Source organism: Streptomyces sp. XM4193, from assembly GCF_023072595.1.
GTDB lineage: Bacteria > Actinomycetota > Actinomycetes > Streptomycetales > Streptomycetaceae > Streptomyces.
The window spans coordinates 173,015-230,685 of sequence record NZ_JALLGK010000007.1 but is presented as its reverse complement, the minus strand read 5'-3'; the positions used below and the strand labels follow the sequence as shown (position 1 = coordinate 230,685).

The window sequence follows — 57,671 nt, the reverse complement described above, 5'->3', positions numbered from 1 at the left end:
AGCGGGCCCACCATGCGTTCGAGGCGGAGCTGCGAGCTCTCCACCGCGAACGCCCCGAAGCCGGCTGACGCCACTGCCTCCTGCGGCACCGCGGCACCGCCCGTGCGTCAGGCCGGGCTCCGAAGACGTTCGACGGGCCGACGCCCCGGATTCGCCGGATCAGAGGTTCTTCACGTCGAAGGGGTCGTGCTCACTGATGAGCTTGTCCAGCCGCGCCTTGTCGACGCGGGTGGTCACCTGGGAGACCTCCTGTCTGTCCCGCACGCATTTGGCGAGGGTGAAGGACGAGGAGACGAGGAAGAGGACGCCGATGGCGAGGAAGCCGCGCTCCCACGCCCCCATCGGCATATAGGCGACACCGATCGTCACGGCGGCCAGCGCCACCGCGAAGGAGAGTGCCGCCTGGAGGAAGTAGGCCGCGGTCATCTGGGGTCGTACGGGCGCGTTGTTCGTCATGGACACAGAGTGCGGGAGCCGGGCGGCTGCCGCCTGAGTACGGATACTCAACTCAACACCCGTCGTGCGCACGCCGGTTGACGGATGCGGGCGGGCGCACGACCCGCTGCCGGTCCGGTGCGGAACTCCGCCGACTGCCCGTGGGCTCTCATCCCGGGTGTCGATGCTCCCGGTGCCCCGACTGCCGGTACTCCGGGTCCCGAGAGCCGGGAGATCGAACACTCGCCCGTCCGCCGGCTCGGCAACTCCCGCTTCCGGTTCCACGCCCGCTCCGCGCTCTACGGCCCGCAGGTCAGCCGCCGAAGGAGACCCGCTCCAACCACACCTCCAACAGCTTCATGTCGCCCCGGACCTCCACCAGTTCGCTGTGGGGAGGGAGACGGCGGTAGAAGACTCTGAGCACTTCGTCCAGTGGGCCGCTGAGGACCACATCGGCCTCCTCCCGCCCGCCGCGCTGCCACCGCACCCCGTCGGGGCCCAGCTCGATCAGCCACTGGCCGCCGACCTCCTCGGCGGTGTCGGTGGCGACCAACCGCAGTGAGGCGCCCGCCCATCGGGCCAGCTCACGAACCTCCTCGTCCTCCTCCCAGGTGGCGGGTGAGCACACCAGGGTGAGCCATTCGTCGATGCTGTCGGCCGCGACGCTCGGCGCGGTGGTGAAGGGCACCTCGGCGGCAAGGCATGCGTCCGCGCGGTGCACCACGGTCTCGTGAGTCATCCGGCGGGCCCAGAACCCTGCTGTCGGGTCGGTGAACCACGACCACACGCGGGCATCCTCGCCCGCCTCCTGCAACGCCTGCACGAGAAGTGCGGCGCCCTCGGTCAACCATTGGGTCAACTCCCGCACGCCGCCCACCGGGGGCGTGAACGCGGGCACCTCCTCGTCCGCCACCTCCCCGGTGGCGCGAGTGCGCACTATTCGGTCCGCCCAACGGTGGGCCTGCCCGACATGGACGGCCAACTCCTCCAGCGACCAGTCCGGACAACTGGGCACCTGTGCACGGAGGTCGGCGGACTCCAGCAGACCGCACAACGCGGCGGTCTCGGAGGTGATGCTGCTTTGGTACTCATGGAATTTCAGGGGCACGCACGCACCGTACGCAGCAACCGCGGCACCGCACCATGCGGTTTCCCGCAGGAACGCGGCGGCGCCGCTGCTCCCTGGGACGAGGAGCAACGGCGCCGCGACGAACAGGGCCTGGCCTCAGCGGGCCGGCCGATGGTCCGTCAGACGAGCCAACCCACGAAGTGGATGACACCGGCAAGCAGGTTGGTGATGAGGTCCATCTGTGCGTTCTCCTTGTGTGTTGCTCGGGACAACTCCGTCGTGTCATGGGATTCGCGACGGAGGTGCGGTCGCGGTATGCATCCCGTCGATCGCACAAAGTAATCATCAGCTCTGATGCGGAGTTTCGGCAGCCATATTCCGCACCATCACCCCCACGAGCGAGTGCTCGCGCGAGTGTCCACCGCCCCACCCGTACGCACCTCTCCCAGCCCGACCCGCCCCACAACGCCTCGACGCCACGCAGTCGGTATCCGGCCCCAAGTCGCGTACCGCCGCCCACGCTTGAGCGGTCATTCCGGCACGCCGTTCACCGCCCGCCCCGCTGCAACCCCGCCGAACTCGCGGCCGACACGAGCCCGCGCTCCCCGGGACCGCCCCGACCAGCCGCTCCGCCGGCAAGCAGCCTGCGCACGTCCCGCACCGCTGCCCGGCCTGCACGGTTCGCCCCGATGGTGCTTGCGGAGGGCCCGTAGCCCACCAGGTGCACCCGCGGATCGCGAACCGTCCGGGTGCCCTCCAGTCGTACGCCGCCTCCGGGCTCCCGCAGCCCCAGTGGCGCCAGATGCCCGATCGCGGGACGGAAACCGGTGGCCCAGACGATCGCGTCCGCCTCGAACACGGTGCCGTCGGGCCAGCGCACGCCCTCCGCGGTCACCCGCTCGAACATCGGTCTGCGCACCAGCACGCCCCGCTCGCGGGCCGCGCGCATCGCCTCGGTCATCGGCAGGCCCGTCACCGAAACCACGCTGCGCGGCGGCAGCCCTTCCTGTACGCGCTCCTCCACCCGCGCCACGGCTGCTCGGCCCAGCTCCGAGTCGAACGGCCCCTCCCGGAACTCGGGCGGTCGCCGCGTCACCCAGGCCGTTTCGGCAGCAACCTCGGACATCTCCAACAGATGCTGAACCGCGGAGGTGCCCCCGCCCACGACCACCACGCGCTGACCGCGGAAAGCCTCCGGGCCCGGATAGCGCGAGGTGTGCCACTGCGACCCCGAGAACCGGTCCTGGCCGGGCACGCGCGGCCAGAACGGGCGGTCCCAGGTGCCGGTGGCGTTGATCAACGCCCGGGTGTGCCACACCCCGACGTCGGTCTCCACCCTCAGCAGCCCGCGCCCCGCCTCCCGCTCCTCCCGAACGGCGCGCACATCCACCGGCCGGCGGATCGGCAGCCCGAAAGTGCTTTCGTAGGACGCGAAGTACTCGCCGATCACCTCTGAGGACGGCCGGTCCGGGTCGGCGCCCGTCAGCTCCATCCCGGGCAGCGCGTGCATCCCGTGCACCCGTCCGTACGTCAGGCTCGGCCAGCGGAACTGCCATGCTCCGCCGGGAGCCGGCGAGTGGTCCAGCACCAGGAAGTCCCGCCACGGGACGAACCCGACCCGCCGCAGATGATAGGCGGCGGACAGGCCCGCCTGACCCGCGCCGATCACCAGCACCGACACTTCGTTCATGTACGGCTCAACAGCGCCGGTGCCCCGATTCTTCCCGCCGTCGACGCCACAATGGGGGCATGAGCGACCGATTCGACACCCGCATCCTCGACATCACCACCGGCGGCAGCGAGACCGTCGCCGACCTCACCCGCGACTGCGAGGCGTACCTCGAAGACGTCGCCCGCGGACGCGACGGGCTGCTCAACGTCTTCGTCCCGCACGCCACCGCGGGCATCGCGATCCTGGAGACCGGCGCCGGCAGCGACGACGACCTGCTCTCCGCGCTCCACGAGCTGCTGCCCGCCGATCACCCCTGGCGCCACCGCCACGGCACCCCCGGCCACGGCCGCGACCACGTGCTCCCCGCCCTCGTCGCCCCGCACGCCACCCTCCCGGTGGTCAACGGCCGCCTCGAACTCGGCACTTGGCAGTCCGTCTGCCTCGTCGACACCAACGTCGACAACCCCGACCGCCAGGTGCGGCTCAGCTTCCTGGGGTAGAGGTGAGTCAGCCGCCACTGTAGGGGTGGCGTCCGGCTGCGCCAAACGCTCATCAGCACGGCCTAGAAGTAGCCCTACTCCCCGTCCGCGAAGCCGGAACGTTGGGGTGTGACTTGGTTGACCACGGGTCGCTGTCCACTCACCGTGACGACTCACGCGTCCGACCTCGTCGGGGGAGCCGCGACTGGAGCGGATCGAGGCGAGAACACCGCGCACACCGGAGCCGAAAGGTCACGAGCGGGTCCCTCACTTGCTGGCTGCCGCAACGTTCGGCGAGGTCAGCGGGCAAGCAAGGTGGTTGCTGATCCAGAACCGGCGATGCCGTAGCTGCGGACCACCTGACGGGATCTACGCTGGCAACTCGCATTCAATGACGCTGAGTTGAGCACGCTGCGCCAGCGTGCCGCCGGCTGTCCCGACGAGACCGTCACAGTGGAGCTCGGCTGTGTTCTACGAGCGAGCCTTCTTCAATCGGGTGTATTCCTTTGCCAGTTCAACCCGTGAGCGGTGTGGGCCGCCCGACGTGGTACACCGCTGCTCGGGTTCTTGCCCGCAAGCGGGGCAGGTCACCTCGTACACCCGCCACGGGCGCCGCGACCGTTGCTGTTCCCTGCGTTCGTCGATGATCGGCTTCAGCCGTTCGTCGTGCGGCACTCGCCGCATGTCACCGGGCGTGGTGTCGATGGCGCATTGCTGGCCGCTGTTCGCTCCGCAGCGCGGGCAGTGCCTCTCCAGCCATCTCTTCCGGGAAACTTGCCGATGGAGCTGCGGAAGCCGCTGCCCTTGTCTGGTCTGTCGAGGGCCTGCTGTGTGACGTACACGTTCCCTCCATGCCTTGACCCTTGCTTGACGATGCGGTCCGATACTGCCGGCCTCGCTCGCTGCCCGAAGCAGCTCACGGACCTTGATCTGCAGTATGGCCGGGTCTGGGTCGGGAGGAAGTTGCTCAAGGTCGTCGAGGAGGGTGTTCAGGCGCTTGCTCCTTGCCGCCGCGATGGCGGTAAGGCAGCCGTCAGCCGCGTCGATCACGCGGCTCTCCTCCTTGGAACACGCGTCTTTGGTGGCCGTCTTAGCATGTCGCAGCAGCTTCTTGACCTTCCCTGCCCGCTTCTCGGCCACCGCCTGTTCCAGGCTGGCGAACAGTGCCCTGCGGGCCCCGATTCCCTTTTCGATCCAGAGAAGGCCGGAGCGCAGGGCTGCGTCCAACTGCTTGTGCAGCTGCGGGCTCACGCCGGTGAGTTCCGGTATCTCGCGGCACACCGAATCCGCCAGGGCGATGGACTCGGTCCGGCGGGCGTAGAGCAGCTTGCGCAGCAACTCTCGCGCCCGGGTGTCCTGCGCTGTGTCCGTGTTCTGACCCGGCGTCCACTTCGCGGGCACGGTCGCGCTGCGGGCCTGGATGATCCGCTGGACCGCCGGCGTCGACAGCCCGCGCTCCGTCACCTCGCACTCTTCCAGGGCGAACCACTCTGTGGGCCGGGCGAAGGCCTCGGTACCGATCCACACCCGTCTGCTCGTGCCCTCGCTGTCCAGGCGGATCCTGTGCACGTACCAACGCCGGATCAGCGTGTTCCGATCGACCGGTACGCCCAGGCCGAGGACCGGCTCCAGGCCGTCGTCCCACGCCGGCGCCACCGCCTGGTCCAGGTGCACCCGCAGCGCGCCGCGCGACCAGCGGATGTCGACAACGGAGCCGATCTGAGCCCCGGCCGAGCCGGTGTACTCGAAGCCCGCTTCCTCGCCGTATCCGGCGAGCCAGGCCGCGGCTGCCGACCGCACATACAGGTGATCTGCACTGTTCACGCCGCGGGCGCGACGCCCGCACACGTGCGGCAACCCGTCCGGATCTGGGTGATGGGCGAAATGGCAGGCGCGATCCGTGTACAACTTGGTGGTCAACTGGCCACCGCAGCCACCGAGCAAAGTCCCGCACCAGAAGGTCTCGCCTTCGTAACGATGGCGGAACATGTCCAGCTCGATGGCCTCTATCGGCAGCATCAGCGGCTCCTCCGACTCCGCACTGCTCAGCACCGCCGTCTGGATCCGCCGCCTGTCAGCATGCACAAAAGCTCCCGTCATCTCTCTGTGGTCGTGCCAACTCATGGTGTCACCGTGGACGTTCATCAGCTAGAGGGCCGCTCAGCACCTCGCCACGCTGAGCAGTGAGTTGGCGAGGGTGAGGACACCCCGTCGGCGCGAAGTGTGCCGGTGGACTTCGCCGGCGAGCGTTATTAGTGCTGTCAACTCTTGGAGCGGGCCGGCCCGCTCGATAGACGTGAGGCAAGTTAGGCATGTGGGAGCAGGCACCTTGCGCTTGCGAGTGAAGTAACTCCACTCAACTGCCGACGCCGAGGCCATCGTTCGCGATCAAGCGATAGTGAGAAGCGCCCCTGGCTGTCTCCGATGGCCGCAGACGGTGCGGCACGGGTCCGTGCGGTCCGACCGTTCGCGGGTCACGTACTGCACGAGCCCGGTATCCAGCCCCAGGCGCGCCCCCAAGAAAACTAGATGTCGACTTCGGCTCGCTCCACAACTAAGAGGCTGTCCCGCAATGGGGCTGGAGCATGTTGGCTGACCTGCTTGTTGCCTGTCATCCGGTGAGGGCGAGGCTTATGCAGGCGGGCGATGCCGAGCATGGCGTGGTGGACGCCGTCGCCCTTAAGGCGGCAGTCGCGGAGGATCTTCCAGCTCTTCATGCGGGCGAAGGTGTACTCAACGCGGGCTCGCACCTTGCAGTGGGAGGAGTTGTGCTCCTCCTTGCAGGCTGGCAGTTCCTCGTCCTTGTGCCCGCGGTAGTGCGGGATGGTCAGCCCGGTGCCCCGGTAGCCGCCGTCGGCGATCACCGTGGGGGTAGTGCCGACGGCGGTCTTCGCGCTGGAGTCCTGCCAGGCCCGGCAGTCGTTGTGGTTGCCGGGCAGCGGCGGGGCCTACTACGACAACCAGTCGGGTGTCGGCGTCGATGACGACCTGGTGGTTGGCCGAGTAGCGGTAATTCTTCGACTGCTCAGCGATCGTGTGGTCGCGGGTGGGCACCACGGTGCCATCCACGATGAGCACGGTGTCCTTCGCGAACCGCTTGCGCGGCTTGAGCGCGAGCTTCGGGCCGAGATGGCCGATGATCTTGTTGGGCGTGGACATGGAAACGCCGAAGAACGGGGCCAACTGGCGCAGCGTCAAGTTCGTGCGCCAGCACGCCGCGAGAAGCAGTACCCGGTTCTCACAATGGCAGGCTCCACGGCCGCCCGCATCGAGGCTCGTCGGTGATCTCGCGGCGCACCACGATCATCAACTTGCCGAAGCGGCGCGGGCTCAACCCGGTGAACGGGGCTATCCAGGAGGGCTCCGACGCCGTGATCAGACCAGCCACGCCAAGATCATCTCGCCCGTGGCCAGCGTTACGGGACAGCCCTTAGTGAGCCTCGGGTTGGGAAGGGTTTGGGCAAGCAGCGGCCGGAATCCGTTACGTGACCTGTTGGGCGTGTGAGTGGCCAAGCGAGACCAGGTACAGCAGCCATCAGACACTGAGCAAGGCGGATGGTGTGTCGTTTCTTGTCGGTGGAGAGGCTATGACGTTTGTAAAGACACCTCGACCGACGACAGGTGCGGCTCAGTTCCTTAGGCTGAAACGCCCCGCCCGACCGGATCTCCGTACTGTGCCTGCTCGACCGCAGACGCGTGCGCGGTACAGACTCCACATCATCGGCCTATCCGACAGAGCCGGGGCATGGCTGCGGGACGTACGACGATCTTGTGCTGTGCGAGTTTCGCCTATGTAAGGCGCGGAGTTTCATACGGCGTCAGAGCGCTGATCTGCTTCAGCTCGGCGTCGCTCGTTGTGCGCTGGTAACCCGGGCGGATGGCCAAGGGGACGCGTCCCAGGCGGTATCCGGGGTTCGGTGTCGCGTTCACGAGTCTGGAGGGAGCGGTGTAGTCGTGTGCCGTTTCTTCTGCGTGAGTTGAGTCGGGCTCGGGTTCGGGTTCTGTCGCAGGGCGTGGCGGTGTCGGGTCTGTTGGCGTGGGGCTTTTCTGGTCGTCCGTCGGGATGGGGTCGAGTTCAGGGGTCTTTCGTCGCGCCCAACCCGGTCGTGGTGAACCGGGTTGGGCGCCTCCGGAGTACTGCGAGGTCTCCGCCCGACGGCGAAGGGTCGCCCGGGCTCAGGTCTGCGGGGTGTTGGCCAGAACCCGGCGGAGCACCTCCCACGAGAGGTCGGACTCGGTGGCGAAGGCGCGCCTGTCCTTGGTTTCCTCGTCGATGTAGTCGAAGGAGTCGCGGTTGTAGCTGTCGCCGTCGTGGTCGTGGACGGCGGTCTGCTCCGGGTTGAGGTAGACGTGGAAGCTCGCGCCGAAATCGGAGGTGGAGTTCATGTAGCCGGGGCCGGTGGCACCGCTGCCGCCGTCCATGGGGCAGTACACGCGGTGTACGGCGTAGTTGTCCCGGGAGAGCCAGGCGCACTGGCCGGGGGTGAGGGTGAGGAGGCCGAGCTTGCGGGCATCCCAGTCGAGGTGCTCGTAGACCATGACGTCGAGCTGGCCGGCGAGGCAGAAGACGATGCCTGTGGTGTGGCCGTGCGAGTGGATGGGCGAGTAGTGCTGTGCCGGCCAGATCTCCAGGACGACGGGTGAGCCGATGTCGCCCTTCGGGTGGTCGTCGGGGTCGAGGTGGCCGTGCTCCGTGGCCAGGTGGTCGTAGTCGCCCCGGCCGGAGCAGGCGACGCGGATGTAGGGCGGGTGGGACTGGTCGTGCCTGTACTTCTCCACGAGGATCTGGCGCAGCAGGCCCACCTTGTCACCGGGAGCGCCGGCAGGGGCGAGGTGGGTGCGGAGTGCTTCGATCTCCCACGCGGACAGGCGCAGGTCCTCGGCCTTGCGGGCGAGGTCCATGACGGCCGGCGGGATCATCAGCTGACGGGCGTACTCGTCGAAGGTGGTGGCCTGTCCGATCACCAGCGACGGTACGGCCTTGGCGCCCGCGAGGCGCAACTGCCGTTCCTCCTCGGCGGTGATGTGGAACGGGTGCCGCGCCCTGCCGTACTCCTGTACATCGGCGGGAGGCTGGGTGGTGGGCAGGCTCATGCGCCAGCTCCTTTGTCTCGCCCTCGGGGCACGCGCGGGCCTGCGTGTGCCCCGAGGTGGTCGGTCCTGTGCGGAGGTGGTCAATTGCTGGGTGGGCGCGTGCCTTTGAGGCGTGCGCGGGGCAACTCGGGTGGCCTGCGCGCGGGTTCGTCCCGGAATGGTGATCTGCGCGGCGATGGGGCGAAACGTGCCTGTGGGCCGGTAAGCGGTGGGTTTCGGAGTCCAGTCAGGTCTGTCGTCCTGGTTGAGGGTGCGCAAGCCCGATGCCTCAGCGCTCGTGCCCGGCGCTGTCAGCAGGCCGAGGTGGATCTGCCGTGTTCGCCCCGCCCCGCTCTACCTGCTCGGGGCTTGGAGGATCCGGGTGTGCGTCCTGCCGGCGCGAGATGCACCTTGCGATGAGCCATGCTTGGGCGTCCTTCCACGAAACTGCGGAAGCTCTCATGGTCGACGCATGGAAGCCCACAAGCAAAACTCTGCGTGGTCGTTCGAACGCAATGAGCCACCATTGTCGGCGTCTCTCTGGGGGCGTCGAGTGAGGGGAGTGATCTGCGCTCGGGGTGTCGGCGGTGGGAAGCCGGCTGGTGGTTCCGTGCAGCGAGAGGTGCGCCGCGGTGCGGCGATGTGTATGCGTCTGGCGCTGCTCCGAGCGGTGCGACACCCGAGGCGGTGAGGTCGGCCGTCCCGACAAGCCTCGGTGGCTGACGGGCAGTCAAATATTGGCCGTGGTGCGGCACTTGAGGTTCGCGGACGGCAGTCCGCCACAGCTCCGGGGTGTCGATGTCGCCAGGTGGTTGCACTGGTGGCGGCGCCGGATTTCGTGCTGTTTCCGGGTCCGGTCGGGGGAGCGGGATGGCGCTGCGGTGGTGATTCCTCCGTGCACCCCCCTTGACCGGTGTTCGTGGGGTCCTCCAGAGTGCGGGCTAATGCGCATCACTAATGCGCATTAGCCGAGTGAAGGGGACGTCGTGAGGGAAGCCGGTAAGCGGACGCGTGGCCGGGGGGCGGCGGTTCGGCAGGGGCGGCCGCGGCAGGCTGAGGTCGCACGGCTGGCCGGCGTTTCGCAGACCACGGTCTCGCTGGTGCTCGGGGGGAAGACGGGCGGCGCGGCGATCTCCGAGGAGACCCGGCAGAAGGTGGTCGGGGCGGCCGAGAGCCTTGGCTACGTTCCGGACCCGGCGGCTCGCAGGCTGGCGGCGGCGCGGAACAACCTGCTGGGCGTGTTCAGCTTCACGGCGACCTTTCCCACGGACGTGCAGCACTCGTACTACCCGTTTCTGGTGGGTGTGGAGCAGGAGGCGGCGGCACAGGGGTACGACCTGGTGCTGTTCACCGGTTCCAGCCCGGGTGGCACCGGTGGGGGGACGCACGCGCTGCACCGGGCGAGGCTGGCCGACGGCTGTCTGATCCTTGGGCGCCACGCACCCACTGCCGAGCTGTGCAGGCTGGTGGAGGAGGGGTTTCCTGTTGTCCACCTCGGTCGTCGGGACGAGCCGGAGGGGCCTGCCTGGGTCGGTGCCGACTACGTCAGTGCGAGCCGGGAGGTCGTGCAACGGCTGGTGGAGCTCGGGCATCGCCGGATCGTCCTGGTGCGCGACGACGACGAGGCGCCGGCGTCCACCGACCGTGAACAGGGGTTCCGGGAGGGGCTGGAGGAAGCCGGGTTGCCGGTGGGGCCCGAGACGGTGTTCCGCAGCGCTGATCCGGCGCGGGAACTGACGTCGGACCGGGTCCGCGAGTGGGTGGCGGGCGGCGCGACCGCGTTCGTGGCGGAGGAGACCGACACCTCGGCGGCCTGGCGGGCGCTGAACGCGGCGCTCGCCGGAGCGGGGCTCGACTGCCCCGGTGATGTGTCGCTCGCACTTCTCGGCAGTCCGCCGCCGGACGCGGCGGACGGTCCGACGCCGGCCGGTTTCGACATCCCCCGGGCCCAACTCGGCGCGGCCGCCGTCCGGTTGCTCGCAGCGCTGGTTGCCGGGGAGCAGGCGAGCGAACCCCTGGTGGCGTGCACCTTCCGGCCCGGCGACACGCTGGCGCCACCGCGGCGGACGCAGCCGCAAGCACCCGACCCGTCGCCGGGGCCCAGCGCCCCGGGGCGCGGCCGGAACCGCAACACCCGTACCGAACAAGGAGAACCAACGCAGTGACACCCGAACCTGACATCCTCATCGTCGGCGGTGGCCTGGGCGGCGTGGCTGCCGCGCTCGCGGCCTGCCGGGCCGGGCGGACCGTGGTCCTCACCGAGGAGACGGACTGGATCGGTGGCCAGCTCACCTCGCAGGCGGTGCCGCCGGACGAGCACCCGTGGGTCGAGCAGTTCGGTACGACCGCGTCGTACCGGCGGATGCGCGAGTCGATCCGCGACTACTACCGGCAGTGGTATCCGCTGCGTTCCGAGGCGCGCGACCTTCCCGGGCTGAACCCGGGCGCGGGGCGGGTCAGCAAGCTCTGCCACGAGCCGCGCGTCGCGCTCGCCGTGCTGGAGGGGCTGCTCGCGCCGCACCGGTCGGCGGGTCGGTTGACCGTGCTCACCGAGCACGTTCCGGTCGCCGCCGCGACGGACAACGATGTCATCACCTCCGTCACCGTCGAGGACCGGCGTGCGGGCGTACGCCGTACGCTCCGTGCCCCCTACGTCATCGACGCCACAGAAACCGGCGAGCTGCTCGAACTCGCCGATGTGGAACACGGGTTGGGCGCGGAGGCACGCGCCGAGTTCGACGAGCCGAACGCGCCCGAGCAGGCACAGCCGCTCAACCAGCAGGGCATCACCGTCTGTTTCGCGCTCTCCCACCACGAGGGCGAGAACCACGTCATCGACCGCCCCGCCGACTACGACTTCTGGCGCACCTACCAGCCGGACTTCTGGCCCGGCCCGCTGCTCGGCTTCCTCGCCCCCGACCCGCGTTCGCTGGAGGCGGTGCCCCGGACGTTCCGGCCGAACCCCTCGACCGACCCGCTCGCCGTCAGCGCCGACCAGAGCGCCGACGCCGGCGACAAGGAGCTGTGGGGGTTCCGCCGCATCCTCGCCCGCAAGCTGCACCGTCCGGGGGCCTTCGACTCCGACATCACCCTGGTGAACTGGCCGCTCAACGACTACTGGCTCAAACCGCTGATCGGCGCGGGCGAGCAGACGTCGGCCGAAGCGGTCGCCGAGGCACGGCAGTTGTCCCTCTCGGTCCTGTACTGGCTGCAGACCGAGGCGCCTCGTGAGGACGGCGGCACCGGCTTCCCCGGTCTGCGCATCCGCCCCGACATCACCGGCACCGAGGACGGACTGGCCAAGGCGCCGTACATCCGTGAGTCGCGCCGGATCAAGGCCGTCACCACCGTGACCGAGCAGGACGTGGCGATCGACGTGGTCGGGCCGTACGGGCGGACCCGCTACCGGGACTCGGTCGGCGTCGGCAACTACCGCATCGACCTGCACCCGTCCACCGGCGGCGACAACTACATCGACGTCGGCTCGGTGCCGTTCGAGATCCCGCTGGGGGCGCTGATACCCCGCCGGGTCCGCAATCTGCTGCCGGCCGGCAAGAACATCGGCACCACCCACATCACCAACGGCTGCTACCGGCTCCACCCGGTCGAGTGGAACATCGGCGAGGTCGCCGGTGCGCTTGCCGCGCACTGCCTCAACCAGGGCGCCGAACCGCACCAGGTCCAGGCCGAGGACAAGCGGTTCGCCGAGTTCGCCCGGCAGTTGGACCGGGAGGGAGTACAGCGGCACTGGCCCGACGTACGGGGCTACTGACATCCCGCGGCGGCAGACCGCGTCCCGCACGCGCGCCACCCGCACGCGCCCCGCGCACCTGCCCCGTACGTGCCCCACCGGTACGTGCCCCACCCGTACGCGCCCCCACCCGTACGCGCCCCACCCTCGCGCTCCGCCCCGCTCGCGCTCCACCGCACAAGGAGGTGCACCGTATGACCACCCCTCGCGTCCGCGTCGGCATCGACGTGGGCGGGACCTTCACCGACGCCGTGGCCGTCGACGCCGCGACGCTCGAACTGCTGGGCCAGGTGAAGGTCCCCACCAGCCACCACCACAAGGACGGTGTCGCACACGGCATCGTGGAAGCACTCGGCAGGCTGCTGAAGGAGATCGACTGCGATCCGCAGGATGTCGCCTTCCTCGCCCACGGAACGACCCAGGCGACCAACGCGCTGCTGGAGGGGGATGTCGCCACCACCGGTCTGATCGGGATCGGCACCGGGCCCGGTGCGATCCTCACCCGCCGGCTCGCCGCCCTCGGCAAGCTCGAACTCACCCCGGGCAAACGGCTGCCGCTGGTCTACGCCCACGTTCCCGACCACCGCGACCGGGAGGCGGTCGAACAGGCGGCGGACGCGCTGGTGCGCCAGGGCGCCGAAGTCCTGGTGGCCAGCGAACCGTTCAGCGTGGACCGGCCCGAGGGCGAGGAGGCCGTGCTGGAGGCGGCGCGCGGGCACGGTCTGCCGATGACCGCCGGGCACGAGATCACCTCGCTCTACGGACTGCACAAGCGCACCCGTACCGCCGTCGTCAACGCGGCGATCCTGCCCCGGATGCTCGCGACCGCCGATCTGGTGGACGCCTCCATCACCAGGGCCGGGGTGAGTGCCCCGCTGATGGTGATGCGCTGCGACGGTGGCGTGATGTCGCTGGACGAGATGCGCCGCCGCCCGCTGCTGACGATTCTGTCCGGCCCGGCGGCCGGGGTGGCGGGCGCGCTCATGCAGGAACGCATCAGCGAGGGGGTGTTCCTGGAGACGGGCGGCACGTCCACCGACATCAGCGTGGTGCGCCGCGGCAAGGTCGCCGTCCAGCACGCCACGGTGCTGGGCAAGAAGTCCTACCTCAACGCGCTGGACGTCCGTACGGTCGGCGTCGGCGGCGGCTCCATGGTGCGCGTCGGTGACGGCGCCAACCGGGCCGTCACCGGCGTCGGACCGCGCAGCGCCCATATCGCCGGACTGCCGTACGCCTGCTTCGCCTCCGTCGAGGACCTGCGGGACGCCACGGTCAGCACCATCCGGCCGATGGCCGACGACCCCGCCGACTACGCCGTGCTCGACGCCGCCGGCGGCAGGTTCGCGATCACCATGACCTGCGCCGCCAACGCACTCGGCCTGGTCCCCGAGGGGGACTTCGCCCGATGCGACCCGCAGGTGGCCCGGGCCGCGCTCGCGCCGCTCGCCGCCCTGCTCGGCACGGACGTCGGCGGTGCCGCGACGCGCCTGCTGGACGCCGGGGTCGAACAGGTGCGGACGGTCGTCGACGCGATGGTCGACGACTACCGGCTGGACGAGGACACCGCCGTGCTCGTCGGCGGGGGAGGCGGCGCCGCCTCGGTCACCCCGCATCTGGCCCGCGTCACCGGCTTCGAGGGCCGCATCGCCAGGCACAGCGAGGTGATCAGCCCGATCGGTGTCGCCCTGGCACTGGTCCGCGAGCAGATCGAACGGATCATCCCGGGCGCCGGCCAGGAACAGATCCTCGCGGTACGGGCCGAGGCGGAGGCCGCGGTCCTGGCGCAGGGAGCGGCGGCCGAGGGAGTGGAGGTCGAGGTCACCGTGGACCCGCAGACGAGCAAGGTCCGCGCGGTCGCCACCGGGGCCACGGAGCTGCGCACCCAGGACCGGGCACACCGGGCGGACGACGGCGAGCGGTTGCGGAACGCCGCGGCCAGCCTCAAGGCCGACTCCTCCGCCGTCGAGGTCCTCGCCGGCACCGGCGCCCACACCGTGTACGGGACCGAGGTGCGCCGCAGACTGCGCGCCACCCGCCGTCCGGTACGGGTCGTGGACGCCGACGGAGTGGTGCGGCTGCATGTGGCGGACGCCCATGTGGAGTCCACCACGGTCGCCGACGCCCCGGGCGTACTGGCCCGACTGGTGAAGGAGAAGACCTCCTACGGCGACGGCGGGGTACGGGCGCCGGCGGTACGACTGTTGCTCGGCTCCCGGATAGCGGACCTCTCCGGCGTACTGGAACCCGAACCGCTACTGGCCCTGGCACGTGGGGAGTTGCGCTCGCGCGGCGGCGCGGAGCCGGTGGTGGCGGTCGTGGAGGTGCGGTCGTGAGCCCCGCGGGTCGGCCCGCCGGGCCCGCGCTGGAGGCCACCGACGATCTGGACTTCGCGGTACGGCTGCTGGCCGGCACCCCGACGCACGAGAGCCGTGACCCGCAGCTGCTGCGTCAGTGGGCCCGCCGCGCCGACGGGTTCGGGGCCGCGCTGCCGCGGGTGGAGTTCACCTCCACGGTGGTGGAACGCACCGACGGTCTCCGGCAGGGCCTGCTCGCGAAGTACCGCTCCCGCCCCACACCCACCGTCGAGCTGTTCACCGACACCCTGGACGCCGCCGAGGAGCTGGTCGACCGGCGCGGTTGGCGGCACTGGTACCCACCGGGCACGCTTCGCGCGGCCGCACTCGCCCACGAGACCGTCCACGAGCGGCTCCACCACGGTCCCGAACGGCTCGCCCTCAAGCGGGAGTTGGGCCATGTGCTGCTGCGCTGCGGCCGACTGCGGTGGTACGGCCACGTCGCGGGCGCCGAGGAGGTCGCCGCGCACGCGTACGCCCGCACCGTCTGCGGCCTGGGACGCAGCCCGCTGCTGCTGACCGCCGCGCTCGCCGAAGTCTTCACCCAGAAGGACACCCACAGAGAGAAGTGACGTCATGGGCGTTGTCATCCTGCTCATCATGGCGGTCGGAGTGGCCGCGATGCTGAGCCGCAAACTCCCCACCGCCTTCGCCCTGGTGGGTATGGCCGTCGCCATCGCGGTGGCCGCCGGAGCCGCGTTCTCCGGCGAGGAGAGCGTGCTGGACACGGTGCTCCAGGAGGGCGCGCCGATGCTCGCCTCGACGATGATCGCCGTACTGCTCGGCTCCTGGCTCGGCAAACTGCTCGACGAGACGGGCGTCGCCTCGACCATCGTCCGCAAGATCGTCGAGTTCGGCGGCGACCGGCCGACCGTGGTGGCCCTCGGTGTGCTGGGCGTCTCCGCGCTCATCGGCACGGTGACGGGCTCGGCGCCGGCGGCGATGATGGCCGGCATCATCGGTATCCCCGCGATGATCGCGGTGGGCATCCCCAAGGTCACCGCGGCCGGCACCATCCTGATGGGCATCGCCGTCGGTGTGCCCTTCGAGCTGCCGATCTGGCAGTTCTTCTCCTCCGCGCTCGATCTGTCGGTGCCGCAGGTGCGCTCGTTCATGGTGAAGCTGTTCCCGTTCGCGCTGGTCGCGGCGGTCGGGTACGTGCTGATCGAGTCCCGGCGGCGCGGCGTCGAACACGCCTGGGCCTTCAAACCGGCCTCCACCAAGCCGAGTTCGCGCCGCGAGCGACTCGGCGACGCGCCCTGGTACGCGCTGCTCACCCCGGTCGTCCCGCTGGTGCTGGCGCTCGGCTTCGAACTCGCGATCATCCCCTCGCTGCTCGCCGGAGTGCTGTACGGACTGGTCACCACCACCAGGCCCCGGGACATGAACAAGCGGCTGCTGCGCACCCTCTACGGGGGCTTCGAGGTGGCCGCGCCGCCCATCGCCCTGTTCATCGCGATCGGGATGCTGCTCGCGGCGGTCCAACTGCCCGGCGCCGTACAGGCGTTGGAACCGCTGGTGAAGGCGGTCAGCCCGCAGAACCCGATCGTGTTCGTGCTGGTCTTCACCCTGCTGGTGCCGCTCTGCCTCTACCGCGGCCCGCTCAACATCTACGGCCTCGGGGCGGGCATAGCGGGCGTGCTGATCGCGGCCCAGATCTATCCCGCGATGGCGGTGCTCGGCATCGCCGCCTCGTACAACCAGGTCTTCGGGGTGTCCGACCCCACCAGCACCCAGACGGTGTGGAGCGCCCAGTACGCGGGGGTGAGTCCGCAACAGGTGATGGTGCGCACCCTGCCGTACGTCTGGACGGTCGCCCTGGGCGGCTTCGCCGTCACCGCAGCCACCTATCTGTAGGTCACGTGCAGGACCCGACTCCCCGAACGGAGAGAACAGTTGAAGGAGCCGCAGCACCACCACACCGAGCAGTCCACCTCCATGTCCGGCCTCAACCGCAGGAACTTCCTGCGCGGGGCCGCCGCCACCGGCACCGTCCTCGCGGTCGGTACGACGGTCGGCGCCACCACGACGTCCACGGCCGCCGCCGCACCGGGCGGTTTTCCCGACTACAGCTACGTCAAGACGCTGCTGATCCCCTCGGAGCTGAAGTACCGGCCCACCGGCGAGATCATCTTCCCGTGCATCCGGGGCGTGTACGACCGGCTGTCCAACCCGCTGGGCCGCTACTACCTCTACTACGCGCCGCACGACCCGCCCGGTGGCATCTGCCTCGCCTACGGGGACTCCCTGGAGGGGCCGTTCACCGAGTACCCGGACAACCCGATCGTCTCGAAGGACTGGGCACCGCACTACAACGTCTCCCACGTCTCCTCGCCGCACGTGCTGTGGAACGAGGACGCGGGGGAGCTGTGGCTCTACTTCCACGGCGAGAACCACACCACCCGTCTCGCCCGCTCCAAGAACGGCGTCGACTTCACCTACGACCGGGTGGTGCTCGACAGATCGATGCTCCCGAGCGGAACGCAGGAGACCTCCTACGCCCGGGTCTTCCGGCACGACCTGCCGGACCGAGGGGCACGCTACGTCATGCTGTTCATGCGCAGGCCCCAGGTGAACCACCGTGACATCGGCTGGGGTTGGTCCGCCGACGGACGGTCCTGGTCCTTCGCCCAGGAGCCACTCGTCCGCCACTCGGACGTCGGGATGCGGGACCTGAGCAGTCCGCATCTGCTGACCCGCAACGGCAGCGCGTACGTCGTGTACCACACCGACAAGGGCAGCGGAGGAAACCTGCTGATCACCGAGGTCGGCGCCGACTTCTCCCGTCGCGAGCACCTCGGTGTCTTCCACGCCTCGATGGACGGCGCACCGGACAACGGACGCGTGGCCGCACCGAGTTTCGGCACCGACCGGGGCGTGCCGTACATGGTGTACGAGGCGGGCGACCGGTTGAACGGGGTCATCGCGGTGGCCCGGGGCAGCTGAGCAACGCCGTCGGAGGCGGCCGTCCGCGTACCGGGGAGGTGCGGGGACGGCCGCCACCGTGCGCTCGGCCGGCGGCCGGCTCCCGGGTCCGCTCGGCCCTCTCGGGTCTGCTCGGCCCTCCCGGGTCCGCGCAGCTCGCGGCCTCTCAGGCTCGCGGGCCTTCGAGGGCCTGCAGCGATCCGGCCGGCAGCCGGTCGTTGCCCCAGCTTCGCTCGATGTAGCCGATGATCCCGGTGATGTCCTCGGCGGGCACCCGCTCCGGCTCACCGCGCTCCAGCGGGTCGGCGTGGAATATGTAGAGCCGGGAGGCGAACTGGTCGAACGGCAGCGACGCCTCGCCGAACCGTTCGCCGTTGCCCGCCGTGGAGACGACGACACCGTCGCCCCAGTCCTGGCCGCTGTCGTTGTTCGGGTTGAAGAAGTAGACCCGCATGACGTCCTGCGGGTCGGGTGCCGCCCGCAGAATCGTGATCGCGTGCCAGCCGACGTAGCGGGCCGCGCTGTCGGTGACGGCGACGCCGGCCGGCTGCGGATGGATCAGCGGCTGCTCGCCGTTGTACGACGGGTGGTAGCTGGCGTGGAACTGCCGCAGGAAGTCGTCGAGTTCGACCAGGTTCCCGGTCTCGACGTCGACGTTGATGTGGAAACCGCGGCCCGCCCACCAGCCGTGGAACTCGGGATTGACCCACCGGTGCGGATCCCCGGGTCGGCCGGCGCAGCGGCGTCCCATCTCGGCGTATATCCGGTCCAGATGCGGTACCACCAGCAGCGACACCGGGTCCAGATCCGTCGGCAGCGTGCTCGAGACTCCGGAGGCGCTGTCCTTCGAGGAGATGGGTTGGCCCTCGAAGTGCATGATGACCTCGTCGTCGCGGGCCGCCCAGACCACCATCTGGAGCAGGTAGTCCGGGTCGTTGTACGACCACATCGACAGCGCGCGGGCCGACTGGCAGGTCGGGTTGTCGCCCTGGCCGACACCGAGTGGCTGGCCCAGCACGGAGAGCACTCCCGCCACCAGCCGCGCCCGCGGGTCCGGCACGTCGCCGAAGGCCGCCGTCAGCCGGTCCTGGGCGACGGGGGAGAGCTCGAGCGACAGCTGGCGCCAGAGCGCGGGCACGATCGGCGGCTCGTGCAGAATGCCGCGGTCCAGGAGCAGTGCGAGCCCGTAGACGCTCTGTGCCGTCTGCGGGTGCACGGCGACCTCGATCAGCCGGTGCACCAGCTCGCTGTAGCGCAGCAGGCAGTTCCGGCCGGTGTCGGACAGCCCGAGAGCCTCACCGAGAAGGTAGTCGCTCTCGCGCAGAAGGAACCGGAGCAGCTGGGCGTGGTACGGCGAGACCAGGCCGGTGTCGTGCATCGCCCGGGCGAACCCCGACGCCTCGTACTGCAGGCCGCCGGCGTCCATCGCTTCGAGCCGGGAGTGGAAGACGTCGAAGCCGGGATCCTCCCGGCACGCCTCGGTGGTCCCGAAGAGGCTGGTGATGAGCCGGTCGATGCCCTGCCCCGAGGAGACGCCGAGAGCCACCTCCGGGTCGTTGCGGTAGACCGCGATGCGGGTGATCAGGGACTGCACTTCCTCGACCTGGATCGGCCGCTGCCGCAGGATCCGCCAGATCTCGTCGACCAGGTTGTCCAGGATGCTGTCGTAGCCGATCTCGTCGGCGAGGTGGCGGAACAGGTCCCGGACGAGCTCCGCCGTCCGGCCGTCCCGGGCCCGCTCGGCCTCGCTGATCGGAGCGAAGAGCAGCTCCAGGTTGGTCGCCAGCACCTGGGAGAGGAAGAGACGGGCCTCCTCCGCGGAGAGCGTCGGATGTGCGAAGTCGCCGCGGGCGACGGCCAGCATGCGCAGCTCGCTGGCCGCCTCCATGACGACGGTGTCCGCGTCCCCGCTGTGCAGACTCGGTCCGACCAGGGAAGGTATGAGGATCTCCGGGGAGGCCCAGTCGGTCTCCAGGAAGAGCCCGGCCTCCTCGAGGGCCTGCGCCCTCTCCTGGACTGCGGCGGCGCCGCCCTGCAGCAGGAGTACCCGCCGCAGGGCTTCCAGGACCCGCCGCAGCTTCGTGTGCTTGCCGAAGTCGCGGGTTTCGGCCATGGCCCGGATGGCGTCGTCGAGTGAGGCCAGGCGCTTGCCGAGTCTCGCGGCCTCACTGTTGATGTTGTCGACGGTCGGTTCCACAGGTGCTTCCCTCGATCAGGTCTTCCGCGTCCGCGAGGTCGTCAGACGTAGAAGTCGAGCTCTTCCTGCTGCTTCAGCAGGTCGCGCATCCGGTAGGGGTCTTCACCGAAGAAGTACACCAGACCCCAGTGGGTGCCGAATGCGGTCCTCTTGGTGACAGTCTCCTCGATCGGCTTCGAGAGGTCGTGCGACTCGTAGTAGTCGTCGTCCTCCGTCTCCTCCGGGATCCGCAGATCGCTGACGACGCGGCGGCGCGGGTAGACACCGAAGCAGCCGGCGACTCCGGACGCGTCGACGACCTCCCGGGGGAAGAAGGCGTCGATCTCCTCCTCCGTCGTCTTCGGGTCGAAGGCCAGTACGAGGCCATGGTAGGCGTTGAATCCGTACGCCCGCTCCAGCAGCTCGAACACCTTGAAGCCCGGTGGCCGGTAGGCGACTTCGCCGAAGTACATCTCTCCGTCACTGGTGACGAAATACTCCGGGTGCACGAATCCGAACTCGATGTCGAACGCCTTGATGAGTTTTTCGATCTGTGCGGTGATCTGCGGTCGGTACCGCTCCAGCTCCGGTGTCGCGGGCACGAAGACCGAGTACCCCAGAGTGACGTACTCGGAGATGTTGAGGAACTTGATTTTCCCGTTGTGCACCCATGCCTCGACCGCGAACTCCCAGCCGTCGAGATGGGACTCCATGAGGACCGGGAACTCCTCTTCCGGGATTGTGTCCACTTCGTCCGGAGTGCGGATGACGCGGTGCCCGAGGCAGCCTGCTTTGTCGAACGCCTTCAGATGGATGGGGTCGTTCGGGTCGCCGTCGAGCTTGAGGAGCGTCTGATTGACGCGCTTGAGAAAGCGAATCACATCGTCCCGGTCGTGCGCCTCCTCGAAGATCCCCACCCGGATGCCGCCGAGCTGTGCACGGCGTTTCATCAGCGCCTTGTCCCGCAGCAGCATGGCCTGTCCGTACAGGCGCGGGTCGTCCAACAGCACCGAGTTGATCGCCCCGGCCCATTCCACCGTTTCCTCGAACAACGGGATCGCGACGTCGACGCCCTCCTTCTGGAGGGTTTCGGCGATCTCCATGGAGCGGTCATTGAGCCGTTCGAAATTCCACGGGACGTAGGGGATGTCGTGCTCGACGCAGTACTCCTCGGCCCATTCCGGCGCCACGACGATGTATCTGCGGTCGAACCGGTCGAGAGCTTCGACTGCGTTGAGGCTCCAGCCGAGAAGCGCCACGTATCCTTTGTCGGGATTTCTGGTGCCCAGTTCGCGCTCCGGCATATATTCCTCTCCTTCGGCGCTTGCGCGCATCGGCGACGTAACTGACTCGCGTACCCGGCGGTTCCGCGGACAAACGGTGAGACCCTACCGGCAGCCGCCGCGGAAGGCGGGCCGACGCGTCCTTCGTCCTGCGGTGTTCGCAATGCCCGACGGGCGTCGGGCGACGCCGTGTCGGCGTCGCCGCACTGCGCGGGCGAGCGTGTTCGCGGCCTGCTCCGCCGACTTGTCGACGTGGGTCGGTGCCGGCCCACGGACCCGGTGGCCTCATCGACTCGTCGACCGGGGAGACCCGCCGTAGGACGTGCCCGCGCAGGCACTGTCGGACGCGGCGACGGAGGGCCGGCCCGCGGTCCGTGGCCGGGCGTGCCTCATCGAGCGGCGGATCGAGCGGCGGGCAGGGCGGTCCAGCCGTGGCCGAGATGCCAGTGGCCGCCGGAGGCGATCCGGTCCAGCACGGCGCGTTGCAGGGTGCTGTCGCGGGGGAGGCGGGTCGGTCGGGCGGTGTCGCGCCGCACGTGGAAGACGAACTCCAGCACGTCGTCGTCGCAGACCGGACGCGCGCCGAAGGGGCGGAAACGCTGTTGGAACCGGACGATGTTGGAGGTCGCGGGAAGGTCGTCGGCCAACTGCTCGTCGAGCAGCCACGAGTGGCAGGTGGCGAACGGGTACCGGGTGCCGGGGAAGTGGCGTGCGAAGAACGCCGGCGCCGCCGCGAACGACTCGTCGCACAGCGCGGGCGACATCGGACCGTCGCCCGGAATGTGGACGTTCAGCACGGGCTGGCCTGCTGCCGGTCCGCCGGTCGGCGGCAGACCCCCGCAGGCGGCGGCGTCCAGCACGGAGCGTTCGAACTGGAGCCGGCCGATCCGGTGCAGGGTCCCGCGGAAGTGGTGCACGATCCAGCTCTGCTTGTCGAAGCCGCCGACGCCGAACGCCCTGCGGTGGGCGACCGACTTCGCGCCGAGGTCGGCGAGGGTCGCGTGCACCACGTCGTCGGGGACGCCGTGTCGGGCCTGTCGTGCCAGGGCCGCGGGCAGCGCCATCAGATAGAGGTGGACGTAGAAGTAGCGTCCCTGAGCGCCGAGTTCGGCGGGGGCGCTCGGCCAGTCGACCGGCTCGTCGGAGAAGAGTGCCCGGTGGCAGTGGAGCAGCGCACGCCACAGTTCGGGCGTGTGCACGGGGTCCGGCAGCGTGGCGGTGACGTCGGCGAGGTCGGCCTCGGGGATCGCCAGCAGTCGCAGCCGGGCGCGCAGCTCGGACGGGTCCGGCGGCTCGGGGTCCGGCACCTCGGCCCGCCCCGTCTGCCCGTTGAGCACGGCGAGCCACCGCCCGACGTCCTCACCCGCGGTTCCGCCCGTCCCCGCCCCGGAGCGCCCTCCGGCGCCCGCGCCCGCGCCTGCACTCGCACTCGCGCCTGCACTCGCGCCGTGCTCTTCGTGCTGCTGGTGCGCCGCCGTCACCGCTGTGCCGCGCTGACGAGCTCGTGCCTGACCAGGTCGATACGGGCGAGGCTGTCGTCGAGCCCTCCGGGACGGGACCGCAGCAGCCAGCACGCCCGTTGCTCGGCGAGCAGCGGGTCGAGTTCCAGCAGCAGCCGTTCGGCCGCGGACGGGTCGATCCCGTCCGCCCGGGAGTTGCTGCGCGCCCGGGCGTGCAGCAGCCGCACGGCGAACTCGGAGAGCGCGATGGCGTGTTCGAGCTCGCGGCGCAGTACGTCCCGGTCGGCTGCGGCGGGGTCGGCGGCGGCCAGATCGTGTCGGCAGCTCTCCAGCACGGCGCCCGCTTCGGCCAGTGCCTGCAGCGTCGGGAGGGCGGGCAGCGGTCCCGTCTGCGGGAAGAGCGCCCGGGCGATCGGCGAGGCGTTGAGCAGCGGGACCCCGAAAACCTCCGCCACTCTGCCCAAGCGGTCGAGCACCGCTCCGGCGCGTCCGGTCGGGTCGAGGAGCACATGGTCGTTGAGGGCTCCGGCGATGTCGAGGTCACGGTTGGCCTCCAGGCACCAGCTCACCGCACCGCCGTACAGGGCCGGTCCGAAGGAAACCGAGGGCGGGTCCCACATCCCGTGGTCGCCCCAGGAGGTGAGCAGAAACCCTTCGGCCGCCTGTTCCAGGCCGACTTCGGCGGCGTCGATCATGTTCTCCACGGCGTTGTCGAGGCGGCCGATGATCGAGTTCCAGTTGCCGGTGCCCGGTGCCACCCAGAACGGGACGCCGGCCTCGCGCAGCAGCTTCGCCCGGCCGCGGAAGCCCGCGCTGAGCCGCTCGACGTCCGAGCCCACCCGCGTCCAGGAGCGCAGCTCCTCGGAGCCCTCGGCCAGCACCTCGGCCGCCGCACGGGGCGAGTCGTACTGCCACACCACGGGGATCGCGCCCGGCGGCACCCGGTCCATCAGCTCGGGGTGGTTGCCGAAGACGTCGGCCCAGAACTGGACGGTCCAACCGGCCTCCAGCCAGGGCCGCATCACCGAGGTCACGTAGTCGAGGTAGACGTTGCCGAGGCCGTCCGCGGCGGCCCGCTCCTTCGAGCGCCCGGTGCCGAGTTCGAAGGGTTCGTCGGCGCCGATGTTGACGCGTCGGGTGCGGAGGTTGCCCGCCAGTTCCCGCAGCAGTCCGTTGGCGAAGTCGGCGTTCTCCTCGGTGGGTTCGAGCGTGCTGGGCGGGCGGTGCTGCCCGCCGCGTTCGAAGCCGTCGGGGTTCTCGGCCCGGTGGGCGTGGTCCTGGTGGGCGAGGAAGCGCTCCATGTGGCCGAAGGTGTTCTGGTTGGCCACCAGATCGATGCCGAGCGCGGCGCAGCGGGCGTCGAGCCAGCGCAGGTCGTCGGCGGTGAGCGGGGAGGCGTCCTGCCAGACCTCCCGGTGGTCGCGGTAGGCGTAGGTGTGCTCGCAGTAGAGCTCGAGGTGGTTGAAGCGGGCCCGCGCGAGAATGCCGAGCCAGCGCTCCAGGGTGCGGCGGGTGGGCACCCGGTCGCGGCTGATGTCCAGATGGAAGCCGCGGACCGGGAAGTCGGGTGCGTCGACGATCTCGTAGCCGACCTCGGGATAGTCGGGTCCGGCCCGGAGCTGGTCGAGGGTGTCCAGCGCGTAGCGCAGCCCGGCCGCGTCCCGGTGGTGGACGCTCACGCCCTCGGGGCCGGTGCGCAGGCGGTAGCCCTGGGCGGGCGTCGTGTCGTCGACGGTCGCGGTCACGGGCGCGTCGTACGGGGCGCCGCCCGCGGTGGTGGTCATCGAACGGGGCTTGGGGAAGGGCGTCACAGGCACAGCGGGGGCTCCGGGCTCGAAGTCGCGGGATGGCCGGGGGAGTTGGTGTTCTCGCCGGCGAACGCGCCGGCGGGGCGCCGTTCCGGGAGCGGGGTCAGCCCGCTCCCGGAACGGGAGACCCCGGGTCAGCCGCAGCTGTTGTCGACCTCGCAGATCTCCGAGGGGTCGGTGGAGACCTTGATGTCGTCGTACCAGATGTAGCTGTCGTTCTTCGGGGCGAACTCGGTGGTGGCGCCGCCCGCGAAGCTGTTGAAGTACGCCTTGTCCACCTTGTCGTCGTTGGTGACGAACCGCAGCCCGTTCACCTCGCCCGCGGGCTTGCCGTTGTAGAACAGCTCGATCTCGCCGTCCTTGTTGGCCTCCCCGTTGGTGACGGTGTTGACCTTGACGCGCTGGACGACGTTGACCCACTCGCCCTTGGGCCACTCGACCGTCGAGCCGTCCTGGGTCAGCGTGATGTAGTCGCCGTAGGTGTCCTTTTTGTCCATGTGGTAGTAGTACAGCGCCGCTTCGCCGTTCTCGCGGTGCCAGATGAAGCGGGAGCTGAAGCCGTTGGTCCCGTCGCAGTCCATGCCTCCGGAGCACGCGCCGCCGCCGGCGAGGCCGACGCCGAGCTTGCCGGAGTAGAGCGTGGTGCCCCAGCTGAAGTCCTCGTCGAACTTGATCCACATGGACAGGTAGTACTCCTGCGCGTTCTCCAACTCGAAGGGGGCCTGCGCTCCGGAGTCCTCGGGCCCGATCTTTCCCTTCGGGTAGAGCACCCGAAGCGATTTGTCGCCGCTGTGCGCCGGTTCGGTGTCGTCGATGACGGTCCGGTTGTCCATGCCGAGGGACCAGGGGGCCTTCCAGCCGTCCTGGGCCCACTTGTCGAGGGTGTACGGGCCTCCGGCGGCCGGCGCCTCGAAGCCGTTGCTCTTGGCGGCGGCCGCTTTTCCGGAGTCGGTGGACGCTCCGGCCAGTTGCGGCACCAGCACGGCGGGGGCGAGCAGTCCGGCGGCGGCCACGCCGATGAGCAGTGCTTTCCTGGACTTCATGGTGTTCCTCGTTTCCCTGTCGGTGGGGCGGTGCGGGGATTGGGGCGGTGGATGCGGGGTCGGTCGGTGCGGGGTGGCCGAAACGGGCGGTGGGCGGGCGGAGTTGGAGACGCTGGGGTCAGGCGAGCCAGCGCGGGAGGGCGTCGGCGATGAACGCGTCCTCCTCCTCGAGCCACGGGCAGGAGGCGCGCACCCGGTCGATCTCCGCTGCCTGACCGGGCGAGAGCCCTTCCCCGGGGTCCAGGCACCAGGTGCCGGCGAGCAGGCCCTGCCCGCGCAGCACTTCGTGGACGCCGGCGATCACTCCGGCGAAGCCGCCGCGCACGTCGAAGACAGCCGCGTTGGCGGCGGTGTCACCGGCGAGCCTGGCCAGCACGCGCTGTCGGGCGGCGCCGTCCCCCTCGCGTGCGGCGTGCGCGTCCCGCAGCAGGCGGACCGCGGAACGGGTCCACACCGCCCAGTGGCCGAGCAGCCCGCCGACGAAGTGCCGCACGGTCGGCCCGCAGGGCCCCTGCACGTGGTACGGGGTGAGCAGGTCGGCGGCGATGTTGTCGTCGTTGCCCGTGTAGAGCGCCACCTCCTGCCCGCGGTCGGACTCGGCGACGCCCTGGACCAGTTCCAGGGTGCGGTAGCGGTCGAACGGCGCCGCCTTCACCGCCACCGTGGACGGCAGGTCCGCGAGGCCGCGCCAGTAGTCGCGCGGCAACAGTCGTCCGCCCACCGCCTCCTGGAGGTAGAAGCCGATCACCGGCAGCACCTCGCCGATCGCCGCCGAGCGTTCCAGCAGCCGGGCGGTGGACAGGTGCGGCAGCCCGCCCGGGGAGACCAGTACGGCGTCGTACCCCAGTTCGCGCGCGCACCGGGCCTCGGCGACGGCCTGCCGGACCGGCCCGGCGACGCCTGCGACCCGTACGAACGGCCTGCCCGCGGTGCCGTGTGCGATCTCCTCGGCGGCGAGTTCGAGCACTGCCCGGTAGAGACCGTGCTCGCGGATCGCGAACTGCGTGGTGTGGACGCCCACGGCGAGGCCGCCCGCGCCGCAGTCGAGGTAGTAGCGGGTCAGGGCCCGCTGGTGGCGCTCGTCCAGCCGGCGACCTGCGTCCAGCGCGAGCGGATGCGCGGGTATGACGGTGCCCCTGCGGAGCAGCTGCCCCGCGGGTCCGTCCAGCCCACCGGCCTGCTCTGCCCGACCGTCCGGCGATGCCCGCTCGACCGGCGACGCCCGCCCGACCGGTGCTGCCCGCTCGGGTCGGTCGACCGGTGCTGCCCGCTCGGCTCGGTCGGTCATCAGAACCGCCCGTCGCGGCGCTCGAAGAGGGTCGGCTTGTCCCACAACTTCCCGCCGCCGAGCAGCCATTCGGCCTGGCGGTCCAGAAGCTGCTCCAGGGTGAGGTCGGGGTAGCCGAAGAGCTTGTGGCAGCGGGCCGCGTTGCTCAGCAGCGCCGTCGACGGGGACTCGCCGGTGAACTCCGCCTCCAGACCGAGGCGTTGGGCCAGCCCCCGCGCGAGGACTCCCACGTTCGCGGTCTCCGGCCCGGTGAGGTTGAGGGTGAACGGGTCCTCGCCGGTGGCGTGGCCGGCCGAGCGCAGCACGACCTCGTTGGCGTAGCGCTGCCACACGACGTTCACCGCGCCGGGGGAGAGGTCGACGGGAGCGCCGGCGAGCAGCGTTCGGGCGAGGTCGGCGAGGACTCCGTACCGCGGCTCGCAGGCGTAGTTGAGGCGGATCAGCGCCACCGGGGTGCCCCGTTGCCGGGCGGCGTGGGTGAAGACCTGCTCACGGCCGTGGCAGGTGACGGCGTAGTCGCCTTCGGGGCGCGGGGGATCGGTCTCCAGGGAGCCGCCGCCGACCGGCGAGGTCATCCCGTAGACGTTTCCGGTGGAGAGCGCGACGATCCGGGCCGCCGGGTAGCGGCGGGCGACGTGGGCCGGCAGCACGGTGTTGGTCATCCACGCGAGCTCGGGGGCGTGCGCGGTGCCGAACTTGGCTCCGACGAGATGGATCACTCTCGCGGCGTCGGGCAGTGTGTCGACCGCGGCCGGGTCGGAGAGGTCGGCCCGAACGGTCTCGACGCCGTTCTCCTTCAGACGCTCCCGGCCGGCGGAGTCGGACCAGCGCGACACCGCGAGGACGCGTGAGGACTCGTGGCCCGCGGCGTCCAGCGCGCGGCGCGCCATGGTGGCGATCCCGGCTCCGGTCTTGCCGCCCGCGCCGAGTACGACCACGTCCCCGGACCATCCGGCCGCTTCCTCGACCAGGTCCGGTCCGGGCCGGCTGAGTTCTCGTTCGAGATCATGCTCGTTCATCGAATCCCCTGAACGCAGATTCATTCCCTGAAAAGGAATGAATTCTTCGAAAGTTGAAGACTGCGTCCACGAAAGCACCGCCAACTGGTTGACGCAATAGATTGTTTGCTGCAATCTCGTCGGCATGAAATCACTTGAGGGTGAGGATTCATTCCTCAAAGGTCCCAAGTATCGCCAGATCGCGGAAAGGCTGCGCCGGGACATATCCGCAGGTGCCTGGGCTCCCGGGGAGCAGCTTCCGGTCGAGCGGGAGCTCGCCGATTCGCTCTCGGTGAGCGTCAACACACTGCGCAGAGCGATGAGTCGACTCGTCGAGGAAGGCGTCGTCCAGCGTCGCCAGGGGGCCGGCACCTTTGTGTGCCCGGACGACGAACCGGCGGCGGCACAAACGCAGTCGGCTTCTGCCGAGCGCAGGCTCATCGGCGTTCTGGTGCCGTCGACGACCTACTACTATCCGCGCGTCGTCGACGGAATACAGCGCGTGCTGCGCGAGGCGCGGGCGAGCGTTCTGCTGGCCTCCTCCAAGTACGACCTCGCCATCGAGGACAGCGAGCTGCGGGCCATGTGCGAGACCGGTGTGCACGGGCTGCTCCTCGTGCCGAACCTCCACCTGATGGAGGACCCGCAGGGGTACGTCGACCGCCTGCGCGGGCTGCCGGTGCCGTACGTGCTCGCGGAGCGCAGGCCCACCGACCCGGTGCCCGACGACCCCACCACCTACGTCAAGACCGACCACGGCGGCGGCGTCTACCGGGCGATCCAGCATCTGCGCACGCTCGGCCACCGGCGCATCGGCCTCATGGGCCGGCTGCACACCGGTACGAGCGACATGGTCGCCGAGGGATTCACCGACGCGGTCCGGCTGTTGGACGTGGAGCCGCCCGCCGGCTCGGTCCTGCGGCGGCACGAGTGGACCCCCGCCGAGACCGCCGAGTATGTGCGCCACTGTGCGGGCGAGGGCGTCACCGCCGTCTTCTGCCACGGCGACCGGGACGCCGCGGCGCTCGTCGTGCACGCCCGGCAGAACGGCCTGGCGGTGCCCGAGGATCTCGCCGTCGTGGCGTACGACGACGAGGTGGCCGAGGTGGGCGACGTACCGCTGACCGCGGTCTCCCCGCCGAAGGAGGAGGTCGGAAGCCTGGCCGCACGGCTGCTGCTGGACCGCCTCGAACAGGGCGCGACGGCGCCGACCCACCGCGTCCAGCTCCAACCGCGTCTGGTCATCCGCGCCTCCTGCGGTGCCGAGCGGTCCGCGCCCGCCAACCGGCCGGTGGTGCCGGCATGAGCGGCGGGCGCCCCGAACTCCCGTTCCGTGTCGGTGTGATCGGTGCCGGGATCGTCGGCACCGAGCATGTCCGTGCCCTCGCCGAGAGCACGGACTGCGAGCCGGCGGCCGTGTGCGACATCGATCGTGCCGCGGCCGCGCGGCTCGCCGCGCCTTTCGGCGTCCCGGTCCACACCGACCACCGCGAGATGTTCGCCCGGTCCGGACTCGACGCCGTCGTCGTCACCTCGCCGCACGCGCTGCACGCGCCGATGGTGCTGGACGCGGCGGAGGCTGGGCTGCACGTACTGGTCGAGAAGCCGATGGCGACCACGGCCGAGGACTGCACCCGCATGATCGAAGCCTGCCGGCGAGCCGGAACGCTGCTGGCGGTCGCGCACGTCATCCACTTCGATCCGATGGTCCGCGAGGCCCGGCGGCTGATCGACTCGGGCGAGTACGGTGCGCCGCTGCTCGTCACCCATCAGCGCTCCTCGCACTACGACCCCGGGTCCCGGCCCGCCTGGTTCTTCGACCGCGCGCTGGCGGGCGGCGGAATCGTGCTCAACGTCGGTACCCACGGCCTGGACCGCATCCAGCTCTTCGGCGGCGCACCCGTACGGCGCGTCAGCGCGATCGTGCGCGGACGCCCGGGCATGGAGGTGGAGACGGACGCGCTGGCCCTTCTCGAACTCGCCAACGGTGTGGGCGCCAACCTCACGCTGACCAGCCGCGGTGCGCCCTACCTCGACGAGACCGAGGTGGTGATGGAGACGGCGACCCTGCGGCTCTCGCGCACCAACGGGCTGGCCCTGCTGCGCGACGGGAAGACCGTCGATGTCTGCTCTCCCGACCTGAGCCAGACGCTTTCGGCGTTCCGCGCCCAGCTCGAGGGGTTCGCCGCGGCGGCCCGCGGCCGGCCGGGGCAGTACTGCGACGGTCCCTACGGGCGCTCGGTCGTCTCGGCCGCGCTGGCCGTCTACGACTCGGCACGCCTGGGCGGACCGGTCGAGATGTCCGACGAGCAGGTGGTCCTCCCGTGAGCCCGGTCGACCGGCGCGCCTTCAGCACACTCGGCTGCCCCGGTGCCGACATCGAGGAGGTGATCCGGCTCGCGGCGACCGGCGGCCGCTGCGAGGGCGTCGAACTGCGCTGCGCCCCGGGCCAGTTGGTCGAACCCGGGACCAGTGCCGAGGAAGCGAGGGTGCTGGCCCGGCGGCTCGCCGTGGCCGGAGTGGAGGTCGTCTGTCTGGCCTCCTACGTCCAGGTGGCCTCGACGGCGCCCGGCGTCGTCGACGACCTCCGCAACCATCTGCGGCTCGCCGCCCGGCTCGGCGCCGCCCGGCTCCGGGTCTTCGGGGGCGGCGCCGAGCAACCGAAGGGCGGGCGGGAGCGGGCGGTGCGGAACCTCGCCTCGGCCGCCCCCGTGGCGGAGGCCGCAGGCGTCACCATCGTCCTGGAGACACACGACGAGTTCCTGTCGGGACAGGCCGTGGCCGACATCCTCGCCGCGGTCGGCTCGCGGGCCGTCGGCGCGGTCTGGGACGCCGTCAACCCCTGGCGCGCCGGGGAGCCGGTCGGCCGCACCGCGCAGCTGCTCGCCCCCTGGCTGCGGCACGTACAACTCAAGGACGTCGCCTCCGCCACCGAGCTGAGCCCCGTACTGCCCGGCCACGGCGTGCTCCCGCTGCACGAGGTGCTCCGCGAGCTCGCCGGGATCGGCTACCGGGGCTGGATCAGCCTTGAGTGGGAGCGGGCCTGGTTCCCGCACGCCGCTCCTCTTCCGCAGGCGCTCGCCGCCTTCCACCGCGTACTCGACGCATCGCCACATTCCACCGGCCCGGCATCCGACCGGCGCTGAAGTCCTGGAGCTGCCCGATGAGTTCACCACCCCTGCCTCCTGCCACGCCCGTACCCCTGTCCCTGTCCATGGCCCGTATCCCGCACCCGGGCCCGCGCCGTGGCTAGGCACCGCCCCAGCAGACGCAGCGTCCTGACCGCCGGCGCCTGGACGGCGCTCGCGGGTGTCACGGCGGGCGCGACGACCGGCTGTTCCGCCTCGGGGACGCAGAGCGGACCCAACGGGCCACTGACCTTCTGGTCCTCGCTGCGCGGTACGGACACGCTGGTGGCCGCGTGGAACTCCCGGAATCCGCGCGACCCGGTCAAGTTCGACATGATGACGTCCGGCCTGGCCGGCGGGAACGCCAAGCTCGCCAACGCCGCCCGCGCCGGCAACGCGCCCGACATCGTCTCGGTCGTCGACGCCGATCTGCCCGGCTTCGCCATCGACGGCGTCTGCGGCGACATCACCGACCTCGTCACCGAGCGGCTGCGGAAACGGATCGGTGCGAGGGCGTGGACCAACGCCGAGCTGGGCGGGCGCGTCTACGGCGTACCCCTGGACCTCGGTCCGATGCTCTTCGCCTACCGCGCCGATCTGCTGCGCCGCCACCGTGTCGAAGTGCCTACGACCTGGGCCGAGTTCCACGAGGCCGCCCGCAGACTCAAGCGCGTCGCGGGCATCGACCTGCTGACCTTCCACCCCAACGCGTACAACGTCCTCGCCGGTCACGCGATGCAGGCCGGCGGACGGTGGTTCACCGCCGAGGACGACAGCTGGACGGTGAACTTCCTCGACGGACCGACCCGCAAAGTGGCCGAGTACTGGCAGCAACTGCTCGACGAGGAGCTGCTGTTGACGGCTCCCGGCAGCAGCCAGCAGTGGTTCTCGGCGCTCGCCTCCGGCCGGGTCGCCGGACATGTGGTCGGCCCCTGGGGCCTCGCGGCCCTGGCCGCCTCCGTGCCCGGCGGGGCCGGCAAGTGGCGGGTCGCCCCGCTGCCGCAGTGGGACCCGAAGAACCCGGTGCTCGGCACCGACGGAGTCTCGCTGCACACCATCTCGCCCGCCAGCAACAAGAAGGAACGGGCCATGCGGTTCCTGGAGTGGCTCTCCACTGCCCCGGAGGCGATCACCGCCCGTCTCTCCGGGGGACGTTCGAGCCTCTTCCCCGCCGCCGAGAACCTGGTGAAGCCGGCCTCCGAGCAGTTCTCCACCGACTACTACGGCGGCCAGGACCTCTACCGGCTCGTCGCCGAGCAGTCGCGACTGCTGCGGATCGGCTGGACCTGGGGCCCGCGGATGCAGGCCACCGCGACCTCACTGCACCACGCGCTCGCCCGCCTGCCGTACGGCAGCACGATCACCGAAGCGCTCAGGACCACCGAAGCCGAAACGCTGCCGGACATGCGCAGCCTGGGGCTGTCTGTGAGGCAACCATGAACAACTCCGGCGCACGTGCCACCGCCACCACCGACAGCACCCCCGCCAGGCCCGCTACCCGCACGGGACGCAACCGACGGCCCCAACAGCTGGCCGTCGCGGTACTGCTCGGCCCGTTCGCCGTCCTCCTGGTCGGCGTCTTCCTCGTGCCCACGCTGTACGCCGTCTATCTGAGCTTCTTCTCCACCACCCACTCGGGCCTGGGACTGGGCAACGCCGAGACGACGTTCGCCGGGATGCGCAACTACGCCGCGGTGCTCTCCGACCCCAGCTTCGTACGCGGTGTGGGCATCACGCTGCTCTACGCGGTGGTGTTCATACCCACGGTCGTCCTCGGTGCGCTCGTGCTCGCCCTGCTTCTGGACTCCGGACTGGTGCGGGCCCGAAAACTCAGCCAGACCGTGCTGTTCGTACCGCACGCGGTGCCCGGCATCATCGCCACCGTCATCTGGCTCTACCTCTACACACCGGGCATCTCGCCGGTGCTCAAGGTGCTGGCGGACCGCGACATCGAGGTGAACTTCCTCGCGCTGGAGATGATCGTCCCCTCCCTGGTCAACATCGCGCTGTGGAGCGGACTGGGCTACACCGCGGTCATCTTCTTCGCGGCCCTGCGCGCGATCCCCCGGGACGTCGTCGAGGCCGCCTCGATCGACGGCGCCGGACCGGTGCGCACGGCGATGACCATCAAGGTCCCGATGATCCGTGCCACCGTCGTCACCGTCGGCATCTTCACCACGATCGCCGCCCTGCAGCTGTTCACCGAACCGATGCTGCTGAGCAGGGCCTCGCCGCTCATCGGCCCGCGGTTCACCCCGAACATGTACATCTTCGACGCGGCCTTCACCCGCAACAACTACGGCCTCGCCGCCGCCGCCTCCGTACTGCTGCTGTTGGTCTGCTGCGTCCTGTCCTACGCGGTGACCCGCGGTTCGGCACCCAGATCCCGAAAGGCGAAGCCGTGAGCACCACCCAGAACCCCGGTCGCCCGCCCGCCGCGGCCCCCGACCGACGTCGGGCCCGGGCCCGATCCGCCCGGCGGCCCCTGTGGGCCGGCCGCGCCGTGGCCAACGTCATCGTCGGCATCAGCGTGCTCTACGCGCTGCTGCCCCTGCTCTGGCTGCTGTTCGCCGCCAGCGTGGACTCCGAAGCGCTCTTCTCCTCGGACTTCTTCGACCCGTCCGGCTTCTCGCTCCTCGGCAACATCGAGGCGCTCCTCGACCAGGGCGACGGCATCTACCTCACCTGGTACCGCAACAGCCTCCTCTACGCCGTGGTGGGCGCCGCCGTCGGCGCCCTTCTGAGCACGGCGGCCGGCTATGTCTTCGCCAAGTACGAGTTCGCCGGCAAGGCGCAGTTGTTCGCGCTCGTGCTGGTCTCGGTGATGGTGCCCGCCACCGTGCTGGCGCTGCCGATGTATCTGCTCGCCTCGGAGATCGGCATGGCCAACACCGTGTGGTCGGTGCTGATCCCGGTTCTCTTCAACCCGTTCGGGGTCTATCTGGGAAGGATCTTCGCCACCTCCTACGTCCCCGACGAGGTGCTGGAGGCGGCCCGCGTCGACGGGGCGAGCGAGCTGCGCGCCTTCTTCGGCGTGGGGCTGAAGATGCTGGCGCCGGGTTACGTCACCGTCTTCCTCTTCCAACTCACCATGATCTGGAACAACTTCTTCCTCCCGCTGGTGATGCTCTCCGACGAGGACCTCTTCCCGCTCAGCCTCGGGCTCTACAGCTGGAACGCGGCCGCACCCATCGACCCGGACTTCTACCCGCTGGTCGTGATCGGCTCGCTGCTGGCGCTGCTCCCGCTGGTCGTCGCCTTCCTGATGCTCCAGCGCTTCTGGCGCTCGGGGCTGACCGCAGGCAGCGTCAAATAGCGGACCGGGCGCGCGACCCCGCGCCCGACCCCGACCCCGACCCTGCCCCGCGCCCGACTCCGGCCCGCCCCGGCACGGCCGCCGTGCGGCGGTTCAGGAAGAGGTGGGCCGACCGGGAGAGCGGAGCACGAGAAGGGTGATCTCGCTGGGGGCCAGCACACGGAACGGCGGTCCCCAGAAGCCGGTGCCGCGGCTGGTGTAGAGCTGGGTCCGATCGCCGTGGCGGCTGAGCCCGGCGACGGCCGGCTGGTCGAGACGGACCAGGTAGTGGAAGGGCCAGATCTGGCCGCCGTGGGTGTGGCCGGAGAGCTGGAGGTCGACGCCGTGGGCCGCGGCCCGGTCGACGAACGTCGGCTGATGGGCGAGGAGCAGCACGGGAAGGTCCGGGTCGGCGCCCTCCAGAGCGCCGTCGAGGTGGGCGCGGTGGCCCGGCAGGCCGGAGGACTCGGCGGTGACGTCGTCGACACCGGCGACGACGAGGGTGTCGCCGCCGCGCTCCAGCAGCACATGGCGGTTGCGCAACGGCTTCCAGCCGAGCTCGTCCATCAGCTCCACCCAGCCCTGGGCCTCGCTGTAGTACTCGTGGTTGCCGGTGACGTAGACACGGCCGCGGGTCGCCTGCACGGTGCCGAGCGGAGCCGCCTGGGCCCGGCGGCGTTCGGCCGTGCCGTCCGCGATGTCGCCGGTGTGGCAGACGAGGTCGGCGTCCAGGGTGTTGACCGTCTCGCAGACCCGCGCCGACCAGCGTTCACGGTCGAGCGGACCGTAGTGGGTGTCGGTGATCAGAACGACCCTGGTGCCGTCCAACCCCGCGCCCAGACGGGGGAGTTCCACCTCCAGGCGGCGCACCCGCGGCACACGCCGTGCCTCGGCGTACCCCCACGCGAGCAGCACGGCGGTCGTGCCGAGCACGGCCCAGGTCACGATGCGCGCCCGGTCCTGCCCGTCGCCGACTCCGCCGGCGACCAGCGCGAGCCGCAACAGCGTCCCTAGCAGCACCGACCAGGTGAACAGCACCCAGACGGCGCCCAGCAGCGTGTCGCCCACGATCGCCGCACCGTCCTGTTGGCGCCGCCCGTGTCCGCGCACCATCGCCAGCGGCATACCGACCAGGCCCAGCACGAAGAGCGCGGTGCCGATCAGCGTGACGGACAGCGGCCAGCCCTGCCCCGTGTGCAGCAGCACCCAGTACGGCACGGCCCACAGCAGGATTGGGGCGACCAGCGGGACCCAGCGCATGAGCAGCTGCATTCGGCTGCGCGGTGCCTTCTGTCCCTGTCCGTCGGTGGATCTGGCGTCGCTGGTCTCGGTCACGCGTTCCCTCCTGAGGTGGTGCTCGACGAATCGTGGCGAGAGCCGGGACGCTGCCGCCGAGCGTCCCGTGCGCACCCGTCCCGAACCTGCTCGGACCCTCGGCCGACGGCTTCGGCACCGCTGCACTCCCCATTGTCCGTCCTCGCACCGACAACCGGCTCCGAGGGGGCGAGCGGCGAAGCCGGCCACCGACCCGCCGCGAGCCGACCGCTACCGCGCCCCGCTGCCCGGCGCCGGAAAACCGTGGTGCGCGCGGCCGCCGCGAACGGGTAACGTCCCGTCCATGTTCTCCCAGACACCTGTTGACGAGTGAGAGCGTGACGGGCAGCCGCTGACGTGCTTCGACGTCGCCGCCCGCCCGCCGGCGAAGAACCCGCAGAATCACTTCACATCACTCCGGGAGGACCCGTGAGCAAGAACATCAACAACCCCGTGGGCATGGGCGGCGGCCAGCGCAAGAGGCTCTCGCGCACCGAACGCCAGAACAACGGCCCGCACCGCAACCTCGACCGTCAGGGCGCCGCCGACCGCAAGGCCGAGCTGGTGCGCAAGATGCGGGAGAAGACCGGCGCGGCCGACAGCACCGAGTCGTCCGGCGAGGACGCGGCGCGCAGCTGACGCACCGCAGGAACGCAGTGGGCCGGGCCCGTACCGCATCCGAGCGGTACGGGCCCGGCTTCCGCGCGGCCGCAGTTGCGCCCGCGTCCGGCTCCGGCACGGGCCCCGGCGCCTGATCCGGTTCGGGCCCGGGTGCCGCATCTCGGTCGCCGGGGGCGAGGATGGGTCTGCCACGTCCTGCCGAGCGAGGAGCGGTCCGCGCAGATGCCCACTTCCGGTTCAGGTCCCAACGGTTCAGGCCCCAAGCCGCCGACGATCGCCGATGTCGCACGCGCCGCCGGGGTGTCGCGCACGACGGTCTCGCACGCACTGAACGGGCTCGGCAAGGTCGACCCGCGGACCAGGGCGCGGATCAAAGAGGTGGCCGCCGAGCTCGGCTACCGGCCCAATCTGCGTGCGCAGCGGCTGCGGCGCGGAGAGGCCAGGGCCATCGCGCTCGCCTCCTCGATGCCCTTCGCGGTCGCCGGCGGACCGTCGCGGCTCGGGTTCTACATGGAGGTGGCCGCCGCCGCTGCCGAGAGCGCCCTGCTGCACGACTACGCGCTGGTGCTGGTCCCGCCGGTGGAGTCCGGTTCCGCCCTGTACTCGGTGGACATCGACGGCGCGATCGTCGTCGAGCCGGACGTGGCCGACGTCGCGGTGGCGCAGCTGCGCGAGCGCGGACTGCCCTGCGTGGCGCTCGGCCGGCCGGTCGCCGCCGAGGAGGAGTGCCCCTACGTCGATCTGCGCGGTGAGGCGGTGACCGAGGCGCTGCTGGAGCATCTGCGGGAGCAGGGCGCGCGGCACCCGGCGCTGATCGTCGGCGCCAACTCCCGCCACTCCGCGGTGGATGCGCGCGCCGCGTACGAGCGGGCGGCCGGTGAGTACGGCTGGGAGCCGATCGTGGCCGCGGAACCGGAGGCCGGGGGCGAGCAGGCCGGCTACGACCGGTGCGCCGCGCTGCTCGCCGAGCATCCCGAGATCGACGCGGTCTGCGCGATGGTGGACGCCTTCGCGGTGGGCGCGGTACGGGCGATCCATGACAGCGGGCGCAGGATCCCGGCCGACGTCATGGTCGTCACCCGGTACGACGGGCTGCGCGCGCGCACCAGCCGGCCGCCGCTGACCGCCGTCGACCTGCAACTGGACCGGGCCGCCTTCGCCGCGGTGGAGCTGCTGCTGGGACGGCTGCGCGGGAACCCTGTTCCGGCGCCGGAACCGGCCGCCTCCAGCCGGCCGAGGGTGATCGCGCGCGAGTCCTCCTCGCGCACACCTGCCGGCGACCGCGCGCACTGACGCCCCCACCGCCCGCGCCCGCGCGCCCGGCCGTCCCGGCCGTGTCGCACGGGCGCGACCACCTGGCCACGCACTCTTTCGGAGGAGTCACATGCCCAGGATGAGGGCGGCCCCCGAGACCAGCGCGAAGACGAGCACGAACAGGCGCATCCGGCGCGCGTCCAGCCGGTGGTGCACCAGACGGCTCAGCCACGCCCCCAACGCGATCGCCGGGAGCACCGTCAGCACCGGGCCGAGGTCCTCGGCGCTTCCCACCCCGGTGCCGAACAGCAGCGCCAGCGAGGCGACTTCGCCCACCAGGAAGCAGGCCGCGACGGTGGCGCGCAGCTCCGACGGCGGCCGGTGCTGGTAGACGAGCGCGAGCGGCGGCCCGCCGACACCGGTGGCGGTCTCGGTCAGCCCCGTCACCACGCCCGCTCCCAGATAGGCCGCGCGGCCCGGGGTGAAGGCGGGGGCCGCCAGGCTCACCACCGCCGCCAACACGGTGGCCACCCCCACGAACAGGCCCAACCCCCGTTCGGGGATCAGCCACAGCAGGGCGAGCCCGCCGGGTGTGGCGGCCAGCCGCGCCGCGGAGATCCAGGACGCGCCGCGCAGATCCAGCGCGGAGCGTTCCCGCCAGGCGACGTAGGCGTTGAGCGGGATCATCGCGGCCAGGACGAACACCGGGAGGAGCTCCGGCGCGAGGATTCCCGTCACCGGCGCGACGATCAGCGCGAAGCCGAGGCCGCTGCTGCCCTGGACGAAGGCGGCGAGCGCGACGGTGCAGGCCAGCAGCGAAAGCGTCATCACCGTCACTGTGCTCCGCTCCGCTCCCGAGCCGCCGCGGAGGTGGGGTGCGCCTGGGTGATCCGGGCGCGGCGGACCGTCTCCCGGGAGTGTGCGACGGCCTGCCGCACCAGCGTGTCGGCGTCCCAACCGGTGGGCCTGCCGCGCCACATGCGCAGCAGACCGTCGACGTGGACCGAGGTGATCTGGTCGCGGTTGCCGCGTCGCAGCAGCTCCCACGGCACGTCCCAGGAGAGCGCGAGCTCGGGGGTGGAGATGTCGACCAGGAGGAAGTCGGCGGCCATCCCCGGCGCGACCGTTCCGGTGCGGGCGCCGAGGCCGAGCGCGTCGGCGCCTCCGCGTGCGGCGCGGTCCAGCCAGGTCCAGCCGGCGCCGCAGGAGGAGTCGCCGGTGGTCAGACCGTGGGTGAGCCGCTGGGCGAACTCCGCCGCCTCGACGAGCCGGAAGCCGTCCGCCCGGGTGCCGTCGGTGCCCAGCCCGAAGCGGATGCCGCGTTCGGCCATGGCGGTGGCGGGCGCGACGGCGTTCCCCTTCCACGCGCTGGCGACCGGGTTGTAGCTGACGGCCGCCCCGGTCTCCGCGAGCAGCGACAGCTCGCGCGGGGTGAGCAGGGTGGCGTGCGCGGCGAGCAGCTGCGGACCGAGCGCGCCCACGTGGTGCAGGTACTCCAGGGGCCGCAACCCGTGCTGGACGAGGGAGCGTTCGACCCCGGCCAGATGCTCGTTCACATGGATCTGGACGACCGCTCCGGCGTCGGCGGCCAGCGCGGCGGTGGCGCGCAGCACCTCGGCGGTGGCGGCCTCGGGCACGGGAACGGCCAACGAGGGGTGGACCAGCGGGTCCTGGGCGTACCGCGCCAGATGGGCCTCCGCGCGGGCCAGCGCCTCCGCGGAGTCCCCGCTCTCCGCGTCGCCGCAGACGAGCCCGAGCACGCAGCGTATGCCCGCCTCACGGGTGGCGGCTGCCAGAACGCCGTGGTCCACCGAGGCGCGGGTCCCGGCGTCGGCGACGGTGGTGAAGCCGCCGCGCAGCGCTTCCAGCGCCGCCAACTTGGCCGCCACGTACGCCGATTCCTCGTCCAGCGCGCCTTCCAGCGGCACCCACACCCGGCGGAAGATCTCCGAGGGCTCCCCGAAGGCGAGAGCCGCGCCGAAGCTCTGGGTGAGGTGGTGGTGCGCGTCGACGAAGCCGGGCATCAGCAGATGGCCGGGCAGATGTACGGGGGAGAGGTGCGGGTGGGCGGCGGTGAGCGCGTCGGCCGGGCCGACGTCGCCGAAGACGCCGTCGAGCACGAGGACCGCGTGCCCCTCGACCGGGCCCTCGGGGAGGAACACGGCGTCGGGGACCAGGAGACGGGGACCCGCGCCCTGGAGGAGTTCGGGGGAGAGAAGATTCATCGGTCGCTTTCGGTGCGGGAGGCGAAACGGGCCACCACGGCCGGCCGCACATGGTGGAAGAGGATGTTCAGGACCGCGGCGACGAACGCGCCGACGGCGACGCCGCTTTCGAGCAGGATCCGCACATTCGGCGGGAAGCCCTGGTAGACGCCGGGAATCAGGATCGGCAGCAGACCGAGCGCGAGCGCGACGGCGCAGATGAACGTGTTGGTGTGCTGACTCAGATCGCAACGTGCCAGCATCTGCACCCCGAGCACGGTGATCACCGCGAACACGACCATGGCGGTGCCGCCGACCACGGCCGAGGGGATCACGCTGATGGCCTCGGTCACCGGCGCCAGGAAACCGATCACGATCAGCACCACGCCGGCCGCCGCGGTGACGAAACGGCTGCGCACACCGGTCACCCGGACGATGCCGATGTTCTCGCCGCTGGTCACCATCAGCGGAAGCCCGAAGAAGCCGCCGAAGAGCGAGGTGACCGCGTCGCCGCGAACCGTCTTGGGCACGTCGGCGCGCTGGTCGATCTCCTTGCCCACGGCCTCGGCGTTGATGACGGTCTGACCGGTGGCCTCCGCCATCGAGGCCAGGCTGTAGAGCATCAGCGGCAGAGCGGCGATGAGATTGAACTCCGGCGAACCGAACGGCATCGGCTGCGGAGCGCTGAACAGCGGGCCTGAGCCGGCCCCGCCGAAATCGGCCTGGCCGATCACTACGGCCAGCACCGTACCCGCCAACAGCCCGAGCATCACGGCGAGTTGGCGCACGATGCCACTGGACAGGAGGTAGAGGGCGACGGTGAAACCGATCGTCGCCGCGCCGAGCGCGAGGTTGGTGGTGTCGGCGAACCCGGGCTCGCCCGGCCGCCCGGTGACCAGTACGGCGCCCACCTTCACCAGGTTGACGCCGACGATCACGATCATCGTGCCGATGACCAGCGCGGGGAAGAAGCGCAGCAGCCGGGAGAAGACCGGCAGCACGACGAAGTAGAAGACAGCGGTGATGATGACCGCGCCGGTGGCGGTGCGCACCCCGTGCTGCTCGGCGATGGCGAGGAAGAGGATGAGCGGGGCGCCGCCCGGCAGCATCACGAAGGGCAGCCGCGGCCCGAACTTCCACGGGCCGAGCGACTGGATCAGCGAGCCGACGCCGGACAGTACGAAGGCGGCGGACAGCAGGTCGACGGTGAGGCCGGGGTCCAGCTTCAGGGTCGCGCTCATCAGGAAGATGGCCGAGATGGGGGTCGCGGCCATGACGAGCACGTGCTGGATGCCGAAGAGGATGATCCGCCCCAGCGGGCGGGACTCGTCGACCGGATGGACCGGCTCGGGTGCCGGTGGTTGCTCAGCGTGACGAAGGTGTTGGCGGGGATCGGGCATGGCGAGCTCCGTTCGGTTCGGTGCGCTCGAGATTCCGGCCGATCCAGCCCCGAACGGGGAGCCAAATCGATTTGGCCGCCCCTATAGAAACGCCCGCAGGACCCGTCAACACTTCACGCAGTCACGGAGCGTCAGGTCGTGGCGACCCAAGCGGCGCGGCGGATCCCGGGCCCCGGGTCGGCACCGGTCGTACGGCCTGTCCGGCGCCGAACTGCGTGTCCGGCCCCGAGACGATGGACGGGTCACTCGCCGAGGAGCGTCTGTGCGCACCCGGACGCAAGGACGACCGGAGAGGCGGACGCGGCGGCGCCGGGGAGCCCGTCCGACCGGGGGCGTGCCCCTGTATTCCCGGCAGGGCGGTGCACAGGGGCACGCAGAGCGGTGGACGTGCCGGGCGAGTGCACCGAGGCACGGGTTGGTCCGCGGTGCGTCGCGATACGGACCGGCCGCGAGCTGTGGAGGCAGTCGCCTTGCCCGTACCCGGTCAACAGGTGCCATCTGCCGCCGAGTTGGGACGGCTGAGTTGCGTTGCCCGTCCTGCCGGAGTCAGGCGGGGGTGGTGGTGCGGGGGCGGGTGAGGCGCCAGTAGGCGCGGGCGTCGATACGGTCGGCGGGTACGCCGGCGTGCTGGGCGAGCTGCTTGGCCTCCCGTACGAAGCCGGCCTCACCCGCTGCGTAGACGTAACTCTCCGGCGCCGGCGGGCGGGTGGCCAGGGCCGCGAGGGCGGCCTGCCCGGGTGCGTCGGCCGGATCGGCGCGCGGCAGCCAGTGCACGTCCAGGTCCGCCGCCGAGTGCAGTTCGCGGCGGTCGTCCGGGTGCGGCACCTCCAGCAGCAGCGTGGCGCGTACGCCCGCGGGCAGCGAGCGGGCGATGCCCTCGACGCCGGGCAGCCCGGTCTCCTCGGCGACGATCGTCATCGGCACCGGCGTGGTCGGCGGGGTGAACAGGAGGCCCTGGTCCAGGAGTCCGGCCTCGTCACCCGGCAGGAGCCCCAGCGCCCAGTTGGCCGCCGCGCCCTCGACCTCGCCGTCCGGGCCGGTGTGGACGACGAAGTCGACGTCGAACTCCCAGCGGTCGGTGAGCCGTCCGGTCAGCCGCCGGGCGTCGCGGACCGTGTAGTTGCGCACGGTGCAGCGTCGGTCCTCGGGCATCGCCAGCAGTCGGCTGTGCCACCCCTCTGCGCCGCCGTCGGGCAGCAGCAGCGGGCCGTTCTTCGCGTGGTCGAAGAAGAGTCGGAACCACTGGTCGTGGCCGAGGCTGCGGAAGGAGGCGGTGAACGCCGGGTCGTCGGCGAGCAGGGTGACCCGGACGAAACCGGGGCTCACCCGGGCGGTGCGCACCACCCGCAGCCGGGTGACGACAGCGTCGCGCGGACGGATCGGCTGGGGGCGCTCACTTGCGCGGCTCATCGGGAACTCTCCTTCTGCGCAGGGCGGTTGGCGGCGTGCTCGTGCTCGTGCTCGTGTCGCTGTTCGACTCGGGGCTCGTGCCCGTGGTCGGGCCGGGACTCGTGCTCGTGCCGCCGTCCGTCCCAGGGCTCGTGCTCGTGTGCAGCTCGGGGCTCGTGCTCGTGGCGGCTCTCGGGGCGGTCGGCGGCGGGGAGCGGCGCGGGGTCCGCCTCCGGTGCCTGCCCGGCCTGTGCGGACTCGTGTACGTGGTGGCGGCCGATCGGCAGCATCAGCGGCCGGCCCGAGACGGGGTCGGGGATGACGCGGCTGTCCAGTCCGAAGACCGCGCGGACGTTCTCCTCGGTCAGCACCTGCTCCGGTTCGCCGGCGATGTGGAGTCGGCCGTCGGCGAGGGCGACGAGGTGGTCGGCGTAGCGGGCGGCGAGGTTGAGGTCGTGCAGCACCATCACGATGGTGGTGCCGCTGTTTCGGTTGAGGTCGGTGAGCAGGTCGAGCACCTCGACCTGGTGGCTGACGTCCAGGAACGTCGTCGGCTCGTCGAGCAGCAGCAGGTCGGTCTGCTGGGCGAGGGCCATCGCGATCCACACCCGTTGGCGCTGGCCGCCGGAGAGTTCGTCCACCGGCCGGTCGGCGAGCGCGGTCGTACGGGTGGCGTGCAGGGCGTCGACGACGGCGGTGTCGTCTTCCAGGCTCCAGCGGGAGAAGGCGCCCAGATGCGGGTGGCGTCCGCGGCCGACGAGATCGGCGACGGTGATGCCCTCGGGCGCGATCGGGGACTGCGGCAGCAGGCCGAGGGTGCGGGCCAACTCCTTGGCGGGCAGCCGGTGGACGGCACGTCCGTCCAGCACCACCCGGCCCCCGCGGGGCGCGAGCAGCCTGGACATCGAGCGCAGCAGGGTCGACTTCCCGCAGGCGTTGGCGCCCACGATCGCGGTGATCCGCCCCGGCGGGACGGTGAGGGTGAGGTCCTCGATGACGGTGCGGTCGCCGTAGCCAAGGCGCAGGTCCTCGGCGGCGAGGGTGTGGGTGGTGGTCACAGCGAGCCTCCGGCCCGATGGGTGCGGACGATCAGGTAGACGAGGTAGGGGGCGCCGAGCACGCCGGTGACGACACCGACCGGGAAGCGGGTGTCGAAGGCGTACTGGCCGCACAGGTCGGCCACCAGCACCAGCAGGGCCCCGACCAGCGCGGAGGGCACCAGCAGCGAGCCGTTCGGGCCGGTGATGCGGGCGGCGATCGGGCCGGAGAGGAAGGCGACGAAGGCGATCGGGCCGGTGGCGGCGGTGGCGAAGGCGATCAGCCCGACCGCGGCGACGATGAGCAGCAGCCGGGTGCGTTCGAGCCGTACGCCGAGCGCGGCGGCGGTGTCGTCGCCCAGTTGCAGCGCGGACAGGTCCCGGCTGCGCCACAGCAGCACCGGCGCCAGCACCAGTACGGCGATCAGTGTGGGCGTGACCTGCGACCAGCCGGCGCCGTTGAGGCTGCCGGTCAGCCAGCGCATCGCCTCCTGGAGGTCCCATTCGGCGGCCCGGGAGAGGGCGTAGGAGGTGATGCTGTCGAGCATCGCGGCGATGCCGATGCCGATCAGTACGAGCCGGGTGCCGGCGACGCCGCCCTTGAACGCCAGTCCGTAGACCAGCAGTGCGACGGCGAGTCCGGCGGCGATGGCGAAGATCGAGACCTGGGTCGGGCCGAGCGAGAGTGTGGTGATCGCGAGCGCCGCGGCGGCGCTCGCCCCGGAGCTGATGCCGATGATGTCGGGGCTGGCGAGCGGATTGCGGAGCATTGTCTGGAAGGTGACGCCGGCCAGTCCGAAGGCGAAACCGGTGAGCACCGCCAGCACGGCGCGCGGCAGCCGCAGCTGTCCCACGGTGAAGGAGGCGCCGGGCACCTGTTCGCCGAGGATCACCCGCAGCACCTCGCCGGGCGGGTAGTACGTGCGGCCGACCATCAGGCTCGTCGCGAAGACGGCCGCGACCAGGACGAGCAGCACCAGAACCACCCGGCGCCGGCGCGAGGCCCGGCGGATCCGGCCCGCGGCGACCGCGGCCAACTCCGGGCGGCGGGTGAGCAGTTCGGCGGTCACAGGGCACGCACCTTCTGGCGGCGGACGATGTACAGGAAGAACGGGCCGCCGATCAGCGCGGTCACGATGCCCACCTCGATCTCCGAGGGCCGCGCCACGAGCCGTCCGACCACGTCGGCGGCGGTCAGCAGGGACGCGCCGAGCAGCGCGGCGAACGGCAGCAGCCAGCGGTGGTCCACTCCGACCAGCAGCCGGCACACATGGGGAACGACCAGTCCGACGAAGGCGATCGGCCCGGCGACCGCGGTGGCCGCGCCGCACAGCACGACCGCGCCGAGCGCGGCGACCGCCCGCACCAGCGCGACGCGTTCGCCGAGACCCGCGGCCAACTCGTCGCCGAGCGCCAGTGAGTTGAGGGAACGGGCGGAGAGCAGGCAGAGGGCGAAACCCGCCAGCAGGAACGGCAGCATCTGGCCGATCCGCTCGAAGGAGGCGCCGCCGACGCCACCGATCTGCCACAGCCGGAAGCCGCCGGCGATGTCGTTGTGCGGCAGCACCACGGCGGTGACCAGCGAGGCGAACGCCGCCGAGGTGGCGGCGCCGGCGAGCGCCAGTTTCAGGGGTGAGGCGCCTCCGCGCCCCAGCGAGCCGACGGTGTAGACGAACGTCGCGGCGAGTCCGGCGCCGAGCATCGCGACCCAGATGTAGCCCGTGGGCGAGGAGAGCCCGAAGAAGGCGATCGCCACGACGACCGCGAGCGAGGCGCCCATGTTGACGCCGAGGATGCCCGGGTCGGCGAGCGGGTTGCGGGTCACCCCCTGCATCACGGCACCGGCCAGGGCGAGCGCGGCACCGATCAGCACGGCGAGCACCGTGCGCGGCAGCCGCTTGGCCACCGCAGCCTGCTCCATCGAGCTGTCCGCGCCCTGGAGCGCGGCCCACACGTCGGACCAGGCGACCTCCCGCGAACCCAGCGCGACGGACGCCACCATCAGCCCCGCCAGCACCAGCAGCGCGGCGACCAGCCACAGCAGCCGCACCCGGGCCGGACGCCGGACCACCTCGGTGTCCGGCGGCCCGGCCCGGCCGGACGCACCGCGCACGCCCGCGGCCCCGGGCGCAGTACCGGCCCCGCCGGCCCCCTCCGGAGCAGAGCTGCCGGAGGGGGGATCGGCGGGGGAAGAGCTTTCCGGGGAGCCGCCCGGGGAGGAGCGTTCCGGGGAGGAGCCGCCCGAAGCGGGGCCGGCCGAGGGGGACTTGGCCGTACCGGACTCGGCCGAGGGGGAGCGGCCCACCGTCACTTGACCTTTTCCGCGGCCTTGGCCAGGGCGGCGACGTAGTCCTCCAGCACCCAGGAGAGCGAGAGCGGGGTCGGGTTGGCCGCGGTGGACAGCGGGGTGCCGTTCGGCAGCAGGTAGATGGAACCGCGGTCGATGGCGGGGACCTTGGAGAGCAGCGGGTCCTTCTGGAAGATCTTGACCAGGTCCTTGCCGTCGCCGTAGCCGGTGATGATGTCGACGTCGTCGAACACGTCGATCCGCTCGGCGCTCTGGGAGAGGGCGAACTTGTCGGTCCCCTCGGACTTCTTCGCGATGCTGCCGGGGGTCTTCAGCCCGAGGTCCTCGAAGAACTTGGCACGGGTGTCGTGCGCGGTGTAGAAGCCGACCTCGCTCACATCGCCCGGGTCGACGTGCGTCATGAACATCGCCGACTTCCCCTTGAGCTCCGGGTACTTGGCGACGGTGGTGGCTATCTGCTTCTCCAGCCTGCCGATCAGCTTCTCGCCGTCCTCGGCCCGGCCGATCGCCTTGCTGTTGAGCTCGATCGACTCCCGCCAGGAGGTGGCCCACGGCCCGTCCGGGTACGCCACGACGGGGGCGATGTCGCTGAGGGTCTTGTAGTCCTTCTCGGTGAGTCCGGAGTACGCGGCCAGGATCACGTCCGGCTCGGTGTCTGCCACCGCCTCGAAGTCGATGCCGTCGGTCTCGTCGAAGAGGACGGGGGTCTCGGCGTCCAGCTCCTCCAGACGCTCCTTGGTCCAGGGCAGGATGCCGTCATCGTCGTCGTCCCCGAAGGTCGCCTTCGCCATGCCCACCGGTACGACGCCGAGCGCCAACGGGACTTCGTCGTTGGCCCAGTTGACGGTGGCCACGCGCTCGGGCCGGGACTCGATGGTGGTCTTCCCCAGCGCGTGCTCGACGGTGAGCGGGAACTGCCCTTCGCCGCCGCTCTTCGAGGCGGTCTCGGAGTCGGAGTCGGAGGGGCCGCCGCAGCCGGCGACGCCGACGAGGGCGGCGGCCACCAGGAGGGCGAGGGAGGTGCGGGATGCACGCATGGGCTGTTGCTCCACTTTCGGGACGGACGGCCGGTCGCGCCCAACTCGCGTGCCCGCGTGGGGAGAGAGGCACAGCGAAGACGGGGCGCGACCTGAAGTTAGGTAAGCCTTGCCTTTTCAATCTAGGTCGAGATCCGTGTGTGACGCAATCACGCCCATGCGACAGTGCGTGTAGGGGAACGGACAGCCGGACGAGCCGGTGTCGCACCGGTGGGCGGGTGCGGCGGCGGGTGCGCGGCGTTCCTCGCGCGGTCCGGAGCGACCAACTCCGCTCGGCCCCGGGTGTGTTGGGCGCGTGGGCGTACCCGTCGAGCGCGCGCCCCTGCGTGCGGTGCGCGGCGAGTCCGGCGCCGACCGGGGCGTGCCTCGACGGGAGATGCGTCGGGCTGGGCGTCCCCGCCCGCGGGCGTGATGTCCCCCGACGTGACGTTCCTCGCTGCGGCGCCCGTCGAGGCGATGCCCCTCAGGGGGTGCGGAACGCTCCCGGGGTGCGGCCCGTCGTGCGCCGGAAGGCGGCTCCGAAGGCGCTCGTCGAGCGGTAGCCGACCTGCCCCGCGACCTCGTCCGCCTCCTGGCCGCCCACCAGCAGTTCCACCGCGCGCTGGGCGCGCACCGTCGCCACCCAGCGGGCGAAGCCGGCGCCCGTCTCGGTGGTGAAGGCGCGGGTGATCGTGCGCGGGCTGACGTCGAGCTCCTGTGCCCAGTCGGCGAGGGTGCGCGGATCGCCGGGGTGTGTGCGCACCGCCTCCACGATCGGCCGCAGAACCGCCGACTGCGGGATGTGCACCAGCAGTTCGGAGGGCGAGGGCGTCAGTACGTCGAGCACCATCGCCTCGGTGACCGCGCGCGAGTGCGCGGAGAGCTGCTCCTCGCCGAGGCGTTTGAGCAGCAGCCGCAGCAGAGGTGTCATCTCGACGGCCACCGGGGTGTCGGAGATCGGGGGAGTGTCCCGGAAGCCGAAGAACGCCGCCCGCAGCCAGGTGCCGGCAACGGCCGCGCCGGTGTGCAGCGTTCCGGCCGGCATCCAGAGTCCGACCGCGGGGGTGATGGTCCACGCGCGCGTCCCGATCACCGCGGTGGAGGCGCCGCGCTCGTTCCACAGCAGTTCGTGGAAGGCGTGCGAGTGTGCGCCCCATTGCGTGTCGCGCTCGACCAGCTCGTCGTATCCGTGGATGCCGAACTGCGGCTCGGTCGAGCCCGGAGCCAGGGCCGGCAGCGTACGCATCTCCGGTGGCGCGCCGGCTCGGGTTCGGCGTTCGCGCCGCCCGGCTGTGCCGGTTGCGGGGGCGGATGTGCGGTGCCGGTGCGGCTTTCGTCCGGGGCTCGGTCGGCAGTCGGCGCTCTCGCTGCGGCCCGCGGTGTCCATGGACTCAGTCTCGCAGCGGTGCGGGCGGTGCCGGTCGGCGGGTGCGAGGGCTTCGCGGTCGCCGGTGTGCGGCTTGGGGGTGTGCGGCGGTCGGCGGTCGCGGCGGATTTGGTCCGAAGGAGTGAACGTGATATCTACATGGTAATCGTTTTCATGTTCGTGTGATGTCGGGGGTCCGAATGGCGGGGTGGAGTGCGGGCCGGACGGGCGCCGCCTCGGAGGAGAGGGCTAGCCGAGGGGCGTCCCTCTCCGGCTCCGAGGACAACGGGCCGCCCGGCGCCGGGAGTTCGGGCCGGCGGAGAGCGGCCCCGCTGCTGCTGTGCTTCGCCCTGCTCCTCGCCCTGGCCCTCTCGGTGCTGCTGGCCATCGGCCTCGGCCCCGCGGCGGTGCCGCCCGGTGAAACCGTGCGACTGCTCCGGGCGGCGGTGACCGGCGGCAGGGTGTCGGCGGACGCCGGTCCCACGTACCAGATCGTCTGGGAGATCCGCACTCCGCGCGTCCTGCTCGCCGCCTTCGTCGGCGCCGGACTGAGCGCGGTCGGTGTGGCGATGCAGTCGATGGTGCGCAACGCCCTTGCCGATCCGTACGTGTTGGGCGTCTCCTCGGGCGCCGGTGTGGGTGCGGTGAGCGTGTCCCTGGTCGGAGGGTTGGCGGGGCTCGGCATCTACGCGATGTCGGCCGGCGCGTTCGCAGGTGCGCTCCTGGCGGCGGTGCTGGTGTACGTCGCGTCCGTCGCCCGAGGAGGCGGACTGGCGCCGCTGCGGTTGGTGCTGACGGGAGTGAGCCTGTCGTTCGCACTCCAGGCGGTGATGGGCGTGCTCATCTACCTCGCGCCCAACAGCGAGGCGACGGCCACCCTTCTGTACTGGACGATGGGCGGCTTCGGCGCGGCGAGCTGGGGGACGCTGCCGCTGGTCGCCGCAGTGGTGGTGCTGGGCTGTGTGCTGCTGCACCGCTGGAGCCGGTCGATGGACGTGATGGCGCTGGGCGACGAGACCGCCGCCAGTCTGGGGGTCCACCCCGACCGGCAGCGGCAGCGCCTGCTGCTGCTCGCCGGGCTGGTGACCGGGGTGATGGTCGCCGCCAGCGGTGCGATCAGCTTCGTCGGCCTGGTGATGCCGCACGTGGTGCGGCTGGTCGTGGGGGCGAGCCACCGGCGTGTACTGCTGGTGGCGCCGCTGGCCGGTGCCGTCCTGATGGTCTGGGTCGATCTGCTCGCCCGGACGGTTGTGGCACCTCGCGAGCTGCCGCTCGGGGTGATCACCGCGCTCGTCGGAGTCCCGGTGTTCATGGTGCTGATGAGGCGTCGCGCCCACGTCTTCGGAGGGCGCTGAGATGGAACTCGAACTCACCGACCTCACCGTCCGGATCAAAGGCCGGACCCTGGTCGACCGGCTGTCGCTGCGGGCCGGTACGGGCGAGGTCGTCGGCCTGGTCGGGCCCAACGGCAGCGGCAAGTCCACCGCGCTGCGCTGCGTCTACGGCGCGCTGCGGCCCGGCTCGGGGACGGTCATGGCAGGTGGCGAGGATCTGCGCGCGCTTGCCCTGCGGGACAGAGCCCGCAGGGTGGCCGCTCTCACCCAGGACGGCTCGGTGGACCTCGACTTCACCGTCGAGGAGGTGGTCGCCCTCGGGCGGGCACCGCATCAGCGCGGCGCCCAGGCGCTGAGCGCGCGCGAACAGGGCCTGGTGCGCGAGGCGATGCGCCGGCTGGACCTGCTCTCGCTGGCGGACCGGGGAGTGCTCACCCTCTCCGGGGGTGAACGCCAACGGGTGCTGGTCGCAAGGGCGTTGGTTCAGGAGCCGGAGATCATCGTGCTCGACGAGCCGACCAACCACCTCGACATCCGCCACCAGATCGAGCTGCTGTCGCTGCTGCGCGGAACTCGGGCGACCGTGCTGGTCGTCCTGCACGATCTCAACCTCGCCGCTGCCGCCTGCGACCGCATCGCCGTCCTGCGCGGCGGAGCGCTGGTGTCCGTCGGCACCCCGCGCGAGGTGCTCACCGCCGAGCTGGTCGCCGACGTCTTCGGAGTCCGGGCGCGGATCGTGCCCCATCCGGAGACGGGCGGACCGCAGTTGCTCTACACCCTCAACCCCTCTGTGTGAACTGGAGACAACCATGCGGACACCACTCTCCCGCGGGCGGATCACGACCGCCTCCCTGGCGGGAGCCCTGCTCCTGACCGGCTGCGGAGCCGACGTGGAGAAACGAGACGACGACAAGGGCAGCGCCACGGTCGAACGCTGCGGCGAGAAGGTCGCCTACACCGTGCCCGAGCGCGTGGTGGCGTACGAGGGCGGGAGCGCGGACAAGCTCTTCAGCCTCGGTCTCACCGAGCACGTGCTCGGCTACGTCATGCCGCCGGCCAACCCGCCGGTCTCGCAGTCGCCCTGGGCCGAGGAGTACGCCAAGGTCGAGAAGCTGGGTGAGGACCTGCTGAACAAGGAGCTGGTCGTCGAGCAGAAGGCGGATCTGGTCGTCGCCGGCTGGAACTCCGGCTTCAGCGACCAGCGCGGCATCACCCCGAAGATCCTCGACAAGCTCGGCATCCAGAGCTTCATGCACACCGAGAGCTGCTACAACTACCCCGGCCATCCGGTGCGTTCGGAGCCACTGGAGGCGCTCTACGAGGATCTGGAACGCCTCGGGGCGATCTTCCGCGTGGAGGACCGCGCCGAGAAGGTCGTCGCCGACCTCAGGAAGCGGGTCGCGGCGGTCGCGGACGAGGCGGTGGAGGACGGCCCGCCGGTCTTCCTCTACGACTCCGGCACCGACCAGCCGTTCACCGCAGGCAACCAGGTGCCGCCCAACGACATCATCCGCCTCGCCGGTGGGCGGAACATCTTCGCCGACCTCAAGGAGCGCTGGACGCAGGTCAGTTGGGAGGCGGTGGCCAAGGGGGCGCCCGAGGTCGTCATCATTCTCGACTACGGCGACAAGCCCGCCGAGGAGAAGATCGACTTCCTGAAGAAGTCGCCCCGCACCCGGGACCTGCCCGCGGTGAAGAACGACCGCTTCTTCGTCCTCGACTACAACGAGGGCATCTCCGGTCCGCGCAACGTCGACGGGCTGGAGAAGTTCGGCGCGTATCTGAAGAAGACCCACGGCTGAGCTCGGCGGACGGGCCGGTGCGCACGGACGGCCGATGCGCACCGGCCCGTCCGCGGACCTGGCCGAGGCGTGGGCGGAGCGCCGCCCCCGGATGTCTCCGGGCGGTGCGAGGCAGCCGGTTGTGCGCGGCGCCGGCCGGCCCGGCTACCGCGGGTCGGGTGCGGTTGCCGGTCCGGTCCGGGCGGTGCTGCGCGACCGTCCGTGCGCCTCGCGCGGCAGCACCATCAACGCGGCCTGTTTGTGCGGCAGTTGAACGGTCCTCGCCAGAGCGAAGCCGGTGTACTCGAAGAGGCGGGCGATCGCCGTGTTGGCCACGTCCGGTTCCACCGCGATGAGCCGCGCGCCCGGGTACTGCGCGAAGAGTGTGGCGCACAGATCGCCCATCAGGTCCCTGGCGAGCCCGCGGCGCAGCAGCTCCGGCTCGACCACGGCGAAGTGGAAGCCCAGATCCTCCTTCGCCCAGTCGCCGTGGTCCGCGAGCACCGAGGTCGCCGGCTCGTACACCTCGATGTAGGCGAACGGGCGGCCCCGGTGGTCCACGGTGAAGGAGCCGACGTCGCTGCGCTCCTCGTGCTCGCGCAGCAGCTCCGTCCAGCGATCGGCGGGCCAGTCCTGCTTCCAGGTGCGTGCGAGGTAGTCCTGGTTCATCCAGGCGGAGAGCCGTGCCCCGTTCTGCGGTGTGCCGTCCGTGTACCGGGCCGTCCAGGGGTCGGGCAGCTCCAGCCGGTGCTCGATCATCGGTCCCTGTCCTGTCGTCGAACGGCGTGGCGGGGGGCGTGGGTCGGCGGTCTCACGCCGCCGCGTCCTCGCGGGTGCGGTGTCCCAGCAGGGAGTCCAGGATCTCCCCGCTGCGCACCGCGGTGTGCGAGAGCAGGGTGGAGGTGAGCCCGTGGGTGTGCTCGGTGCTGCCCTGGAGGTAGATCCCGGCGCTCACGTTCGGTGCGACGGCGACCCGGTGGTCCCGGTCGAGCCGCAGCGCGTTCTCCTCGTCGCGCAGGCAGAGCTTGGCGACCCGGCCGAGCAGCGCGTCCTGGTCGGCCGGGTGGTAGCCGGTGGCGTAGACGAGCAGATCGGTGTCGAGGACGCTGCGTTCGCCGGTGGGCAGGTACTCCACGGTGACCCGCAGCGGTCCGGTCTCCTGCTCGGCGGGCGCCACCTCGCGTATCCGGGAAACGTTGAGGAAGCGCAGCCGTTCCCGGCCCTGCACCCGCTCCTGGTACTGCGACCGGTAGAGCGAGTCGATCAACTCCAGGTCCACCGCGGAGTAGTTGGTGCTGCGGTGGTAGTCCATCAGCGACTGCTTCACCTCGCGCGGCGAGCGGTAGTAGACGTCCACTCCCTCCGGGTCGAACACCCGGTTGGCGAACGGGCTGTCGTCGGCCGGGGTGTAGCCGTACTTGGCGAAGACCGCGCACACCTCCGCCCCGGGGAAGGAGCGGTGCAGATACGAGACGGCCTCGGCGGCGCTCTGTCCGGCACCGAGCACGACCACGCGCTTGGGGTCGGGGCCCGACCACGCCTGGGTGCGGGGCAGCAACTCCTGGGTGTGCCACACCTGTTCACTGCGGGCGGCGCCGGGCGGGATGCGCGGTGTCAGGCCGGTGGCCAGGCAGAGGTTGCGGGCCCGGTGGGTCACCTGCTCGCCGTCCGGACCGCCGACCCGGCTGACGACGTCGAACCAGGCCACCTCCGCGCCGTCGAACACCGGCTCCACGCTGAGCACTTCGTGGCCGTAGCGCACCATGTGCTCCAGCCGCGCGGCGACCCACTCGAAGTAGTCGTGGAACTCGATGCGCAGCGGGAAGAGCGTCTTCTGGTTCAGGAAGTCCACCAGCCGGCCGCGTTCCTTGAGATAGCACAGGAAGCTGTAGTCGCTGGTGGGGTCCCGCATCGTGACCAGGTCCTTGAGGAAGGACACCTGCATGGTCGCGTCGTCGATCAGCATGCCCCGGTGCCAGCCGAACTCCGGCTGCTTCTCCAGGAAGGCCGCCTGCAGGCGGTCCTGCGGGGCCGAACGTCGGTTGTGCTCCTCGATCGCGATCGCGAGCGCCAGGTTGGACGGGCCGTAACCTATCCCCAGCACGTCGTGGACGGTCTTGTCTTCGCGGCGGACTCGATTCACCGCAGCATCGCCTCCTCAGCCGCCGAGATCGTAGGTAAGGTTAGCCTTACTTTTCAAGAGGATGTCAAGCTGCGCCCTCTCGAACCACCGGAGCAATCAGGCAAGTTGCGGCATTCGGTGGCTTCTCGGGTTGCGCGGCGAGCGGGAGGAAGCGGGATGAGCGTGTTGTGTTCGGCCACCGGGCGCGGGAGGGCCCGCGCCGTGCGGACGACGCCGAACGGTGCGTACGGGGATCGGCCCGGCGGTGCCGCCTCCGGGAGGCCGCGGACGGCCGCCTCCGTCGGTTCGGCGCGCCCCTGCGCCCCCGTCCCGTCGTCCGGCCTCCGGTGAAGGGCGTACGGACACCGCCCGGCGGCGCTGCCGCGTCTGCCGTGGACCCGAACCCCGATCCGGTGGCGGTGGGCAGGCCCACCCGCTCCCGCCTCGCGCTGCGCGGCGGCGGACTGCTGGTGCTCGGCGCACTGCTGGTGCTGCTGGTGGTGCTCAGCACCTGGATCGGCACCAGGGACACCTCCTTCGGCCAGGTGTGGTCGGCGATCTGGTCCGACGACGGCTCGTACGCCACCGGTGTCGTGCGCGAACTGCGCCTGCCGCGCACCCTGGTGGGGCTGATGGTGGGTGCCGCGCTGGGAACGGCCGGCGCGGTGATGCAGGCGGTGACCCGCAACCCGCTCGCCGACCCGGGGCTGCTCGGGGTCAACGCGGGCGCCTCGGCCGCGGTCGTCTTCGGCATCGGGGTGCTGGGCATGGCCGGCTTCGCCTCACTGGTGTGGTTCTCCTTCGTGGGCGCCGCGCTCACGACGGTGATCGTCTACGTGCTCGGCGCCTCCGGGCGGGCCGGGCCGACGCCGGTCCGGCTGGCGTTGGCCGGAGCGGCCGTCAGCGCCAGTCTGGGCGGTGTCATCGCCGGGCTGACGGTCTTCGACTCGGCGACCTACGACTACATGCGGTTCTGGATGATCGGCTCGCTCGCCGGCCGGGAGCCCGCGCTGGTGATGGATCTGCTGCCGTTCGTGGTGGTGGGTCTGGTGATCGCGCTGCTGCTCGCTCGTCCGCTCAACGCACTGGGTCTCGGCGAGGAGTTGGGGGAGGCGCTGGGCGCGCACATCGCCCGTACCCGGATCGCCTCCGTGGTCGCGGTGACGCTGCTGTGCGGCGCGGCGACGGCGGCGGCCGGACCGATCGGCTTCGTCGGGCTGGTCGTGCCGCTGGTGGCACGCTGGTTGACCGGGCCCGATCTGCGCTGGGTGCTGCCGTACTCGATGCTGCTCGCCCCGGTGCTGCTGCTCGCCTCCGACATCGTCGGACGAGTGGTGCTGCCGGGCGACGAGCTCGAGGTCGGCGCGGTGACCGCGCTGATCGGGGCTCCGGTCTTCATCGCCATGGTGCGCCGACGCAAGGAGATATCGCTGTGACGGCGACCGGGATCCGCCCCGAGGAGCGGGAGCAGGTGCGGCCGAGTGCTGGCGCGCGTCCGGTTCGGCTCTGGGGGGAGCGCCTGAGCTTCCGCCTGCACCGCAGAACGGTCTCGGTCAGCGTCGCGGCGCTGGTGCTGGCCGCGCTGCTGCTGGCGGTCAGTCTGTGCGTCGGCGCGTACGCGGTGGCTCCGGGAGAGGTGGCCGAAGCGCTCTTCCACGGCACCGGCGACCGGCTCGCGGTGCACTTCGTCAACGAGGAGCGGTTGCCGCAGGCCCTGCTGGCGATCATGGTCGGCGGTGCGCTCGGTGTCTCCGGGGCGATCTTCCAGTCGCTCTCCCGCAATCCGCTGGCCAGTCCGGACGTGATCGGCTTCAACAGCGGTGCGGCGACCGGGGCGATCCTGGTGATCGTCACCTTCGGGGGAGCCGCCGGTGCCGTTGCCACCGGGGCGATCCTCGGCGGTCTGGTGACGGCGGTGCTGGTCTTCCTGCTCGCCAGCAGGGGCGGTGTGCACGGCGTACGGCTGGTGCTGATCGGCCTGGGCTGCACCGCGATGCTGAACTCGGTCAACTCCTATCTGCTGACCCGCTCCAGCCTCAACGACGCCCAGAACGCGCACATCTGGCTGGTGGGCACGCTGAACGGGCGCGGCTGGTCCTCGGTGGAGCTGATGGCGGTGGCGCTGGTGGTGCTGTTGCCGCCCGCGCTGCTGCTCGGCCGGCGCCTGCGGATGCTGGAGCTGGGCGACGAGTTGGCCGTCGGGCTCGGCGTGGAGACCAACCGTTCACGGATCGCGCTGACGGTCCTGGGGATCGGGCTGTGCGGCGTCGCGGTGGCGAGCGCGGGGCCGATCCCGTTCGTCGCGCTGGCGGCGCCGCAGATCGCCGGGCTCCTGTGCCGCAGCCCCGGTGTGAGTCTGCTCGCGGCCGGGACGACCGGTGCCGCGCTGCTGTCCGCGGCGCATCTGGCCTCCAGTCAGTTCTTCGCCGGGCTGGTGTGGTTGGACGACCGGATCGGCTTCGTGAATCTGGTCGACGACTCGCAGCGCAACAACCTGCTGCCGGTCGGCGTCACGACGGCGGTCCTCGGCGGTGCCTATCTCGCCTGGGTGCTCTTCAAGCGGCGGGGCTCCGGGCGGGCCTGAGGGCACCGCGGGGCCGTGCGGGGTCGTACTGGGTGGTGCGGGCCCGTGCTGGGCCGTGCGGCGAACTCCACCCCGCCCCGCATCTGCATCTGCGCCCCTCGGCCCGTGTTCCCCTCGGCCCGCGTTCCCCGCGCCACGGCGTCCGGTGCGCGGGCCGATGACCGTTCTTGTCCCGGCTGGACACCACTTCAACCGCCATGCCCGACAACAGAGTTGACGTCCCGTGGCGGGGCGGGGGAGCGGTCGGGACGGGTATTGCCCGCAACGGGATTCTGAGGTTAGCCTTGCCTAACTTGAAGGAGGATCTTGTGACCAATCCGTTCGAGGACGAAGACGGCACCTATCTGGTGCTGGTGAACGACGAGAACCAGCACTCGCTGTGGCCGTCGTTCGCCGAGGTGCCCGCCGGCTGGACCGTGGCACACCCGGAGGACACCCGCCAGGCCTGCCTGGAGTACGTCGAGCAGAACTGGACCGACATGCGGCCCAAGTCTCTGATCGAGAGCATGGCGAACAGCTCGTCATGACAGAGACCTCAAGGCTGCGCGACATGCTGGGCAGACGCGGCTTCCTCGCGGGCGCCGGTGTGGTCGGCGGCGGTCTCGTCCTGGGGACCGGCATCAGCCTGACCGCGGGCGGCGGACGCGCGGCGGCACTGCCGCAGCGACCGGACGCGATGACGCTGGCGCTGGGCACCCCGCTGGAGAAGCTTCCGGCCCTGGAGCGGGACGTCTCCCGCGAGGGCACCCGGGCGGCGAAGTCGGCCGCCGGCGCGGCCGCGAAGGCTGCCGAGCGCATCAAGCCCTTCCTCGACCCGCTGCCCGTGCCGAAGCGACTGCGGGCCCGCAAGGGCGAGTTGACGGTCGCGATGAAGGAGGCCCGGGTCAAGCTGCACCGCAGCCTGCCCGCCACCCGCCTGTGGACCTACGAGGGCGGCCACACCGGGCCGACCATCGAGGCCCGCAGCGGCCGGCGGCTGCGCATCGCGTGGGAGAACGAGCTGCGCGGCGACTTCCCGCTGCCCGCGATCCGCGTCCCCTTCGAGCTGGACCCCGACCTCCCGCTGATGTGGGACCGGCCGGGCCGTGAGGGGGCGCCGGCGCGCAAGGACGTCGCGGCGCTGCCGCCGTGGGCCGTGGTCCACCTGCACGGCGCCGTCACCGGGGGCGGCAACGACGGCTGGGCGGAGAACGCGGTCCTGCCGGGCGCCTCCCAGCTCGCCGAATACCCCAACGAGCAGGCGGCGGGCGGTCTCTGGTACCACGACCACGCCATGCACATCACCCATCTCAACGTGATGGCCGGGCTCGGTGCCGGCAGCTACCTGATCCGCGACGAGGACGAGGACCGGCTGCGGCTGCCCTCCGGCGACCGCGAGATCCCGCTGGTGTTCTTCGACCGCAACCTGGACCTGGACTCCGAGGGCGAGTTCACCGGCGACCTGCTGTACAAGGGCATCGTCGTGGCCGACGACCCCTACGAGCTGGTGCGGCCCTTCACCGGGCCCTTCACCCTGGTCAACGGCGTGATCTGGCCCCATCTGGAGGTGGAAGCGGGCTGGTACCGCTTCCGCGCGCTCAACGCGGCCAACAACAGGCCGTATCTGCTCAAGGTCCTCGACGAGGACGGCGAGGAGATCCCCGCCGAGGCGTTCACCCTGATCGGCACGGACGCCGGCCTGCTGCCGCGGCCCGACCCGGTCAC

Annotated in this window: 46 protein-coding genes and 2 pseudogenes (2 of these 48 running past the window's edge); 23 read left to right on the top strand and 25 right to left on the bottom strand. The window is 71.1% G+C overall.

Annotation, left to right across the window (positions count from 1 at the left end; genetic code table 11):
- Positions 1-68, top strand: the final stretch of a protein-coding gene (locus MTQ01_RS19140) for an O-acetyl-ADP-ribose deacetylase (RefSeq protein WP_247491884.1). 469 nt of this gene lie to the left of the window's left edge; the window shows 68 of its 537 coding nt (coding positions 470-537); the start codon falls outside the window, past its left edge; it ends in the stop codon at positions 66-68.
- A 91-nt stretch (positions 69-159) separates the two neighbouring features.
- Here the strand turns inward: MTQ01_RS19140 and MTQ01_RS19135 are convergent, their stop codons facing one another.
- The 3 genes from MTQ01_RS19135 to MTQ01_RS19125 form a co-directional block, all read right to left on the bottom strand.
- On the bottom strand, positions 160-456 hold the full coding sequence (locus MTQ01_RS19135) for a YiaA/YiaB family inner membrane protein (protein WP_247491883.1): 297 nt from the start codon (positions 454-456) through the stop codon (positions 160-162).
- 292 nt (positions 457-748) lie between these two features.
- Entirely contained in the window at positions 749-1,543 is a 795-nt protein-coding gene (locus tag MTQ01_RS19130; protein WP_247491882.1) for a maleylpyruvate isomerase family mycothiol-dependent enzyme, read from the bottom strand.
- Between the two features lie 508 nt (positions 1,544-2,051).
- Entirely contained in the window at positions 2,052-3,194 is a 1,143-nt protein-coding gene (locus MTQ01_RS19125) for an NAD(P)-binding domain-containing protein (RefSeq protein ID WP_247491881.1), read from the bottom strand.
- Between the two features lie 59 nt (positions 3,195-3,253).
- On the opposite strand from MTQ01_RS19125, the gene MTQ01_RS19120 reads away from it, so the two are divergent.
- On the top strand, positions 3,254-3,676 hold the full coding sequence (locus MTQ01_RS19120) for a secondary thiamine-phosphate synthase enzyme YjbQ (protein ID WP_247491880.1): 423 nt from the start codon (positions 3,254-3,256) through the stop codon (positions 3,674-3,676).
- A gap of 450 nt (positions 3,677-4,126) precedes the next feature.
- On the opposite strand, the gene MTQ01_RS19115 is transcribed toward MTQ01_RS19120, so the two are convergent.
- The 3 genes and pseudogenes from MTQ01_RS19115 to MTQ01_RS19105 form a co-directional block, all read right to left on the bottom strand.
- Positions 4,127-5,779, bottom strand: a complete 1,653-nt coding sequence (locus MTQ01_RS19115) for a hypothetical protein (RefSeq protein WP_247491879.1) — start codon at positions 5,777-5,779, stop codon at positions 4,127-4,129.
- Positions 5,780-6,266: 487 nt separating this feature from the next.
- Positions 6,267-7,043: pseudogene (locus MTQ01_RS19110) on the bottom strand (transposase).
- A 788-nt stretch (positions 7,044-7,831) separates the two neighbouring features.
- Positions 7,832-8,749 (bottom strand): hypothetical protein, encoded by a 918-nt coding sequence (locus tag MTQ01_RS19105; RefSeq protein WP_247491878.1) that lies wholly within the window; start codon positions 8,747-8,749, stop codon positions 7,832-7,834.
- 1,046 nt (positions 8,750-9,795) lie between these two features.
- Between MTQ01_RS19105 and MTQ01_RS19100 the strand changes: the two genes are divergently transcribed.
- The 6 genes from MTQ01_RS19100 to MTQ01_RS19075 all read left to right on the top strand — a co-directional run bounded on the left by MTQ01_RS19100 (position 9,796) and on the right by MTQ01_RS19075 (position 17,779).
- Complete coding sequence (locus MTQ01_RS19100; protein ID WP_247491980.1) at positions 9,796-10,893, top strand: LacI family DNA-binding transcriptional regulator; 1,098 nt, start codon at positions 9,796-9,798, stop codon at positions 10,891-10,893.
- On the top strand, positions 10,890-12,500 hold the full coding sequence (locus MTQ01_RS19095; protein ID WP_247491877.1) for an FAD-dependent oxidoreductase: 1,611 nt from the start codon (positions 10,890-10,892) through the stop codon (positions 12,498-12,500). Before MTQ01_RS19100 ends, MTQ01_RS19095 begins: the two co-directional genes overlap by 4 nt.
- A 173-nt stretch (positions 12,501-12,673) precedes the next feature.
- Positions 12,674-14,812 carry a hydantoinase/oxoprolinase family protein gene (locus MTQ01_RS19090; RefSeq protein WP_247491876.1) on the top strand — a complete coding sequence of 713 codons (2,139 nt, stop codon included), beginning with the start codon at positions 12,674-12,676 and terminating at the stop codon, positions 14,810-14,812.
- A complete protein-coding gene (locus tag MTQ01_RS19085; protein WP_247491875.1) occupies positions 14,809-15,405 on the top strand; it encodes a hypothetical protein in 597 nt (198 codons plus the stop codon). The genes MTQ01_RS19090 and MTQ01_RS19085 overlap by 4 nt, the downstream gene beginning before the upstream one ends.
- 4 nt (positions 15,406-15,409) lie before the next feature.
- Complete coding sequence (locus MTQ01_RS19080; RefSeq protein WP_247491874.1) at positions 15,410-16,690, top strand: TRAP transporter large permease subunit; 1,281 nt, start codon at positions 15,410-15,412, stop codon at positions 16,688-16,690.
- 81 nt (positions 16,691-16,771) lie between these two features.
- On the top strand, positions 16,772-17,779 hold the full coding sequence (locus MTQ01_RS19075; protein WP_247491979.1) for a hypothetical protein: 1,008 nt from the start codon (positions 16,772-16,774) through the stop codon (positions 17,777-17,779).
- Between the two features lie 145 nt (positions 17,780-17,924).
- On the opposite strand, the gene MTQ01_RS19070 is transcribed toward MTQ01_RS19075, so the two are convergent.
- The 7 genes from MTQ01_RS19070 to MTQ01_RS19040 all read right to left on the bottom strand — a co-directional run bounded on the left by MTQ01_RS19070 (position 17,925) and on the right by MTQ01_RS19040 (position 27,835).
- On the bottom strand, positions 17,925-19,955 hold the full coding sequence (locus MTQ01_RS19070; RefSeq protein WP_247491873.1) for a hypothetical protein: 2,031 nt from the start codon (positions 19,953-19,955) through the stop codon (positions 17,925-17,927).
- Positions 19,956-19,996: 41 nt separating this feature from the next.
- On the bottom strand, positions 19,997-21,238 hold the full coding sequence (locus MTQ01_RS19065) for an acetyl-CoA carboxylase biotin carboxylase subunit family protein (protein WP_247491872.1): 1,242 nt from the start codon (positions 21,236-21,238) through the stop codon (positions 19,997-19,999).
- Between the two features lie 368 nt (positions 21,239-21,606).
- On the bottom strand, positions 21,607-22,554 hold the full coding sequence (locus MTQ01_RS19060) for an acyltransferase domain-containing protein (protein ID WP_247491871.1): 948 nt from the start codon (positions 22,552-22,554) through the stop codon (positions 21,607-21,609).
- 140 nt (positions 22,555-22,694) lie between these two features.
- A complete protein-coding gene (locus MTQ01_RS19055) occupies positions 22,695-24,461 on the bottom strand; it encodes a family 20 glycosylhydrolase (RefSeq protein WP_247491870.1) in 1,767 nt (588 codons plus the stop codon).
- A gap of 158 nt (positions 24,462-24,619) precedes the next feature.
- A complete protein-coding gene (locus MTQ01_RS19050) occupies positions 24,620-25,528 on the bottom strand; it encodes a polysaccharide lyase (protein ID WP_247491869.1) in 909 nt (302 codons plus the stop codon).
- A 118-nt stretch (positions 25,529-25,646) separates the two neighbouring features.
- The gene (locus MTQ01_RS19045) at positions 25,647-26,816 is read right to left on the bottom strand and encodes a dihydrodipicolinate synthase family protein (protein WP_247491868.1); all 1,170 of its coding nucleotides are present in this window, start codon (positions 26,814-26,816) and stop codon (positions 25,647-25,649) included.
- Entirely contained in the window at positions 26,816-27,835 is a 1,020-nt protein-coding gene (locus MTQ01_RS19040; protein WP_247491867.1) for an NAD(P)-dependent oxidoreductase, read from the bottom strand. The genes MTQ01_RS19045 and MTQ01_RS19040 overlap by 1 nt, the downstream gene beginning before the upstream one ends.
- Positions 27,836-27,959: 124 nt before the next feature.
- Here MTQ01_RS19040 and MTQ01_RS19035 point away from each other — a divergent pair, with 124 nt between their 5' ends.
- From MTQ01_RS19035 to MTQ01_RS19010, 6 genes are all read left to right on the top strand, one after another.
- Complete coding sequence (locus tag MTQ01_RS19035; RefSeq protein ID WP_247491866.1) at positions 27,960-29,120, top strand: substrate-binding domain-containing protein; 1,161 nt, start codon at positions 27,960-27,962, stop codon at positions 29,118-29,120.
- Positions 29,117-30,142, top strand: coding sequence for a Gfo/Idh/MocA family protein (locus MTQ01_RS19030; RefSeq protein WP_247491865.1), 1,026 nt, complete (start codon positions 29,117-29,119; stop codon positions 30,140-30,142). The genes MTQ01_RS19035 and MTQ01_RS19030 overlap by 4 nt, the downstream gene beginning before the upstream one ends.
- Positions 30,139-30,960: a sugar phosphate isomerase/epimerase family protein gene (locus MTQ01_RS19025; protein ID WP_247491864.1), complete on the top strand. Its 822-nt coding sequence runs from the start codon at positions 30,139-30,141 to the stop codon at positions 30,958-30,960. The genes MTQ01_RS19030 and MTQ01_RS19025 overlap by 4 nt, the downstream gene beginning before the upstream one ends.
- Positions 30,961-31,059: 99 nt before the next feature.
- On the top strand, positions 31,060-32,382 hold the full coding sequence (locus MTQ01_RS19020; protein ID WP_247491863.1) for an ABC transporter substrate-binding protein: 1,323 nt from the start codon (positions 31,060-31,062) through the stop codon (positions 32,380-32,382).
- Positions 32,379-33,347: a carbohydrate ABC transporter permease gene (locus tag MTQ01_RS19015; protein ID WP_247491862.1), complete on the top strand. Its 969-nt coding sequence runs from the start codon at positions 32,379-32,381 to the stop codon at positions 33,345-33,347. The genes MTQ01_RS19020 and MTQ01_RS19015 overlap by 4 nt, the downstream gene beginning before the upstream one ends.
- Positions 33,344-34,258 (top strand): carbohydrate ABC transporter permease, encoded by a 915-nt coding sequence (locus MTQ01_RS19010; RefSeq protein ID WP_374207792.1) that lies wholly within the window; start codon positions 33,344-33,346, stop codon positions 34,256-34,258. Before MTQ01_RS19015 ends, MTQ01_RS19010 begins: the two co-directional genes overlap by 4 nt.
- A 93-nt stretch (positions 34,259-34,351) precedes the next feature.
- Here MTQ01_RS19010 and MTQ01_RS19005 read toward each other — a convergent pair whose 3' ends face one another.
- On the bottom strand, positions 34,352-35,572 hold the full coding sequence (locus MTQ01_RS19005) for a metallophosphoesterase (RefSeq protein ID WP_247491861.1): 1,221 nt from the start codon (positions 35,570-35,572) through the stop codon (positions 34,352-34,354).
- Between the two features lie 408 nt (positions 35,573-35,980).
- Here MTQ01_RS19005 and MTQ01_RS19000 point away from each other — a divergent pair, with 408 nt between their 5' ends.
- Both MTQ01_RS19000 and MTQ01_RS18995 read left to right on the top strand, forming a co-directional pair.
- The gene (locus MTQ01_RS19000; RefSeq protein ID WP_308294416.1) at positions 35,981-36,190 is read left to right on the top strand and encodes a DUF6243 family protein; all 210 of its coding nucleotides are present in this window, start codon (positions 35,981-35,983) and stop codon (positions 36,188-36,190) included.
- A gap of 204 nt (positions 36,191-36,394) precedes the next feature.
- Positions 36,395-37,465, top strand: coding sequence for a LacI family DNA-binding transcriptional regulator (locus MTQ01_RS18995; protein WP_247491860.1), 1,071 nt, complete (start codon positions 36,395-36,397; stop codon positions 37,463-37,465).
- An 87-nt stretch (positions 37,466-37,552) separates the two neighbouring features.
- Here MTQ01_RS18995 and MTQ01_RS18990 read toward each other — a convergent pair whose 3' ends face one another.
- The 9 genes and pseudogenes from MTQ01_RS18990 to MTQ01_RS18950 form a co-directional block, all read right to left on the bottom strand.
- Complete coding sequence (locus MTQ01_RS18990) at positions 37,553-38,254, bottom strand: sulfite exporter TauE/SafE family protein (RefSeq protein ID WP_282613862.1); 702 nt, start codon at positions 38,252-38,254, stop codon at positions 37,553-37,555.
- A 5-nt stretch (positions 38,255-38,259) separates the two neighbouring features.
- Positions 38,260-39,651, bottom strand: coding sequence for an amidohydrolase family protein (locus tag MTQ01_RS18985; RefSeq protein ID WP_247491858.1), 1,392 nt, complete (start codon positions 39,649-39,651; stop codon positions 38,260-38,262).
- Positions 39,648-41,030 carry a uracil-xanthine permease family protein gene (locus tag MTQ01_RS18980; protein WP_247491857.1) on the bottom strand — a complete coding sequence of 461 codons (1,383 nt, stop codon included), beginning with the start codon at positions 41,028-41,030 and terminating at the stop codon, positions 39,648-39,650. The genes MTQ01_RS18985 and MTQ01_RS18980 overlap by 4 nt, the downstream gene beginning before the upstream one ends.
- Positions 41,031-41,576: 546 nt before the next feature.
- Positions 41,577-42,440, bottom strand: coding sequence for a siderophore-interacting protein (locus MTQ01_RS18975; protein ID WP_247491856.1), 864 nt, complete (start codon positions 42,438-42,440; stop codon positions 41,577-41,579).
- 200 nt (positions 42,441-42,640) lie between these two features.
- Positions 42,641-43,477, bottom strand: a pseudogene (locus tag MTQ01_RS18970) (ABC transporter ATP-binding protein); the annotation flags it as partial.
- Positions 43,474-44,526 (bottom strand): iron ABC transporter permease, encoded by a 1,053-nt coding sequence (locus MTQ01_RS18965; RefSeq protein ID WP_247491855.1) that lies wholly within the window; start codon positions 44,524-44,526, stop codon positions 43,474-43,476. The pseudogene MTQ01_RS18970 and the gene MTQ01_RS18965, both read right to left, overlap by 4 nt.
- Complete coding sequence (locus tag MTQ01_RS18960) at positions 44,523-45,569, bottom strand: iron ABC transporter permease (RefSeq protein WP_247491854.1); 1,047 nt, start codon at positions 45,567-45,569, stop codon at positions 44,523-44,525. Before MTQ01_RS18960 ends, MTQ01_RS18965 begins: the two co-directional genes overlap by 4 nt.
- A 194-nt stretch (positions 45,570-45,763) precedes the next feature.
- Complete coding sequence (locus tag MTQ01_RS18955; RefSeq protein ID WP_247491853.1) at positions 45,764-46,801, bottom strand: iron-siderophore ABC transporter substrate-binding protein; 1,038 nt, start codon at positions 46,799-46,801, stop codon at positions 45,764-45,766.
- Between the two features lie 463 nt (positions 46,802-47,264).
- Positions 47,265-48,026: an AraC family transcriptional regulator gene (locus tag MTQ01_RS18950; protein WP_247491852.1), complete on the bottom strand. Its 762-nt coding sequence runs from the start codon at positions 48,024-48,026 to the stop codon at positions 47,265-47,267.
- 305 nt (positions 48,027-48,331) lie between these two features.
- Here MTQ01_RS18950 and MTQ01_RS18945 point away from each other — a divergent pair, with 305 nt between their 5' ends.
- The 3 genes from MTQ01_RS18945 to MTQ01_RS18935 are packed head-to-tail and all read left to right on the top strand — an operon-like array spanning position 48,332 to position 51,282.
- On the top strand, positions 48,332-49,501 hold the full coding sequence (locus tag MTQ01_RS18945; protein ID WP_374207791.1) for a FecCD family ABC transporter permease: 1,170 nt from the start codon (positions 48,332-48,334) through the stop codon (positions 49,499-49,501).
- 1 nt (position 49,502) lies between these two features.
- Complete coding sequence (locus MTQ01_RS18940) at positions 49,503-50,276, top strand: ABC transporter ATP-binding protein (protein ID WP_247491851.1); 774 nt, start codon at positions 49,503-49,505, stop codon at positions 50,274-50,276.
- A 13-nt stretch (positions 50,277-50,289) separates the two neighbouring features.
- Positions 50,290-51,282, top strand: coding sequence for an ABC transporter substrate-binding protein (locus MTQ01_RS18935; protein WP_247491850.1), 993 nt, complete (start codon positions 50,290-50,292; stop codon positions 51,280-51,282).
- Positions 51,283-51,426: 144 nt separating this feature from the next.
- On the opposite strand, the gene MTQ01_RS18930 is transcribed toward MTQ01_RS18935, so the two are convergent.
- Both MTQ01_RS18930 and MTQ01_RS18925 read right to left on the bottom strand, forming a co-directional pair.
- Positions 51,427-52,020, bottom strand: a complete 594-nt coding sequence (locus MTQ01_RS18930; protein ID WP_247491849.1) for a GNAT family N-acetyltransferase — start codon at positions 52,018-52,020, stop codon at positions 51,427-51,429.
- Between the two features lie 52 nt (positions 52,021-52,072).
- Positions 52,073-53,404 carry a lysine N(6)-hydroxylase/L-ornithine N(5)-oxygenase family protein gene (locus MTQ01_RS18925; RefSeq protein ID WP_247491848.1) on the bottom strand — a complete coding sequence of 444 codons (1,332 nt, stop codon included), beginning with the start codon at positions 53,402-53,404 and terminating at the stop codon, positions 52,073-52,075.
- Between the two features lie 371 nt (positions 53,405-53,775).
- Between MTQ01_RS18925 and MTQ01_RS18920 the strand changes: the two genes are divergently transcribed.
- The 4 genes from MTQ01_RS18920 to MTQ01_RS18905 all read left to right on the top strand — a co-directional run.
- Positions 53,776-54,819: an iron ABC transporter permease gene (locus MTQ01_RS18920; protein ID WP_247491847.1), complete on the top strand. Its 1,044-nt coding sequence runs from the start codon at positions 53,776-53,778 to the stop codon at positions 54,817-54,819.
- Positions 54,816-55,967 carry an iron chelate uptake ABC transporter family permease subunit gene (locus tag MTQ01_RS18915; protein WP_247491846.1) on the top strand — a complete coding sequence of 384 codons (1,152 nt, stop codon included), beginning with the start codon at positions 54,816-54,818 and terminating at the stop codon, positions 55,965-55,967. Before MTQ01_RS18920 ends, MTQ01_RS18915 begins: the two co-directional genes overlap by 4 nt.
- A gap of 308 nt (positions 55,968-56,275) precedes the next feature.
- The gene (locus MTQ01_RS18910; RefSeq protein WP_247491844.1) at positions 56,276-56,494 is read left to right on the top strand and encodes an MbtH family protein; all 219 of its coding nucleotides are present in this window, start codon (positions 56,276-56,278) and stop codon (positions 56,492-56,494) included.
- A protein-coding gene (locus MTQ01_RS18905; RefSeq protein WP_247491842.1) for a multicopper oxidase family protein crosses the window boundary here: on the top strand, positions 56,491-57,671 show its 5' portion. 910 nt of this gene lie beyond the right edge of the window; 1,181 of the gene's 2,091 nt are visible here — the first part of the coding sequence; it begins with the start codon at positions 56,491-56,493; the stop codon falls past the right edge of the window. The genes MTQ01_RS18910 and MTQ01_RS18905 overlap by 4 nt, the downstream gene beginning before the upstream one ends.

What these genes read in the sequence shown, in the direction of transcription:
- MTQ01_RS19135 (WP_247491883.1), bottom strand. Translation starts at nt 456, where the DNA reads ATGACGAACAACGCGCCCGTACGACCCCAGATGACCGCGGCCTACTTC.
- MTQ01_RS19125 (WP_247491881.1), bottom strand. Translation starts at nt 3,194, where the DNA reads ATGAACGAAGTGTCGGTGCTGGTGATCGGCGCGGGTCAGGCGGGCCTG.
- MTQ01_RS19120 (WP_247491880.1), top strand. Translation starts at nt 3,254, where the DNA reads ATGAGCGACCGATTCGACACCCGCATCCTCGACATCACCACCGGCGGC.
- MTQ01_RS19115 (WP_247491879.1), bottom strand. Translation starts at nt 5,779, where the DNA reads ATGAGTTGGCACGACCACAGAGAGATGACGGGAGCTTTTGTGCATGCT.
- MTQ01_RS19105 (WP_247491878.1), bottom strand. Translation starts at nt 8,749, where the DNA reads ATGAGCCTGCCCACCACCCAGCCTCCCGCCGATGTACAGGAGTACGGC.
- MTQ01_RS19090 (WP_247491876.1), top strand. Translation starts at nt 12,674, where the DNA reads ATGACCACCCCTCGCGTCCGCGTCGGCATCGACGTGGGCGGGACCTTC.
- MTQ01_RS19080 (WP_247491874.1), top strand. Translation starts at nt 15,410, where the DNA reads ATGGGCGTTGTCATCCTGCTCATCATGGCGGTCGGAGTGGCCGCGATG.
- MTQ01_RS19075 (WP_247491979.1), top strand. Translation starts at nt 16,772, where the DNA reads ATGTCCGGCCTCAACCGCAGGAACTTCCTGCGCGGGGCCGCCGCCACC.
- MTQ01_RS19065 (WP_247491872.1), bottom strand. Translation starts at nt 21,238, where the DNA reads ATGCCGGAGCGCGAACTGGGCACCAGAAATCCCGACAAAGGATACGTG.
- MTQ01_RS19055 (WP_247491870.1), bottom strand. Translation starts at nt 24,461, where the DNA reads ATGACCACCACCGCGGGCGGCGCCCCGTACGACGCGCCCGTGACCGCG.
- MTQ01_RS19050 (WP_247491869.1), bottom strand. Translation starts at nt 25,528, where the DNA reads ATGAAGTCCAGGAAAGCACTGCTCATCGGCGTGGCCGCCGCCGGACTG.
- MTQ01_RS19045 (WP_247491868.1), bottom strand. Translation starts at nt 26,816, where the DNA reads ATGACCGACCGAGCCGAGCGGGCAGCACCGGTCGACCGACCCGAGCGG.
- MTQ01_RS19040 (WP_247491867.1), bottom strand. Translation starts at nt 27,835, where the DNA reads ATGAACGAGCATGATCTCGAACGAGAACTCAGCCGGCCCGGACCGGAC.
- MTQ01_RS19035 (WP_247491866.1), top strand. Translation starts at nt 27,960, where the DNA reads ATGAAATCACTTGAGGGTGAGGATTCATTCCTCAAAGGTCCCAAGTAT.
- MTQ01_RS19030 (WP_247491865.1), top strand. Translation starts at nt 29,117, where the DNA reads ATGAGCGGCGGGCGCCCCGAACTCCCGTTCCGTGTCGGTGTGATCGGT.
- MTQ01_RS19015 (WP_247491862.1), top strand. Translation starts at nt 32,379, where the DNA reads ATGAACAACTCCGGCGCACGTGCCACCGCCACCACCGACAGCACCCCC.
- MTQ01_RS18995 (WP_247491860.1), top strand. Translation starts at nt 36,395, where the DNA reads ATGCCCACTTCCGGTTCAGGTCCCAACGGTTCAGGCCCCAAGCCGCCG.
- MTQ01_RS18990 (WP_282613862.1), bottom strand. Translation starts at nt 38,254, where the DNA reads ATGACGCTTTCGCTGCTGGCCTGCACCGTCGCGCTCGCCGCCTTCGTC.
- MTQ01_RS18985 (WP_247491858.1), bottom strand. Translation starts at nt 39,651, where the DNA reads ATGAATCTTCTCTCCCCCGAACTCCTCCAGGGCGCGGGTCCCCGTCTC.
- MTQ01_RS18980 (WP_247491857.1), bottom strand. Translation starts at nt 41,030, where the DNA reads ATGCCCGATCCCCGCCAACACCTTCGTCACGCTGAGCAACCACCGGCA.
- MTQ01_RS18975 (WP_247491856.1), bottom strand. Translation starts at nt 42,440, where the DNA reads ATGAGCCGCGCAAGTGAGCGCCCCCAGCCGATCCGTCCGCGCGACGCT.
- MTQ01_RS18955 (WP_247491853.1), bottom strand. Translation starts at nt 46,801, where the DNA reads ATGCGTGCATCCCGCACCTCCCTCGCCCTCCTGGTGGCCGCCGCCCTC.
- MTQ01_RS18950 (WP_247491852.1), bottom strand. Translation starts at nt 48,026, where the DNA reads ATGCGTACGCTGCCGGCCCTGGCTCCGGGCTCGACCGAGCCGCAGTTC.
- MTQ01_RS18945 (WP_374207791.1), top strand. Translation starts at nt 48,332, where the DNA reads ATGTCGGGGGTCCGAATGGCGGGGTGGAGTGCGGGCCGGACGGGCGCC.
- MTQ01_RS18940 (WP_247491851.1), top strand. Translation starts at nt 49,503, where the DNA reads ATGGAACTCGAACTCACCGACCTCACCGTCCGGATCAAAGGCCGGACC.
- MTQ01_RS18935 (WP_247491850.1), top strand. Translation starts at nt 50,290, where the DNA reads ATGCGGACACCACTCTCCCGCGGGCGGATCACGACCGCCTCCCTGGCG.
- MTQ01_RS18930 (WP_247491849.1), bottom strand. Translation starts at nt 52,020, where the DNA reads ATGATCGAGCACCGGCTGGAGCTGCCCGACCCCTGGACGGCCCGGTAC.